The sequence below is a fragment of the Lacrimispora sp. genome (assembly GCF_036758025.1).
GTDB lineage: Bacteria > Bacillota > Clostridia > Lachnospirales > Lachnospiraceae > Lacrimispora.
In genome coordinates, this window is sequence record NZ_DAIOXM010000001.1 from 403,700 (window position 1) to 461,370 (window position 57,671).

A 57,671-nucleotide genomic window follows, 5' to 3' on the forward strand; every position below is an offset into this window, starting at 1 on the left:
TTTGGCAAAGGAGAGAATTGCTTTATGAACGTTAGAGACTTTTATTTTGATTTACCCCAGGAGTTGATTGCCCAGGACCCTTTAGAGGACCGTTCTGCTTCCAGGCTTCTGGTATTGGATAAGAATACCGGAGAGCTGGAGCATAAGCATTTCAGAGATGTTCTTTCTTATTTAAAGAAAGGGGATTGTCTGGTTATTAATGATACGAAAGTAATACCGGCCCGGCTGTTTGGTGTGAAAGAAGGAACAGAGGCAAAGATTGAAATACTTCTGTTAAAGAGAAGAGAAAACGATGTCTGGGAAACCCTTGTAAAGCCTGGGAAAAAGGCAAAAGTGGGAACTGTGATTTCCTTTGGGGACGGGCTTTTAAAAGGTACTGTAATAGAGATTGCAGAGGAAGGGAACCGTCTGATTCAGTTTTCTTACGAAGGAATATTTGAAGAGATTCTGGATCGCTTGGGACAGATGCCCCTGCCTCCCTATATCACCCACCAGCTTCAGGATAAAAACCGCTATCAGACCGTATATGCAAAGCATGAGGGCTCTGCAGCAGCTCCCACGGCAGGACTGCATTTTACAAAGGAGCTTTTGGAGCAGATTGAGGGCATGGGAGTCTCCATCGCCCGGGTGACTCTTCATGTGGGGCTCGGAACCTTCCGCCCGGTAAAGGTGGATGAAATTGAGAATCACCATATGCATTCAGAGTTTTATGTGGTGGAAGAGGAAGAGGCTAAGAAGGTCAATGATGCTAAAAAGCAGGGCGGAAGGATCATCTGCGTGGGAACCACAAGCTGCCGGACCGTGGAATCAGCCTCCACAGAAGATGGCACCTTAAAGGCGGGAACCGGATGGACGGAGATATTTATTTACCCGGGATACCGTTTTAAGGTTTTGGACAGCCTGATCACCAACTTCCATCTGCCCGAATCCACCCTGGTAATGCTGGTTTCAGCCCTGGCAGGGCGGGAGGCTGTTCTTCATGCCTATGATGAGGCAGTGAAAGAGAGATACCGTTTTTTCAGCTTCGGAGATGCCATGCTTATTACCGATCTGAATGAAACGGGAAAGGAAGAAGGAAAAAGGGGGTAGAACGCGTGAAAACGGCTGAAGATTTAAGACAATTTCTTCGCTCCATAGACAGGAAGGGGTACCCGGCTTACAAAGGGGCCAAGGGAGAATACCGTTTTCCCGATTATATCCTTTCCATTGACCATGTGCAGGGAGATCCCTTTGCCTCTCCTTCCAGAATCAGTATTCATGTAGAAGGAAAAAAGGCGGATTTTCCCTTATCCGCCTATGACCAATACCACAAGAGGATTGCATTGGAAGACCATCTGCTGAGACGGTTTGGAAAAAGGACAGAGCAGTTTAATTTTAAGGCAAAGGGCTCCGGAAAAAGCGGGCTCCTTTCTGTAAGCTGCCCCGGACAGGAGATTTTAGAACGGACGGCTTGCTCTGTCAGGGAAAAAGACGGGGGGCTGGTAATCCGGCTGGAGGTTGGATTTCCAGCTAACGGAAGGACTATTAACTCCGGGGAACTGATTAAGATTCTTTTTGATTTTCTTCCCTCCTGCGCAGCAGAAACCTGTTTTTACGGAAAATATCCGTCAGCAGAAAAGCTGAGGATTGAAGAGGTTCGAAAGCTTTCTGAGGATCAGGAAGAAATCAGAAGGCAGATTGCTGCCAGAGATTTGGCAGCCTTTGTCGCGAACGGCTCTGTTCTTCCCAGAAAATCCGGTGTTTCCAAAAGACCGTTGGAAAAGGCAGTGCCTTTCCAGTCTCCGGCTTCCATGGAGGTGGAGATGGATCTTCCCAACAGGGGAAGAATAAAGGGAATGGGCATTCCAAAGGGCGTCACCCTGATTGTGGGAGGCGGATACCATGGAAAAACCACGCTATTAGAGGCCTTGCAGTGGGGCGTTTATAATCATATCCTGGGAGATGGAAGGGAGCTTGTAATCACCGATGCTTCGGCTGTCAAGCTGAGAGCAGAGGATGGGAGAAGCATTCAAGAGGTGGATATTTCCCTTTTTATCAAGGATCTTCCTGATAAACGGGATACGGTCCGTTTCTGTACCCAGGATGCCAGCGGAAGCACCTCCCAGGCTGCCGGTACGGTGGAGGCCATGGAAAGCGGAGCCAAGGTATTTTTGCTTGATGAGGATACCAGTGCCACCAATTTCATGGTGAGGGACAGGTTGATGCAGCAGGTGGTAAGCCGGGAAAAGGAGCCGATTACTCCTTTTATTGAGAGAGTAAGAGGGCTTTATGAGCAGCAGGGGATTTCTACCATTCTGGTTGCAGGAAGTTCGGGAGCTTATTTTCATGTGGCGGATTATATTATTCAGATGGACTCCTATGTGCCTAAAGACATTACAGAACAGGCTAAAAAAGCGGCCGGGGACTATGGAGATAAGGTTTCCTCCCTGCCTCTGCCTGAGGTGAGGTTTTGCCGGATTCCTGCCGGACTTTCTACGGGAGGAAAGGACGGACGTTCTAAAATGAAGGTTCTGGGGCAGGACAGCCTTCAGATTGACCGGGAGGTGGTGGATCTGCGCTTTGTGGAACAGCTTGCAGAGTCCGAGCAGATCACGGCCCTGGGATATTTTCTCAAATATGGTGCAGAGCATTTGATAGACAGAAAGAAAACCCTGGTTCAGATCGTAGATGAACTGGAAAAGCAGGTTTTCAGCCATGGGCTCATTTCCCTGGGAAAGGGGGAAGGACTTCCTTCCAACCTGGCTCTTCCCAGAAGACAGGAGATTTTTGCGGCCTTTAACCGGTGCCGCAGCTTGAGGTTTTAAAGAAAAGACGGGGGGACGTATCTATTATGGAAGAAAAGAAACATATGGTGGGAGGCATTTCCAGAAAGACGCTGGAACGCCTCCCGGTCTATCATCACTACCTGGAGCAGAAAAACAGGGAAGGAACGGAGACCATATCATCACCGGCCATTGCCCTGGAGCTTAAGCTTAACGAAGTTCAGGTGCGAAAGGATCTGGCAATGGTGGCAAGAACGGCGGGAAAGCCTAAGATGGGATATCTGGTTAAGGATTTAATCGGGGATATCGAAGAGTTTCTGGGGTTTCACAATGCCAATCAGGCGGTTTTGGTGGGAGTGGGACACTTAGGAAAGGCTTTGCTGTCTTATAAGGGTTTTGACCAGTACGGCATTGAAATTGTCATGGCCTTTGATTCCGATGGAAGAAAGGTGGATACAAAGGTGGGAGGGAAAATGATTCTGCCTTTGGAAAAGCTGGAAAATCTGTGCCGGAGAATGAATATTCATATAGGAATTATTACGGTTCCTAAAGACAGTGCCCAGGAGGTTTGTGACCGTCTCGTAAATGGAGGTGTAAAGGCCATCTGGAATTTTGCCCCCATCCATTTGTCGGTACCTGATCATGTGCTGGTTCAGAATGAAAATATGGCGGTATCCCTGGCAGCATTATCCAAATATCTTTATGAAGCGGATAAGGTGAATTTGCCCGCAGGACAAAGAGAAGACCCTCTGGAAGGTAAAGAAGGCAGGATGTAACAAAGGAGGAGAAGAGTGAATACCGTATTGTTGCAATATGCCCTGGAAGTACAGCGAACCGGCTCCATTACCAGAGCCGCAGCCAGCCTCTCCATGGATCAGCCCAATTTAAGCAAGGCCATAAGAAGCCTGGAGGAAGGTCTGGGTGCACCGATTTTTAAAAGAACACCCAAAGGCATGGTTCCCACCTCCAGGGGCAGAGTTTTCCTGGAACAGGCCAGAAATGTTCTGATTCAGATTGAGGAGATGGAACACTTATATAAGCCGGATGAGCTGGAAGGTGTAAATTTTTCTGTTTCCATGCCCAGGTCCAGTTACTTAAGCCTTGCATTTTCCAGGGTTATTCAGAATCTGGGAAGCCAGGAGCCCATGAATGTGTGGCTGCGGGAAACCAGCACTGAAAACACATTAAAAGAAGTGGAATCAGGAGAGTATAACCTGGGAGTTATCCAGTATCCGGTATGTTCAGAAAAGTTCCATGCCAGAAAAATATGGGAAAAGGGACTTGCAGCGGAAACGGTTTTTGAATATGAGCTCAGGCTTCTTTTCTCTCAGGGCCATCCTCTTGCAGAAAAAGAAGATGTTGAGGAAGCAGACTTAATGCCCTATACGGAAATTGCCCAGGGCGAGGATGGACTGGAATACAGCGAGGAATGGAGCAGGGAAAAAGAAAGTCCCGAATCTTTAAAACGGATCTATGTCTTTGACAGGGAAAGTCAGCTCAACCTTTTAAGCCATGTCTCTGATGCTTATATGTGGACATCTCCCGTGCCTCAGGAGGCCCTTTCTAAGTTTCATCTGGTGGAGAGAAGGTGTAAAAAGAGCAGCAGGATATTCCGTGATGTTCTCATTTACCGGAAGGGGTATTCCCTTACGGCTTGGGACAGAGAGTTTCTGGGCGAACTGAAAAAGGTAACGAAAAACATGTGAAAAAGTAGAATGTTAAATATATATCAGTATTTATATACTGATATATATTTTTTTACCTTTGTTTTCCGTGCTTGTCTGAACTATAATAGGGGATAGAACAACAGGGAATTCATAAGGAGGGTTTTGAAATGGCCAGATTTACATTACCGAGAGATTTGTATCATGGAAAGGGAGCTTTAGAAGCACTGAAAGATTTAAAGGGAAAAAGAGCGATTGTGGTAGTCGGAGGCGGCTCCATGAAACGCTTTGGATTTCTGGACCGGGTGGAGGCTTACTTAAAGGAGGCCGGGATCGAGGTTCAGCTTTTTGAAGGTGTTGAGCCTGACCCCAGTGTGGAAACCGTGATGAAGGGTGCTGAAATGATGCGCCAATTTGAGCCTGACTGGATTGTTTCCATCGGCGGAGGTTCTCCTATTGATGCGGCAAAAGCCATGTGGGCATTTTACGAGTATCCGGATACCACATTTGAGGATTTGTGCATTCCCTTTAATTTTCCTACTCTGAGGACGAAAGCAAGATTTTGTGCAATCCCTTCCACTTCCGGTACAGCTACCGAGGTAACGGCATTCAGTGTGATTACGGATTATAACAAAGGAATCAAGTATCCTCTGGCAGATTTTAATATCACTCCGGATGTGGCTATTGTAGATCCTGAGCTGGCTGAGACAATGCCTCCCAAGCTGACAGCCCATACAGGCATGGATGCCATAACTCATGCAGTGGAAGCATATGTATCCACTCTTCACTGTGATTATACCGATCCTCTTGCCCTTCATGCCATCAAAATGATACATAATGATTTGCTGGATTCCTATAACGGAGATCAGGAAGCACGTGCCCGTATGCACAATGCCCAGTGTCTGGCCGGAATGGCATTTTCCAATGCTCTTTTGGGAATTGTCCACTCCATGGCCCATAAGACAGGTGCTGCTTATTCTGGAGGACATATTGTCCACGGATGTGCCAATGCCATGTATCTTCCTAAAGTAATCAAGTTTAATTCCAGAGTTCCCGAGGCCGCAAAGCGTTATGGGGAAATCGCTGCTTTTATAGGATTAAAGGGAAATAATGATGAGGAGCTGGTTGATGCACTGATTGCAGAACTCCGCTCCATGAACGAAAAGCTGGATATTCCTGCCTGCATTAAGGAATATGAAGGCGGTATCATTGACGAAGCTGAGTTCAATGATAAATTAAAGTCAGTAGCAGAGCTGGCAGTAGGTGATGCATGCACCGGCTCCAACCCAAGGCCCATTACGGCCCCTGAGATGGAGAAACTGCTGACCTGTTGTTACTATGATAAAGAGGTAGACTTCTAAATAACCTCCAAAAACTGAATGCAATGTGCGCTATGGGTGCAGAACCTTTCCGGTTTTGCACCCATAGTTCGTAAAAAGAGATTTGACAGCAATTTTCATCTATGATATGTTATTCAGGAAAACGGAAGAAAGGGATTTTAAAGATGAAACAGGCAATTTTGGCGGTTAGCTTTGGAACCACTTATCATGAGAGCAGAATGAAAACCATTGAGGCAATTGAGGCGGATATAAAGGAAGCCTTTCCGGATTTTGAGCATCGCCGTGCCTTTACCAGCGGAATCATCATCAATATTTTGAAAAAACGGGATAGCATATATATTGACAATGTGTCTGAGGCTTTGGAAAAGCTGGCTGGTGAGGGCTTTGAACGGGTCATCGTACAGCCTACCCTGGTTATGGGAGGGGAGGAAAATGACCTTATGCTGGCAGCAGTCCGGGAATATGAAGGGCGGTTTAAGCAGGTTGTATGCGGAAGGCCTCTGCTTTCTGGGGAAGAGGATTACCAGAGGCTTGCTGATATTTTAAATGAAGATACAAAGGAATATGATTCCGAGGAAACGAAGATCATATGGATGGGCCACGGTACAGAGCATGAGGCCAATGAGGTTTATGAGCGTCTGAACCGGGTTTTTGAGGATAAGGGCTATAACAGGCATCATGTGGGAACTGTAGAGGCGGAGCCGGCCTTTGATCAGGTAAAGGAAGACGTGAAGAAAACGGATTTCAGCCGGGCAGTGCTGCAGCCCCTTATGATCGTCTGCGGGGACCATGCCCATAATGATATGGCAGGAGAGGATGAGGATTCCTGGAAAAGCCAGTTGGAAGCGGAGGGCTATGAAGTAGTCTGCCGCTTAAAAGGAATGGGAGAGCTGGAGGGCGTGCGAAGGCTTCTGGTGGACCATGCCAAAGAAGCCATACAAAGGCTGGAGGACATTGCATGAAGGGAAAGAGAGCGGTTATTTTAATTGTCGGTGTGCTTCTGCTGCTTACAGGCTGTCAGCGGAAGATAGAACCTATCAGCAAGTCCGGCTATATGCTGAATACCTTTGTGACTGTGACCATTTATGATAAGGATGATCCGGAAATTTTAGAGGGCAGCCTGGAGCTGTGCCGTTCTTATGAAAATATTCTCAGTAAGACTTTGGAGGGAAGCGAGGTCTACCGGCTGAATCACAGGCCTTTGGGAGAACAGACCGTGACCGTATCCCAGGATGTGGCAAACCTGGTTTCCAGGGGGATTTCTTATTCCCGGATGTCAGATGGCGGCTTTGATGTGACCGTAGAGCCTTTATCTTCCTTATGGGACTTTACCTCCTCTGATCCTGTAATCCCCGGAGATGATGAAATCAGGCAGGCAGCGGCCAAGGTGGGATATGAGAATTTAAAGCTGGAGGGAAATACCCTCACATTTTTATCTCCGGAAACAACCCTTGATTTCGGTGCAATAGCCAAAGGCTATATTGCGGACAGAATCAAGGATTATCTCCTGGAAAAGGGAGTGAAAAGTGCAGTGATCAATTTAGGAGGCAATGTGCTATGTGTGGGAGAAAAGCCTGACGGAGAGGCCTTTAAGATCGGGCTTCAAAAGCCTTATGCAGACCGGAATGAAACCATAGAAATTCTGGATATCCGGGATTTGTCGGTGGTATCCTCAGGTGTATACGAGCGTCATTTCGAAAAGGATGGGGTCAATTACCACCATCTTTTAGACCCCAAAAGCGGATATCCTTATGACAACGGACTGGTTTCAGTGACCATTCTTTCCACTTTGTCTGTTGATGGGGACGGTTTATCCACCACCCTCTTTTCCCTGGGACTGGAAAAGGGAATCGAGCTGGCAAATTCTTTAGAGGATGTGTATGCCGTGTTTATTACAAAGGATGGAGAGGTCCATTATTCTGAGGGAGCGGAGCAGTTTCTGGCCGAAAAGAAGTAGAAGACCCCTGAATTTCTTTACATTTTTCCATCCTTATAATACAATAGAGAAAATATCTTGAAGGTGCGGCTTTACAGGAGAATGGATGATGATTAAAAAAATATGGGACAGGCTGATGAACCGTGAAGTCATTTCCTATTTAATATTCGGCGTGCTGACAACGGCGGTAAACTGGGTGGTTTACAGCCTGATGGTGAAGTCCGGCACAGATTACCGGATTGCAACGGCAGTGGCCTGGGCGGTATCGGTTCTGTTTGCTTTTCTTGTAAATAAAATCTTTGTTTTTCAAAGCTATGACCTGCATCCGGGGATTATTGCGAAGGAGGCTGTTTCTTTTACTGCATGCAGGATATTGTCCGGCATCATGGAGATGGTCTTTATGGTAATCATGGTTTCCTGGCTCAGTTGGAATGAATATGGAAGCAAGGTGCTGGTGTCCGTAGTTGTTGTGATTGCTAATTATGTATTCAGTAAGCTTTTCATATTCCGGAAACATGAGAAAGACCCCTGTAAAGAGAGGTAAGCAAAATGGAACTCAATGACGAGATTGCAAAAATTTCGAAAGAGCTAGAGGATATGCTTAAGATGACGACAGATGAAAAAGAAGACATAACAGAAGCCGGGGACTTGAAAGCAGAAAACGGGAACCCGGAGGCTGATTTTTTTGAGATTTTACAGGAAGATGAGACAGAACCGGAAGACGGGTATATAGAAGTTTCAGAAGAAAGACAGAATCAGGAAGAGACAGGGGATGAGGAGGGAAACACTGCCTCACCCGTGCTTGTCAGGCCTTGTGACGGGCTGATCGCTGCTTTTTTGGTTCCAGTGGTCATTATGATCATCATATTTGCCCAGAGAGGAATATTTCCCTTTGGAGAAGAAAGCTTTCTTAGAACCGATATGTACCACCAGTATGCTCCCTTTTTCTCAGAATTCCGCCACAAGCTGACTCAGGGTGGAAGCCTGCTCTATAGCTGGAATATGGGCATGGGAGTGAATTTTGCAGCCCTTTACGCCTATTACCTGGCAAGTCCTTTAAACTGGCTGATCATCCTCTGTCCGAAAAATTACGTCATAGAGTTTATGACTTATATGATCGTGTTTAAAATCGGGCTGAGCGGTCTTTCCTTTGCATGGTATCTGCGAAAGCATAATAAAACCAGTGATTTTGGAATTGCATATTTTGGTATTTTTTATGCATTGTCCGGATATATGGCGGCCTATAGCTGGAATATCATGTGGCTGGACTGCCTCCTTCTCTTTCCCCTCATTGTGCTGGGGCTGGAGAGGCTTGTAAAGGAAAAAAAGTGCTTTTTATATTGCATCACTCTTGGGCTGTCAATTTTGTCCAACTATTATATATCGATTATGATATGTATTTATATGGTGTTTTATTTCGGATGCCTTCTCATTCTGGAGGGGAGAAAACCGTGGAAGGAATTCTTTACCCATATTTGGCATTTCACCCTGTTTTCCCTGCTGGCAGGAGGACTTGCGGCTGTGGTGCTGCTTCCGGAAATTTATGCCCTTCAGTCCACGGCCTCGGGAGATTTTAATTTTCCTCAGACAGTCAGTTCTTATTTCTCCATCTTTGACATGATTGCCAGACATCTTCCGGCGGTGGAAACGGAAATCGGGCTGGATCATTGGCCTAATATCTACTGCGGAACCGGAATTTTGCTGTTTTTCCTCCTGTATCTGGGATGCCGCCAGATCAGGCGGAGAGAAAAAATTGTGATGTGCGGGCTTTTGCTGTTTTTCTTTGCCAGCTTTTCGGTCAATGTACTGAATTTTATCTGGCATGGATTTCACTTTCCAAACAGCCTTCCCTGCAGACAGTCCTTTATTTATATTTTTCTCATGCTGCTGGCCGGGTATCAGGCTTACATTCATTTAGATCAGATTCCCTGGAGGCATGTTGTACTGGCTCTGTTCGCTTCGGTGTCCTTTGTTCTTATGGCTGAGAAGCTGATTGATGATGAGGCTTACCATTTTTCTCTTTTCTATGGGGCGATTATCCTTCTATTTGCTTATGGCGGGCTGATCAATCTATACCAGAAGGGGCACGGCAGGAATATGCTCATACTCCTGACTCTGGGTCTGGTGGCCCTGGAGGCGGCGGTAAACACCACGGTAACCAGCGTGACCACCACAAGCAGGACCAGCTATATAAGGGACAACCAGGCCTCCAGAGAGCTTATGGAGGGATTGCCTGAACTGCCTTTTTACCGGGTGGAAAAGGTAAGCCGGAAGACAAAAAATGACGGGGCATGGCTGAACATTCCCACAGTGTCATTATTTTCTTCTACAGCCAATTCGGATTTGTCTGAATTCTTTAAAAAGCTGGGCTGCGAAAGTTCCACCAATGCCTACAGCATTACGGGAAGCACACCTCTGGTAGATTCCTTACTGGCAGTCCGGTATGGATTGTATTCGGAAAGCACAGAGGATACCGGAACTTCGGTTCTGGTTTCTGAAAAAGATGATATGTATCTTAAGGAAAATTCTTATGCCCTTCCTTTGGGCTTTATGGTTCCCTATGACCTGGAAGGCAACTGGCGTCTGGAGCTGTCCAATCCGGCAGAGGTTCAGAACGATTTGGCAGTGATTTTGGGAGCCGGCTCTGTGCTTGAGGAAGTAACCGCTGATATCACCGGAAAGAGCCTGTCCTTTACGCCCGAAGAGGCTGGGGAGTATTATGTGTACGTCAGCAACAAAAAGGTGGAAAAGGTGACTGTCCTCATAGGGGAGAAGACCAAAAACTTTGACAATGTAAACCGGGGATATTTGCTGGAGCTGGGATATTTGAACTCAGGCGAAGAAATTACCCTGCGAAATGATGACAATGACCAGGATCTGGTGGCAGAGGTCTACCGGTTCCTGCCTGAGGGCCTGGAAGCGGTTCATGGCATATTAAATACGAGTCCTTTAAACTTAACTGAGCAGACAGATACCCGGATATGGGGAACTGTGGAGGCGGAGCGGGCAGGACTGCTGTTTTTAAGCATTCCCTATGACAAGGGCTGGACCATTCTGGTGGATGGAAAAGAGGCGGAGCCTTATAAGATATTTGATACGTTTTTAAGCGTTCATGTGTCTTCCGGGTTCCATGAAATTTCTTTACAATACATGCCTGAGGGCTTAAAGACCGGAGCAATGATCACAGCCGCCAGCATTTTCACTTTGCTGGCCCTTGCCGGAATTTTTGCAATGCGGGAGAAGAAGCATAAGCCCATGCGCAGCCATTCAATACAATAACGGAAAGAGGAGATTTAATTATGAAATTATGGGGCGGACGCTTCACGAAAGAAACCAACCAACTGGTTCACAATTTTAATGCATCCATATCATTTGACCAGAAGTTTTACCATCAGGATATTGAAGGCAGCATTGCCCATGTGAAGATGCTGGCAAAGCAGGGAATTCTGACAGCAGAAGACCAGGATGTGATTGTAGAAGGACTTTTAGGCATCAGGGCTGATTTGGAAAGCGGAGCCCTGGTCATCACTTCGGAGCATGAGGATATCCACTCTTTTGTGGAAGCAGTCCTTACTGAGCGTGTGGGAGAGGCTGGAAAACGCCTTCACACCGGGCGCAGCCGCAACGATCAGGTGGCCCTTGATATGAAGTTATACACGAGAGATGAAATTTCTGAGCTTGACCAGTTGGTAAACGGACTGTTGAAGGAACTTTTAAAGCTGATGGAGGAGCATTTAGACACCTATATGCCTGGCTTCACCCACTTGCAAAAGGCACAGCCAATTACCTTGGCTCATCACCTTGGCGCTTATTTTGAAATGTTTTACCGGGATCTGACCCGCCTTCAGGATATCAGAAAGAGGATGAACTACTGTCCTCTCGGCTCCGGTGCCCTGGCAGGAACTACCTATCCCCTGGACCGGGAATATACGGCAGAGCTCCTTGGCTTTGACGGGCCGACTCTTAACAGCATGGACTCTGTGGCTGACAGGGATTATCTGATTGAGCTGTTAAGCGCCCTTTCCACTATAGCCATGCATTTGAGCAGATTCTGTGAGGAAATCATCATCTGGAATACCAATGAATACCGCTTTGTGGAAATCGACGATTCCTACAGCACGGGAAGCAGCATCATGCCTCAGAAAAAAAATCCGGATATTGCAGAGCTGATCCGCGGCAAGACAGGCCGGGTTTACGGTGCCTTGATGGCGCTGCTCACTACCATGAAGGGAACTCCTCTGGCCTATAATAAGGACATGCAGGAGGATAAGGAGCTGACCTTTGATGCCATTGATACGGTAAAAGGCTGTCTGGCTCTGTTTTCAGGCATGATTTCTTCCATGACTTTCCGAAGGGATGTGATGGAGAAAAGCGCTAAAAACGGCTTTACCAATGCGACGGATGCGGCCGATTATCTGGTGAACAAGGGAGTGGCTTTCCGGGATGCCCATGGAGTTGTGGGACAGCTTGTGCTTTTCTGCATTGAAAAAGGAATTGCTCTTGATGATATGACTCTGGAAGAATATAAGGACATCAGCCCTGTATTTGAGGAGGATATTTACGAGGCCATCAGTTTAAAAACATGTGTAGAGAAACGAATGACCATCGGAGCTCCTGGCCAGGAGGCAATGAAGAAGGTTATCAGCATTTATAAGAAAAGACTTGATCATGAATAAGCATTTTTAACAAAAGAAAACCGGAAAACAGGCAGAAACGGCTGTGTTTTCCGGTTTTGTGATTACAAGGGCTTGAATTCCGGTTTTCTCCCCTTAAACTCCGTATAGTAGGAAAAACCGCAGTCTATAAGCATGTCTCTGGTTCTTTGAAAGTCAGCACCTAAATCCTGAGGGATATGGGCGTCGGAGCCGATGGTCAGGATTTCCCCGCCCAGCTCCCGGTAGCGCTTCAGCACCTGGATGGAGGGATTGGGCTGTGTGAGGCCCTTGCGGAAACCGCCGGTATTGCATTCGATTCCCTTTCCCCGTTCAATGATGGCCTTTAAGATTTCATCCAGAATATCCTGGTATCCTTCGTAGCTGTAGAACCTGGATTTATTAGGCCCATAGCGGACAATATAGTCAATATGGCCTGCCACATCATAATGATTTAAATTTCTTACATTATCCAGCGTGGTTTGGAAATACTGGAGATAAGCTTCCCTCTCTTCCTTTCCTTCAAAAAACTCCGGGTACGCAGGGTCTTTTCTGTTGACGAAATGAGTGGAGCCGATAATAAAGTCAAAGGAAAAGGCGGAGAGCAGTTGGTCAAAGTATTCCTTTAAATGGGTCTGAAGGCCAAGCTCAATCCCAATGCGGAGATCGATTTTGTCCTTGTATTCTTCCTTCAATAAAGACATGGTTTCCATATACCGGTCAATGTCAAGGGTGAAATCAATGGGGGATTCCACGTCATAGTCATGGTGGTCGGTAACACAAAGAGATTTCATACCAAGCTCTATAGCCCGCTGCAGCTGGGCAGCCATAGGGGTGGAGGAATCTCCTGAAAAATCGGTGTGAAAATGATAATCTGACAGCATAAAGTTTCCTTTCAAAATCAGTTTTGCATGGTTAGGACAGAAATTTAAATTCATTATAATCAATGGGAGGAGGAAAAGCAATCAGATATTTAGAAAGAAGATTTCCTTGGAAATTAAAAAAAGGACTTGCTATTTATGGGTAAATTAGGTAAAATGAAGAGTAGTTGATTAATATTTAACGATCAAATTAATTTTATTCTTTAGGAGGAATGAATTATGGCAGTAAAAGTAGCGATTAACGGTTTCGGACGTATTGGCCGCCTTGCATTCAGACAGATGTTTGGTGCAGAAGGCTACGATGTAGTTGCAATTAACGATTTAACAGATCCAGCAATGCTGGCACACTTATTAAAATATGACACCGCACAGGGAGGATATGCCGGATATTACGGTGAGGCTGCTCATACCGTAGAGGCTGGAGAAGATTCCATCACTGTAGACGGAAAGACCATTAAAATCTATGCACAGGCAAAGGCTGCCGAGCTTCCTTGGGGAGAAATCGGAGTTGACGTAGTTCTTGAGTGTACAGGTTTCTACTGCGCTAAGGACAAGGCTCAGGCTCACATCGATGCAGGCGCTAAGAAGGTTGTTATTTCCGCTCCGGCTGGAAACGATCTTCCAACCGTTGTTTACGGCGTAAATGAGCAGGTTGTGACAGCAGATGACAAGATCATCTCCGCAGCTTCCTGTACAACCAACTGCCTGGCTCCTATGGCTAAGGCTCTTAACGATTATGCACCAATCCAGTCCGGCATCATGAGCACCATCCATGCTTACACAGGCGATCAGATGATCCTTGACGGACCACATAGAAAAGGCGATTTAAGAAGAGCAAGAGCAGGCGCTGCCAACATCGTTCCTAACTCTACCGGTGCTGCAAAGGCAATCGGTCTGGTTATTCCGGAATTAAGCGGCAAGCTGATCGGTTCCGCACAGCGTGTTCCTGTTGTTACAGGCTCCACAACCATCTTAACAGCAGTTGTTAAGGGCGCTGATGTGACTAAGGATGCGATTAATGCAGCTATGAAGGCAGCAGCAAACGAGTCCTTCGGCTACAATACAGATGAGATTGTTTCTTCTGATATTGTTGGTACAAGATTCGGTTCTATCTTCGATGCTACCCAGACTATGGTATCCAAGATCGGCGATGACTTATATCAGGTTCAGGTTGTTGCATGGTATGACAATGAGAACTCCTATACAAGCCAGATGGTTCGTACAATTAAGTACTTTGCTGAATTAGGCTAATGATCCACCAGGGGTCCGGTCGTTATGGACCGGGCCCTTTTATGTTGAAAAGAAATAACAGTAAACCGGAAAGGAGCAACCAGACATGCTGAATAAGAAAACAGTTGATGATTTAACAGGATTGCAGGGAAAGAGAGTTTTAGTAAGATGTGACTTCAACGTACCCTTAAAGGAGGGCGTGATTCAGAACTACAACCGTATTGACGGAGCCATTCCTACCATTAAGAAATTACTGGACCAGGGCGCAAAGGTGATTCTCTGCTCCCATTTGGGAAAACCAAAGGGCGAGCCCCTTCCTGAGATGTCCCTTGCACCTGTTGCACCTGCTTTAAGTGAGAGACTTGGCGTGGAAGTGAAGTTTGCAGATGATCCTAAGGTAACAGGTCCGGAGACCGTAAAGCTGGCTGAAGAATTAAAGGACGGCGAAGTGCTGCTGCTCCAGAACACCCGCTACAGAGTGGAGGAGACAAAGTACGGCAAGGATGAGAACGCAGAAGCCTATGCCAAAGAGCTGGCTTCCCTCTGCGACGGTATTTTCGTCAATGATGCCTTTGGTACGGCTCACAGATCCCACTGCTCCAACGTAGGTGTTGCAAAGCATGCAGATGTGAACGTGGTTGGCTATCTGATGGAAAAAGAGATCAAGTTCCTGGGACAGACAGTAGAAAATCCGGTGCGCCCTTTTGTGGCAATTCTGGGCGGAGCAAAGGTTTCCGATAAGCTCAACGTAATCAACAACCTTCTCGACAAGGTGGACACCCTGATCATCGGCGGCGGTATGGCTTATACCTTTGCAAAGGCACAGGGAAAGAAGATCGGCAATTCCCTATGCGAAGATGACAAGCTGGATTATGCTCTGGAAATGATCAAAAAGGCAGAGGCTAAGGGCGTAAAGCTGCTTCTTCCCGTAGACAATGTGGCAGGCAAGGAATTTTCCAACGATACGGAGAGAAAAATCGTGGAAAATATTGATGATGGCTGGTCAGGATTTGACATCGGACCTAAGACCATTGAAATCTTTAAGGATGCCTTAAAGGATGCCAAGACTGTTGTATGGAACGGACCTATGGGCGTATTTGAGTTCTCCAATTTCGCAGAAGGAACCCTGGAGGTATGCCGTGCGGTTGCTGCTCTTTCTGATGCGACAACAGTCATCGGCGGCGGCGATTCTGTCAATGCTGTGAAGAGACTTGGCTTTGCTGATAAGATGACTCATATCTCCACAGGCGGCGGTGCTTCCCTTGAATTCTTAGAGGGTAAGGAGCTTCCGGGAGTAGCTGCAGCAGATAATAAATAAATTGTATTGCAGGCCCGGCAGACTGTCTCTGTCCGGGCCTTACAGAGAGGGAAAGGAAGAAAAAGTATGTCCAGAAGGAAAATTATAGCAGGAAACTGGAAGATGAATATGACTCCCACCGAGGCAGTGGAGCTTGTCAATACATTAAAGCCGCTGGTGGAAAATGATGAAGTGGATGTTGTTTTCTGCGTTCCGGCCATTGATATCATACCGGCTATGGAAGCGGCTAAGGGTTCCAACATCAACATCGGTGCTGAGAATATGTATTATGAGGATAAGGGCGCTTATACCGGCGAAATTTCCCCGGCCATGTTAAAGGATGCAGGGGTTAAGTACGTGGTAATCGGCCATTCTGAAAGAAGAGAGTATTTTGCAGAGTCTGATGAAACCGTAAATAAAAAGGTTCTTAAGGCATTTGAATACGGCATTACTCCTATTGTCTGCTGCGGAGAGTCCTTAACTCAGAGAGAGCAGGGAATTACCCTTGACTGGATACGCCAGCAGATTAAGATTGCCTTCTTAAATGTAACTGCTGCACAGGCGGCAGAGGCTGTTATCGCTTACGAGCCCATCTGGGCAATCGGTACAGGCAAGGTGGCAACAACAGAGCAGGCGCAGGAAGTTTGTGCTGCGATCCGTGTGTGTATTGCAGAAATCTATGATGATGCAACTGCAGAAGCTATCCGCATTCAGTACGGCGGTTCTGTTTCCGCTGCAAGCGCACCGGAGCTTTTTGTACAGCCGGATATTGACGGCGGCCTGGTTGGCGGAGCCTCTTTAAAGCCGGAGTTCGGCACCATTGTAAATTATAATAAATAAAAAATGAACGATGCTGCCTTCTTTCTGTATTTAAAGGAGGCAGCTTTTTCCTTTCCAGGATAGCCGGGAACACATTTTCTATTCACCGGTTGCGGGAAATGGATAAATCGTGTAAAATATAGCTTATGAGAAGTTATCTCCTCAACTTCTCATAAAAGGTGCCGGTTTTAGCACCGTCCATCCGATGATGAAAACTTGTTTTCATCATATAGTGTTGTAAGGCATTGATAAATAAGATGTAAGGACTACACAATTATAGAATGAACATAAAGAAAAGGAGAATCAGCTATGAATAAAAAGCCGGTTGTATTGATGATACTTGATGGTTACGGATTAAATGACAACTGTGACCATAACGCCGTTTGTGAAGGAAAGACCCCGGTCATGGACCAGCTTATGAACCAGTGTCCTTTTGTGAAGGGCAATGCCAGCGGACTGGCAGTAGGACTTCCTGACGGTCAGATGGGAAATTCTGAGGTAGGACATTTAAACATGGGTGCAGGACGGATTGTGTACCAGGAGCTTACCCGGATCACAAAATCCATAGCAGACGGAGATTTCTTTGAAGTTCCGGAATTTTTAGAGGCAGTGGAAAACTGCAAGAAGAATGATTCTGCCCTTCATATGTGGGGGCTGGTATCTGACGGCGGCGTTCACAGCCATAATACCCATATTTACGGACTTCTGGAGCTGGCAAAGAGAAGCGGCCTGGAAAAAGTCTATGTTCACTGCTTTTTAGACGGACGTGACACCCCTCCGGCTTCCGGCAAGGGCTTTGTTGAGGAAATGGAAGCCAAGATGAAGGAAATCGGCGTAGGAAAGGTAGCTTCTGTTATGGGACGCTACTATGCCATGGACAGGGACAACCGCTGGGATCGTGTGGAACGGGCCTACAATGCCCTGACAAAGGGAGAAGGAAAGCAGGTTGAGTCAGCACCGGCTGGAATCCAGACTTCCTATGACGCAGCTGTTTATGACGAATTTGTAGAGCCTTTTGTTGTGACAGAGGCCGGAAAGCCGGTTGCATCAGTAAAGGATCGGGATTCCGTAATCTTTTTCAACTTCCGCCCGGACCGTGCCCGCGAGATCACAAGAGCTTTCTGTGATGATGAATTCAAGGGCTTTGACAGAGGAGAGCGGTTAAAGCTGACTTATGTGTGCTTTACGGATTACGATACCACCATCCATAATAAACTGGTTGCCTTTAAAAAGGAATCCATATCAAATACTCTGGGACAGTTCCTGGCTGACAACGGAAAGACCCAGGCCAGAATTGCTGAAACAGAGAAATATGCTCACGTGACCTTCTTCTTTAACGGAGGAGTGGAGGAGCCAAATCCGGGAGAAGACAGGATTCTGGTTCCGTCCCCTAAGGTTGCTACCTATGACCTTCAGCCGGAGATGAGCGCACCTGTTGTCTGCGACAAGCTGGAGGAGGCGATCCGGTCCGGAAAATACGACGTGGTTATCGTCAACTTCGCAAATCCCGACATGGTAGGCCATACGGGAATTGAAACGGCAGCCATCAAGGCCATTGAAACTGTGGATGTCTGCCTGGGAAGAACGGTACAGGCAGTCAAGGATATGGACGGCGTCCTCTTTGTCTGCGCTGACCACGGAAATGCAGAGCAGCTTCTGGACTATGAAACAGGGGAGCCATTTACAGCCCACACCACCAACCCGGTTCCATTTATTCTGGTCAATGCAGACCCGTCCCTAAAGCTGAGAGAGGGAGGTTGTCTGGCCGATATTGCCCCGACTCTCATTGAACTGATGGGATTGGAGCAGCCAAAAGAGATGACAGGAAAATCTTTACTTGTAAAATAAATTCAAGAAATTGAAATAAGGGCTTTCCGGTGATCTGCCGGGGCCCTTACTTTATCAGGAAAAATTAATATTTGTCCATGAGGGTTTTATGCTTCCATTTCCGGCAGAAATACGATAGAATAAAGAAAGGTGTATTTAGAAGGGGTCGTTGATGAGTATTCGAATAAGGTTTTCTTTAGAACCGAGAAAAACGGTTTTTTTCGGAAACAAACTTAATTACCAGATGGCGGAGACTGTGGCAAGGGAAATGGGCCATAAGTGTTTCCGGGTAGATAGTTTTTTGCTTGTACAATTATGCCCGGAGGGCTATGTATGGTTAAAATGGAATAAGCATAAGCTTCAGGGGGAGAGTCAGACCAATATTGCGGGGCCGGGCTTTCATGCGGCTGTCATTGAGTATTTGGAACGGCTGGCTAAGCGGGAGAAGCTGAAGCTGAAGGTAGATGACAAGACTGGATATTTTGTGAAAAAAGATTTTCTGGCTATGCGTCAGAAGTATTTTTACCAATGGTTTTCAGAGCTGATTGAGCTGGTGTCCGGCTGGGAGGGCAACGAGGAATTCACCTTCTGCTGGCCCGCTCTTTACTACGTTCCGGACCGGCAGGAGGGAAGGCTGATCACCCATATCCGGTCATTTTCCTTTCAGGAACTGAAAGGGATGCTGGGGTCTGGAATGAGTGTGGCCTTTGCAAAGGATTTTTTTGTCTGGAATGAAGTGGAAAAGGATGCCCTTTTTTACCGTAACAGCGCTTTGGTTTTGCTGAATCAGTCCTGTTACTTTATGCCCTCAGACAGAAGCCCTCAGGATAAGGCCGTGAACCGGCTTATTATTGAGCTGCTGGAAACAGCCCTGTCCATGAACCCGGAGCTCTCCTTTCCTAAAAAGGAGTATCTGGAGATCTGCGGACTGGATGGGCATGAGCCGGTGAATTTAAGGGAGGTAAATCCCATGCCTGAGGAGCTTTCCGTGGGCTGCCGAAGGCATCTGATTTACAGGAAGATCGGCAATATGAGCTTTGGGATTCCGGGAAATTTTCTGTATGATGAAACGGATAAGAGCTGCATGGACCACTATTATGACGGGAAGGAATACGGAGGCCACGATTATTACATCTATGCGGCTGTATTTGAAGGGCGTCCTGCAGAATTTAAAAACAAGTGGTTTGAAGAAGGGGAGACAGATGAGCTTCTGGATTTTGAAGTAGGGAAAGCCAGGGCCAGGGCGGCCTTTTATAAGCCTGAGGAAAAGGATGGGGAGATTCTTTATGGGATGACGGCCCAGGTGCTTTATGGGGAACAGCGGATGAACATTAAGATTATAAGCAGAAAGCCAGGGGAAAGGGAATGGGCTTTGGGGCTTATTAAGAATATTACCATTACAGAATAGAGGACTTCATGAAAGAGAAAGAGATGAAAACGGGCACGTTGCTGAGACGTTTTGTGCCCTATTATAAAAAATATACGAATATTATGGTCATGGACTTGTTTTGTGCGTCCCTTACCACGATTTGTGAACTGGTGCTGCCGCTGATTCTGCGCTACATCACCAATCAGGGAATGAAAGATTTGACCATGTTAACGGTACGTACCATTGTTGGAATCGGAGCCCTGTATTTCGGGCTCCGGATCATTGACGGCATGGCAAGCTTTTACATGGCTTATACCGGACATGTAATGGGAGCTGCCATTGAAACGGATATGAGAGAGGATGCCTTCGGACATCTGCAAAAATTGTCGGATAATTATTTTAACAACACAAAGGTGGGGCAGATCATGTCCCGGATCACCAGCGACTTGTTCGATGTGACGGAATTTGCCCACCACTGTCCTGAGGAGTTTTTCATAGCCCTTTTAAAGACAGTGGTATCCTTTATTATTTTGTCAGGAATCAACCTGCCTCTGACCCTGATTATTTTCCTGCTGATACCGGTTATGGCTATCTCCTGCACCTACTTTAACATTCAGGTTAAAAAGGCATTTAAGCACCAGAGAAACCACATCGGTGAGCTGAATGCCAGGATCGAGGACAGTCTTTTAGGAAATAAAGTGGTACGGGCTTTTGCCAATGAAAAAATTGAGATTGAAAAGTTTAACAAGGATAATCTGGAGTTTCTGGAAATCAAGCGCAAGACCTATAAGTATATGGCTGCCTTCCAGAACACCATCCGGATGTTTGACGGCCTCATGTATGTGGTGGTCATCGTTGCCGGCGGTATTTTCATGATCAAAGGAATCATTGAGCCGGGAGATTTGGTGGCTTATACCTTGTATGTAACCACACTTTTGGCTACCATCCGCAGGATTATTGAATTTGCGGAGCAGTTCCAGAGAGGAATGACAGGAATTGAGCGTTTTATAGAGCTGATGGATGCCAATGTGGATATTTTTGATGAGCAGGGGGCCAAGCCTCTTTCTGAGGTGAAGGGAAGCATTTCCTTCCGGAATGTATCCTTTGAGTATCCCGATGACCATAATCCAGTGCTGACCAATATAGAACTGAATATAAAGCCGGGAGAAAAGGTGGCCCTTGTAGGTCCCTCAGGCGGCGGAAAGACAACCCTCTGCAACCTGATTCCCCGTTTTTATGACCCCAGCTCAGGGGAAATCCTAATTGACGGACAGGATATTAAAAATGTGACCTTGAAAAGCCTTCGCAGTACGGTAGGAGTGGTCCAGCAGGATGTTTATCTGTTTTCAGGAAGTGTTTTTGAAAACATTGAATACGGCCGTCCGGGAGCTTCCAAAGAGGAAGTGATGGAGGCGGCAAAGATGGCGGGAGCCCATGAATTCATTACAGGGCTCAAGGATGGATATGAGACTTATGTGGGAGAGCGGGGCGTGAAGCTTTCCGGAGGACAGAAGCAGAGAATCAGCATTGCCAGAGTATTTCTTAAAAATCCTCCGGTGCTGATCCTGGATGAGGCAACCTCTGCCCTGGACAATGAAAGCGAGCACCTGGTATCCCAGTCTTTAGACAGGCTGGCAGTAGGGCGTACCACCCTCACCATTGCCCACCGTCTGACCACCATTCAGAATGCGGACAGGATTCTGGTTCTGTCTGACAGCAATATTGTGGAAGAGGGAAATCATGAGGAACTGCTTGAAAAACGAGGCATGTATTATCAGCTTTACACATCTGCCAATGAGGCAGAGGAGGATGACGGGAACTAGTGCATCGTCCTGCAAATAAAGGAGAACAGAAATGAAAGCAGCAATTGTTACGGACAGCAACAGCGGAATCACCCAGAAGCAGGGGGAAGAGGCGGGAATTTACGTGGTTCCCATGCCTTTTATGATGGATGGGGAAACATATTTTGAGGATGTCAATCTGACACAGGAAGAATTTTTTAACAGGCTGGAAGGAGGGGCGGATATTTCCACCTCTCAGCCTTCTCCTGCTGATTTAATAGACTTATGGAAAAAGCTGCTGGAGGAATACGATGAAATCGTTCATATTCCCATGTCCAGCGGCTTAAGCAGCTCATGTCAGACAGCCATGATTCTGGCGGAGGAGTTTGACGGAAAGGTTTTTGTTGTCAATAACCAGAGAATATCCGTAACCCAGAGACAGTCTGTTTTGGAGGCTGCGAAAATGGCGGCCTCCGGAATGAGTGCCGGGGAAATCAGGGAGATTCTGGAAGAAACAAAGCTGGATTCCACCATTTACATCACTGTGGATACCCTGGAATATTTGAAAAAGGGCGGAAGGATTACAGCGGCTGCGGCCCTGCTGGGCACATTTTTGCGGATCAAGCCGGTTCTTACTATTCAGGGGGAAAAGCTTGACGCTTTTGCAAAGGCCAGAACCATGAAGCAGGCCAAGTCCATTATGGTGACTGCGGCAAAAAAGGACATGGAGGAGCGCTTTGGAGATTCGTCTGGAAGAGGCACAAACATTGCAGTCGCCCACAGCAACAGCCTGGAGGCTGCCATGGAGTTTAAGAAGGAGCTGGAGGATATTTTTCCTGAGGCAGAAGAAATCTATGTGGATAATCTATCCCTGAGTGTTTCCTGTCACATCGGGCCCGGAGCCCTGGCAATCGCATGTACGAAAAAGCTGGAGGTATGACGGGAATGAATCTGGAGGTACAGGGAAAAGCCTTCCGTCCCCGGTATGCCATAAGCCTGCGGCTTACCCTGATTCTCATCTTTATGGTGGTTGGAATGCTGCCAGTGCTGATTCAGGGACAGGTTATGGCGGGCTCTTACCGGCAGAACCTTATTGGGTCCAGAATGCAGGAGGTTCAGAACCAGTGCTGGATTTTAAGCAATAAGATGACAAGGGCAGGATATTTGACCATGGAGCCAAGGGATGCCCTTCTGGACAATGAGATGGCCGTAAAGGCAGGGATGTTTAATGGGCGGATTGTGGTGGTGAACCGGAATTTCAGGATCATCAGCGACACCTTTTCCCTTTCTGTGGGAAAGATCAACGTGTCGGAAGAGGTGATCCGCTGCTTTAACGGAGAAAACAGCAGCAAATACAACTCAGAAAAGCATTATTCTGCAATGGCAATTCCCATCTATTCCAACAGCCAGGAAAAGGAGATTGCCGGAGTGATGATTGCTACAGCCTCCACAGAGGACTTGCTTGACCGGATTTCAGATGTAACGGAAAAGGGAATGTTTCTTCACCTCATGATATTTTCCACATTGGCACTCCTGGTATTTTTCCTGGCAGCCCTTATCATGAAGCCCTTCCGGGGCCTGCAGCGGATGCTTGACCGGGCGGCGGAAGGAAACCTGGATGAGGACATCAGCTCCAGAGCTTATAAGGAAACCAGGCAGATATCCGATTCCATTAATCTGACCTTAAAAAAGTTAAAGGCAGTGGATCAGTCCAGGGAGGAATTTGTTTCCAACGTTTCCCATGAGCTGAAGACTCCTATTACTTCTATCCGGGTTTTGGCGGATTCCCTTATGGGGATGGAGGATGCGCCTACAGAGCTGTACCGGGAATTTATGAGCGATATTTCCTATGAAATTGAGAGAGAGAGCAAGATCATCGATGACCTTCTGACTTTGGTTCGTATGGATAAGACTTCAGGAGGAAATTTAAACATTGCCCAGGTGAATATTAACGGTCTGATGGAGCTGATTTTAAAACGGCTTCGTCCCATTGCCGGAAAGCGGAACGTGGAGCTGACCTTTGAAAGCATCCGGGAGGTGACTGCTGACGTGGACGAGATGAAGCTGTCCTTAGCTCTCAGCAATCTTATGGAAAATGCCATCAAGTACAACGTGGAAGGCGGCTGGGTCCGGGTGACTCTTGACGCAGATCACAAGTTTTTCTACGTAAAGGTGGCTGATTCGGGAATCGGTATTCCCGAGGAATTCCAGGAGCATGTATTTGAGCGGTTCTACCGGGTGGATAAGGCCAGATCCAGGGAAACAGGCGGTACGGGCCTGGGACTTTCCATTACCAAGAAAATCGTACTGATGCACCAGGGGGCCATTAAGCTTCAGAGCAAAGAAGGGGAGGGGTCCACGTTTACAGTGCGCATTCCCCTTACCTACATATCATAGAGACAGGAGGCATTTCATGAAAGGACGAAAGAACATTCTGATCCTCCTGGCGTTTTTAATCTTCCTGACCGGATGCGGGAAAAAGCCCGGCAAGGAAGAGGCGGCTGTGGATGGAGTATACAAAATTTATTATTTAAATTCTGCCATGACAAGGCTGGAGCCTCAGGATTATGCCATGCCCCAGAAGCCGGAAAACTCTTCTCTGGAGGAAATGGACTGGAAGATCACCGGCTTACTGGAGCAGCTTCGCACAGTTCCAAAGGATTTGGACCGTCAGGCCGCTGTGCCGGACAAGGTGGGATTTGAGAAGTATAAGCTGGAGGACACGGTTCTCTACCTTTACTTTGACAACAATTATGCCATGATGAACGGGACCAGGGAGATTTTGTGCAGGGCGTCTCTGGTCAGGACCTTAACCCAGATTAAAGGGGTGGATTATGTGGCCGTCTATACGGCGGAGCAGCCTCTTATGGATGTTTTGGGAAATCCCGTAGGCCCTATGACCAATACGGATTTTATTGACAATATCAGCAATGTGAACACCTTTGAAAAAACGGAGCTGTCCCTGTATTTTTCCGATGAAGCAGGAGAAAAGCTGGTAAAGGAGACGAGGGAAGTGGTTCACAGCGTCAACACCTCCCTGGAAAAGCTGGTTATTGAACAGCTTATAGCAGGGCCGGGAAGGCCGGGGATGAATCCGACCCTTCCTAAGGACACAAAGCTTTTGAATGTATCTGTCAATGAAAATGTTTGCTATATTAATTTTGATTCCTCATTTCTCAACAACGGGCTGGAGGTCAAGGAATACATTCCTATTTATTCCATTGTAAATTCTCTGGCAGCGGTTTCCTCCATCAACAAGGTGCAGATTACGGTCAATGGCTCCCAGGAAATGATGTTCCGGGATTCCATTTCCTTAAATCAGCTCTTTGAGAGGAACCTGGATTACAATGCGGAGAATGAGGAAGAAACAGGAGGAATAGAAGAATAAAACGCCCATTATGTCTGATAGCAGGGGGATTTGTACTTGGAGAGACTGCCGCTTTGCTGACTTTGACATCTTGGCTTTTCATCCCGGCCTTTTTGGCCGCCGGGATCATTTGTTATGGTTATATGAGAGGCAGGAATACCCTTTGGGTCTTTTTGCCTCTCATTTTTTTATACCTTGGTGCAGGACGGGCCGGGTATGATTGCAGAAGATGGGAGGAACGGGATGAGGTTATAAGGGAGCTTTCCGGAAAATATGTGGAGGCCCGGGGGAGAGTTTCTTCTTTTGAGGAGAAGGATGGGACGCTTCAGATCGTTTTGAAGGAAAACAGAGTGAAGGAACAAGAAAGAGAATATTCTGTTTCCAGGTTGATGGTGTCGGTTAAGCTGATTGAGGGGCAGGAAGTGCGTGATGGAGGAGACGAGCTGAGGCTTGGGCAGGTGGTTCGGGTAAAGGGGGAGATACAGCCGTTTCCGGAAGCCAGGAACCCGGGGGAGTTTGACAGCCGGGGATATTATCATGGATTGGGGCTTGACGGAAAGCTGTTCGGGGAAGAAATGGAAATTTATGACTCCGGCTACAGTCCTCTTTTTGAAGGGCTGCGCAGAGGCCGGGAATGGGGGAAAGAGATCATTTACCGGCATACTTCTGTAGAAGACGGCGGGATTTTAACAGCGGCTGTTTTGGGTGATAAGAGCGGCCTTCCCAAAGAGATTGAATCTTTATATCAGAAAAATGGAATTGCCCATCTTCTGGCAATAAGCGGAATGCATATGTCTTTTCTGGGGCTTTCTTTTTACAAGGTTTTGAGAAAGGGTGGGTGTGGATATGGAAGTGCTGGGCTGGCAGGGACCGTTTTAGTGGTGTTGTACGGGATTCTCACTGGAAGCAGCTCCTCCGTGGTAAGGGCGGTTATTATGATGTGCGTGGGATTTCTGGCTGCTTACCTGGGAAGGACTTATGATCTTTTATCTTCTGCTTCCCTGGCTCTGCTGTTTTTGGGAATTCAGTCGCCTCTGTTTCTTACTCAGGGAGGGGTGCAGTTGTCCTTTGGGGCTGTTTTTGCCATAGGGGGATTGAGCCCTGTCCTGAGAAACTGGCTGGGAAGAGACCGCTTTTTGTCGGGGGCTGTTTCCACGGGAATTGCTGTTCAGGTGATTACTATGCCCTTTACGCTGTATCATTTTTATCAGATCCCCTTTTATGGCCTGTTCTTGAATCTGCTTCTAATCCCTCTGATGGATGCAGTGGTTTGTTCTGGCGTGGGTGTGATTTTCTTTGGAAGTTTCAGTTCTGTTCTTGGTACAGCAGCGGCAGGGACGGGACATTATATACTTGGGTTTTATGAATGGATTTGTAAGGAGATGGAAAAGCTTCCGGGATATAGCCTGACATTTGGAAGGCCGGAGCCTGGGAGGATAGTGGCTTATGGATTGGTTTTGCTTGCTGGGGCAGTTTGCTTGAAGGTATGGGAAGAGAGCCGGGCAGGGAGAGATGGGGAGAAGAAAGATAGGGAGAAGGAGGAAAATGGAGGGCTCATTTATGGTTTTAAGGTTCTCTCCTTGATTGGTGTGTACTGCCTCTGTATCCTGCTTTTAAAGCCTGGCCCGGTAAAGGGGCTGGAGGCAGTATTTCTCGATGTAGGACAGGGAGATGGAATCCTGATTCAGACGGGAAAGTCTGCGATTTTGGTGGATGGAGGAAGCACCTCTAAAAAATCACTGGGAAAGTATTCTCTGGAGCCTTGTCTGAAAAGTCTGGGTGTTTCCAGGATTGACTTTGCATTTATCAGCCATGGAGATCAGGACCATATAAGCGGAGTATCTTATCTTTTGGAAACCAGCCAGGATATAGAAATTAAAAATCTCATGCTTCCTTATCATGGAAGGGAGGATGAAGCGGTAAAAAAGCTGGAAGCCCTTGCAACAAAAAGAGGGGCCAGGGTGGGATATGTGGCTGCAGGGGATATATTTCGGGCGGAAGAGCTGCTCATTTCCTGTCTCTATCCAGAAAAAGGGGACAGCCCGGAAAATGCCAATGAGGGGTCATCGGTTTTAAAAATGGACTATGGAAATTGCAGAATACTGTTTACCGGAGACATAGGGGAAGGCAGCGAGGCCCTGCTTTTGGAGCGTCCAGGGGAAAAGCGGCTGCTTGGGGAGGTAAATGTGCTGAAGGTGGCCCACCATGGTTCTAAATTTTCTTCCGGAGAAGCATTTTTAAATGCAGTAAGGCCCCGCTGGGCAGTGATTTCTTATGGGGAAGACAATTCTTATGGTCATCCTCACAGAGAGGTTTTAGACCGTTTTAAAGAAAAGGGAACGGAGGTTTTTCATACGGCAGAAGGAGGGGCTGTTATGATGTGGACCGACGGAGAGAGAATCCGGTTTTCAAGTTTCGTTGACGGAGATGGCTTATCCCGGTATAATAATTAGAAAGTAAGTATAAAAGAATTCATGACAGAGAGGAAAAATGTGATGCAGACTCTGGCTCTTGATATAAAAAACCACAGTTACAGACCTGTCTATCTTATCTATGGGGAAGAGGCATTTTTAAAAAACAGCTATAAAAATCAAATGAAGACCGCCATTGCAGGTGATGATACCATGAATTTCAACCAGTTTTCCGGAAAGGGGATTGATGTGAGAGAGATCATCAGTCTGGCAGATACCATGCCTTTTTTCGGTGAAAAACGCCTGATTCTGGTGGAGGACAGCGGATTTTTTAAATCAGCGGCAGAAGAGCTGGTGTCATATCTGCCTTCTATTCCTGAAACCACCTGCCTGATATTTGTGGAGTCTGAGGTGGATAAGCGGAGTAAAATGTTTAAGAAGGTAAAAGAACTGGGGTATGCGGCGGAAATGGGCCGCCAGGATACGGGCCAGCTTGCCAGATGGGCGGGAAGCCTCCTTGCCAGGGAAGGAAAGAAGATTACGGGAAATACCATGGAATTATTCCTTCATATGACAGGGGATGATATGGAAAATATCCGGATGGAGCTGGAAAAGCTCATAAGCTTTACCTTGGTAAGAGAAGTGATTACAGACGAGGATGTGGAAACAATCTGTACTGTGCGCATTACAAATAAGATTTTTGACATGGTGACAGCCATAGTGAACCGTCAGCCCAAAGTGGCTATGGAGCTTTATGAGGATCTTCTTGCTTTAAAGGAGCCCCCTATGAGAATATTGTTTCTCATTGCCAGGCAGTTTAACCAGCTTTTGCAGGTGAAGGAGCTGATGGGAAAAGGAGTAGACCGGGGAGGAATTGCTTCTAAGCTTAAGATTCCGCCCTTTGCAGCCGGAAAGCTGATGCCCCAGGCCAGATCATTTTCCAGGGAACAGATACTGTCCGGTGTCAGTTTATGTGTTGAAACAGAAGAAGCTGTGAAAACAGGAAAGTTAAATGAGCGAATGGCTGTGGAATTGCTGCTGACTTATCAGTATTAAAATGGAGGGGACCCCGGTATTTCAGATTCAATCTTAAAAAAGGAACCTGATTTTTGTCAGGTGCATATGTTAGCATATGGAAACATCTGGAAATGCCCGGGAGGTTAAGAAATGTCTGATAAGGCTTGTTTGACAGATTTAAAAAGAGGTGAAAAGGCAGTCATTGCAACATTGTCTGCCTGTAATGATATGAGAAGGCGTCTGCAGGATATGGGACTGATTGAAGGAACTATAGTGGAATGTCTGGGAAAAAGTCCTTTGGGTGATCCTACCGCATTTCTGATCAGGGGAGCGGTCATCGCCCTCAGAAGTGAAGATTCGGGAAATGTTTTGGTCTTCAGGACAGGCGCTGAAAAGGGAAAATGCTGTTATGGAGAGGAAATAGCAGCGGCCTCTGTGGCGATGGAGGACCAGGTATGGGACTGAGCAGGGATTCGATGGGAATTAAATCCGTGGATTTTGGACTGGAAATCAGAAAACGGAAGGAAGATGATAAGGTCATTGCCCTGGCCGGGAATCCCAATGTGGGGAAAAGTACAGTCTTTAACCAGCTTACTGGAATGCACCAGCATACAGGAAATTGGCCAGGAAAGACGGTGGCTAATGCCCAGGGGTGGTGCAGTGACGGCTCCCAAGGGTATGTTATGGTGGATATACCGGGCTGCTATTCCCTCATGGCCCATTCCACGGAAGAAGAAGTAGCCAGGGATTTTATCTGCTTTGAAAATCCTGACGGTGTGGTGGTGGTTTGTGATGCCACCTGCCTGGAGAGAAATTTAAACCTGGTTCTGCAGATCATGGAGGCAGCTTCTAAGGTAGTAGTATGCGTAAATTTAATGGATGAGGCCAAAAAGAAGAAGATTCATATAAATCTTGATCTGCTGAAACAACGTCTTGGAGTTCCTATAGCAGGCACAGCGGCCAGAAGCAAAAAGGGCCTGGACCAGATTTACAGCAGTTTAAGACTCTGCCTGGATGAGGGAGAAAATGAGGAAATACCAGATACCCCTCTCATCCTGTATCCTGACTATGTGGAGGAAGCAATTACCAGGTTGTCACCTTTGGTGGAGGAAATGGGAAATGGGAAGGTAAATACCCGCTGGCTGTGTGCCAGACTGCTGGAGGATAATGAGAATCTGATGGAGGCTGTAAGAAAATACTTAAAGCCTGTGGCGGAATCAGAGGAAATTAAGGTTGCTTTGGAGGAGATTTACAGCCAGTGGCAGTCAGAGGGCATTACACTGGAAAAGGCCAGGGATGATATGGCTGCAGTCTTTGTAAAACAGGCGGAATATTTATGCAAAGGCGTGGCGACGTACGAGAACCAGACCTATAACCAGAAAGACAGGAGGCTGGACCGGCTTTTTACCAGCAAGCTTACCGGCTTTCCAATCATGTTTCTGATTCTGTTGGGAGTTTTCTGGCTCACTATTACAGGAGCCAATTATCCATCCGGAATTCTGAGCAGCGCCCTGTTCGGACTGGAAGGAACTTTAAGCAAAATGGCTGATTCAGTAGGGGTACCGACCCTTATATCAGACCTCTTGATCAGGGGAGTCTACCGGGTCCTGGCCTGGGTGGTATCGGTTATGCTTCCTCCAATGGCTATTTTCTTTCCTCTGTTTACTCTTTTGGAGGATTTCGGATACCTTCCAAGAGTGGCATTCAATCTGGACCGCTGTTTTAAGCGGTGCTCTGCCTGCGGGAAGCAGGCGCTTACCATGTGCATGGAGTTTCTGAACTTGCAGTTTAGGCTTGCCTGATGATGATGTTAACATGGTCATCATCAATGATGATCTTATCAATGAGTATGGTAAGACAGTACCGCTTTTCCTGAAGGTCTCCGGAAAGAAGCAGGTCTGCAAAACGGTCCTTTGCTGCTTTTAGATCTATCAGGGTGGGCTTTGTATCGTTAATAGTATCCATGGTGCCCTGTAAGATGCTTTTTTCTTTTGTCAGAGTGTTGATCTTTTCTGTAATGGTATGTATGGGGATGTTTCCCACCTGATATAAATCTATAAGCTTTTCAATTTGCTTTTCAATTTCTTTTATCCTATGGCTGTAATCAAGGCTATGGGGTTCTTCGGGGGATAAATCTTCCAGCTCACTAAAGTCAAGACCGGAAATGTACTCAATGACGGTTTTGTCTAATTCTTCTGCTTTCCATTTTTTGTTTTTACAGTCAGGGTCAATTACATAACGTTTATCGCCTTTGGTACGGCTGTAGCACGAATAATTCCCGTGCTCTCCGTGAAACTTTGCACCGCATTTTCCGCAGTAGACAAGGCTGGAAAGCAGGGTGCTTGCTTTGAAGGGGGAACGCTTAAGGGAATCCATGTCTTTTCTGGAGGTACGGAATATTTCCTGCACCTCATTGAATAGTGCTTCCGATATAATGGGTATGTGATTTCCCTGGTATACTGCATTCTTAAATTTCACCTTTCCTATGTACACCTGATTCTTAAGGACGTTACGGATCAGGGTTTCACTTTTCCATACTCCGTTCTTTGAAGCATATTTTTTATTCATGTATTGCCAGCAATCATGGACAGTATGACCGTTTGCAAAACGTTTATAGAGCTCTTTTACCTGTAAAGCTTCGTATTCATTGATAACAAGATTTCCGCTAACATAATGATAGCCGGTAGGGGCATATCCACCTCCGTGAAAATATCCGCTCTTTGCCCGGCCAATTCTTCCCATAGTGAAACGTTCTGTAATCTGGTCCTTTTCCAATTGAGCAAAAACAGAAAGAATACCGATCATGGCTCTGCCCAATGGGGTTGAGGTGTCAAAGTTTTCATTGATGGATATAAAATCCACATGGTTGGCAAGAAATTTATCTTCAATTAGCATCAGGGTATCCTTTTGGCTTCGGGACAGGCGGTCTAATTTATAAACGATTACCGCATCCAGGCTTTTGTTTTCCACATCTGAGAGAAGCTGCTGCAGGCCTGGGCGGTTTATGTTTCCGCCTGAATAACCACCGTCAGTATAGAATTTGACTATGGTAATATCCTTGGCTTTGCAATATGCCTTCAGACGGTCTGTCTGCTCCTCTATGCTGTAATTTTCCAGCTGATTATCCGTTGATACACGTACATAGCAGGCTCCGTTTATCATGATATCATCTCCCTGCTTCATTGTACGTTTCTGCCTGCAATGGTATGCTGTAATTTGAGCAAAGAAAAAAGCAGGCAGCCTCGGCTGTCTGCTAACTTTTGAATGAATATACGCAGTGAACAAATCCTGGTAAGGGAAACAAATACAAACCGTAACGCATAGGATTTACAGGGAGATGGTACATATGGCAATTACTGTTACAATTACAGGTCCGGATGGTAAGGTATATACAGATCCGGGTCAAGTTAAAATCACCAGGGAGGCCTTTCCGGAGTTCTACAAAGTGCTGGAAAGTTATGAACCTAAAAGGCGGAAAGAGAAAACCGGCTGAGGCCGGGATTGGTGGACAAGCAAGATACTAAAACATAAATATGATCCCACTGCAAGATCTTCCAGGAAAGTATAACAGGTGCTGGAAAGATGGTGCAAAAAATAACAAGGGAGATTTAAACCTCCCTTGCGTGACAGGATGATGCCTAATTTGATGTAATTCTAGGTTTAGGGCCTTCACCCGGAGGAGTATAAAATGGATTGATATAATCGCTGTCTGGTGGAGTATCGAAACGATGATCTGTATTGGTAACATTTTTATTACTGGTATTATTGTCTGCAGCACTGCCTTGTTTGTTGGAAGAGATATCTTTGTTATTCAAGATTGATGCTCCTTTCACTTTTTTAGTAGTGTCTGCAGAACATAAGATAATATACAAAATGTTAAGTATTTAGATCAATGGAGCATATTATGAAAAATTAGCATTTTAGAGAGGAGGTAATGTTTTTGGAGAACTTATCCTATGGGCATACATACAATCTTCAAATAACACAGGTTGAAAAAGCGTTTGGTGAATTAAGAGTATTGGTTGCTATGAACTATGATCCGGCAAAAGGGAACTCTGATACGTATAGCAAGATGAAAGAAATGGTTGAGTGTTTTATCGGAAAATTCAGAAGTGAATTTTGTTAAAATAAGGTGTGAGAATAATTCAAGATGATTAAAATACTACTAATTTTCCTTACAATGAATATAATACCCGCCGCGAATCATAGAAATGTCAGCAATGTAAAGTACATTATTTAAGCGAAAGGATACAGGTTTTTGGGTGCTTACAAATTCTAATTTTTCACCAGATGATATTGCATAATTTTCTATGCATGAACAAATGTCTTTTGCAGATGGATAAGTTAGCGAATCTTGCAAATCGATATAAAAGCCTTTTTTAAACATAAAAGCTCCTTTCGGTGAATTATTCCCACATATAGATTATACAAGAATATAGAAATAAGTTAAATAGTGAAATTAGGCTTTTATGGATTACTGTACATTGGAAATTTAATATTGATAGTTAGAAGGGGGTGTTGTATTATTAAACAAAGTATATGGGAATTTAGTCGGAGGGTTAATACAATGAAAATGCATTTGGAGTTAGTTGCCCAATCGTATGATAAAGGAATTGATTTAGGACGAAAAGGGATTGATTCTTATCAGAGCCTGCCTCCACATATTACAAATGATCCTAATTATCCTTTGTATCTGAAAATGCGGATGGATGAAACACTCTCAGACAGTGGTCAAAAAGAAATAGTGGAATATCTATCCCCCAAAAAAGGCATGAACTTTATTGACCTTGGGTGTTGTTTGAACTTAATGTTTCGAGGATATAATGAATGGACATCAACGTATTATGGAGTTGATATAAGTGAAAAGACCATAGAACTGCTGCAAGAATTTGTCCACAATAATAACGTTACGATTGGCTCTTTATATTGCGGCAGCATGCATGAAACACCATATGCTGAAAGTTTTTTTGATATCGGTGCATGTATTGGTTCGCTGGAATATTTTGAAAAGGACTTTGTGGCGCAGGCAATTGCAGAAGCTTATAGAATAATGAAACCAGATGGTAAATATATACTTGATATTCCAGATGTAGGAAGTCCTGAATTTCAAATTACAGCACTTATTGAAGAGCATCTGGGGCGAGCTGATCGATATAATATATCGAATAATGAATTTGAGACAATGTTGATGCCATATTTTAAAGTAGTTAAAAAAGCGAAAATGGGGCCGATGATTCAATACTTTCTTATTTGCACCAAATGAACAATAGAGAAAATTTGTTTAATTCCAATTTAATAATATTAATCACCAACTACTAACTATTGATTTTAGGTTAGTAATTTTTTATTGCTATAAATCAGATAAACTAATATTTTAGGTTGAGTCAGCAAGGAATATACAATAAACCCTGCTGACTTAGCTGTAATAATAAACATAGCTCTGACTTCTCTAATATACAGATTTTTGGTGCGTATACATTTTATCAATTTGGTGTTTTGAAGAAAATGGATAAATTAGATGTGTGTATTAGTTTATCAGAAGATTATGCAATGTGTACATTAACAGCTTGTAAACCACGGTTTCCGTTGGTTGTTTCAAAAGTAACGGACTGGCCATCTTCTAAAGACTTGTAGCCTTCCATAGCAAGACCGGAGAAATGAACGAATATATCGTTTCCTTCTTCATCGCAGATAAAACCAAAACCTTTTTGTGCATTAAACCATTTCACTGTACCTTTATTCATAAAAGATACCTCCTTAAAATTATTGCATTTTCATAAAATAAAAAATTCGCATACATGTGTAAATCATCAATAGAATAATGACTTACCAATATATGCGAAATCATAACTTTATTAAAACACCAGCTGAGTATAGCATGGAAGTACAGGTAAGTCAAGAGATATTATAAAAATGATATTTTTGCAAATTTCATAATACCATGTGCATGGGCTTTGGCTGTAACGCAGCCGGAATCATAGGCTGCCGCATCATCGACTCCCCAAGGGAAAGACTGATTGCCATGATTACCAATAACTTCGTCCCCTGCAATGGACGGTATCCCACCATGATTGCTATCATTGCCATGTTCTTTGTCAGCGGAGCGGCCGGTCCCTTTTCCACCGTATTATCAGCCGCCATTTTATCAGGCGTGATCATTCTGGGAATATTTATGACTCTTGTCATCTCCAAATTGCTGTCAATAACCATATTAAAGGGAGTTCCCTCCTCCTTTACCTTAGAACTGCCTCCTTACCGCAGACCCCAGATCGGAAAGGTTCTCCTGCGTTCCGTTCTGGACCGCACCTTATTTGTTCTCGGGCGTGCTGTGGCAGTGGCAGCCCCAGCAGGTCTGGTCATCTGGTGCATGGCGAACATTACCATAGGGGATGCCACCTTGCTGGCACATTGCTCCGGTTTTCTGGACCCCTTTGCCAGACTCATGGGGCTTGACGGAGTCATTCTCTTAGCCTTCATCCTGGGATTTCCGGCCAATGAAATCGTGGTTCCAATCATCATCATGACCTATATGGCAGAAGGAAGCCTCCGGGAAATTCACGACCTGTCTGTCTTAAAAGAGCTTCTCACCGACAATGGCTGGACCTGGATTACAGCGGTCAGCACTATGCTGTTTTCCCTGATGCACTGGCCCTGTTCCACCACCTGCCTCACCATCCGAAAAGAGACCCAGAGCATGAAATGGACGGTTGTTTCCTGGCTGGTGCCCACTGTGACCGGATTTGTGGTGTGCTTTTTGTTTACAACAGCAGCAAAGGCCTTCCTTTGATGTTTAAAGTGCCCTCCTTCTGACAACAATGGTAATATATGATACCCAGCAGGAAAGGAGGAGAAAGCTTGCACAGGAGTTATTGTGTTTACTCCCTGTCGGACCGGATAAAGGCAAGAAAGATCCAGCGAGAACTGGCCAAAGTGGATGGGGTGAAGACTGTAAAGTTTTCGGAAGATTTAAAAGAAATGAACATTGAAATGGAACCTGGAAAGATTTCAGCCGTCATGGAACGGGCGGTGAATATTTGCAGCAGAATCTCTTATGGCTGTGAGTTAAGGTATAAGTTCATTTAAGTCCGAAACAAAGTGTATTGGAAAAATCAAAACAATGAAGAGAGGGAACCAACAGAAAGTCACATTTCTGTTGGTTCCCCCTCTTTTCCTGCAGCAGACTTTTGCAGTCTGTTACTTCATATATCCGCCCTTCATAGGAGAAACAGCATGTTCGGAGAAAAGCTTTAAAACGCCGGAAGGATATTTGGCAGGCTTTGGCTGCCAGTTTTTTCTCCGCTCTGCCAAAATCGCCTCCATTTCTTCAGGTGTCTTAGGCTCCCCTGCAACTCCCACAATAGCCAGAACCCGGTTTGGAATGTCAATTTCAATGATATCATCCAGTTCAACCAGAGCAATAGGGCCCCCGTCTGCAGCTTCCGGAGAAACGTGTCCGATGGCCGGGCCTGTAGAAGCGCCGGAAAAACGCCCGTCTGTAATCAATGCCACGGATTTCCCAAGCTCCTTGTCTGAGGAAATAGCCTCCGAAGTATAGAACATCTCAGGCATACCGCTTCCCCTGGGCCCTTCGTAGCGGATAAATACCGCATCACCCGGCTGGATTTTACGGGTGAGAACAGCATCAAGTGCCTCCTCTTCACTGTCAAAAGGACGTGCCCGCAAAGTAGCCTTAAACATTTCCTTCGGGCAGGCTGTGTGCTTGATGGCAGCGCCTTCGGGAGCCAGATTGCCTTTGAGAATAGCAATTGCTCCGTCCGTACCGATGGCTTGATCAAATGGACGGATAATATCCTGCCATTTTAAACCGACTTTTGCGCAGTATTCATCACACTTATCATAGAAACCGTCTTTTTTTAGATCTTCCAGGTTCTCTCCCAAAGTCTTTCCAGTAATGGTCATCACATCCAGGTGGAGAAATGCCTTGATCTCCTCCATCACCCTTGGTACACCGCCTGCGTAGTAGAAATACTGTGCAGGCCATCTTCCTGCAGGCCGGATATCCAGAAGATAGTGGGCTCCCCTGTGAAGGCGGTCAAACATTTCTGCATCCAGCTCAATTCCAAATTCATGGGCAATGGTTGGGATGTGGAGCAGGGAGTTGGAGGAACCGGAAATGGCGGCATGAACCATGATGGCATTTTCAAAGGATTTCATGGTGACAATATCTCTGGGCTTTAACCCCATTTTTGCCAGACGAACTGCCTGCTGTCCCGCCTTGAAAGCAACTGTTTTCAAATCCTCACAGGTTGCAGGCATAAGTGCAGAACCCGGCAGCATCAGCCCCAGTGTTTCGCCCATGACCTGCATGGTGGACGCTGTACCCATAAAGGAACATGCTCCGCAGGAAGGACATGCATTGTGCTTATAATAGGTGAGCTTGTCCTCTGTGATCTCACCCCTCTGATACTGAGCGCTGTAAATGCCCACCTGCTCCAGGGTCAGCAGATCAGGTCCGGCATCCATGACACCGCCTGTAACCAGCACGCAGGGAGTATTGACCCGGCCAATTCCCATTAAATGAGCGGGAACACCTTTGTCACAGCTTGAAACAAATACAGCTCCGTCAAAGGGCGTTGCCCCTGCATGAATTTCAATCATGTTTGCGATCATATCACGGGATGCCAGAGAATAATTGATACCGTCGTGTCCCTGTGCCATTCCGTCACAGATATCGGTAGTAAAATAGCGGGCCGGGCGGCCTCCTTCTTTGCGTGTTCCTGCACAGGCTTCATCCACCAGCCCCATCAAATGTGCGCTTCCCGGATGGCTGTCTCCAAATGTGCTTTCAATCATGATCTGAGGCTGAGCAAGCTCATCCACAGTCCACCCCATGCCCATGCGCAGGGGGTCCAGCTCCGGTGCAACTTTACGGATATCCTGACTAATCATACCTTTTCTCCTTTTCTCAAATTCATCAGATGAATTTATATGATTTTATTCTAAATCATCGGTCGATTGCCTGTCAATTGATTTTGAAAAATTTTTCAAATTATCTATAGTGTATATATTGGTTGCTTTTTAAATAAGCATAATATACAATATAATCAATATATCTGAAAGGTGAGAGCTGCTCTATGTATGAACCCTTAAAAAACAACCGTCCGCTGATTGATCAGACAGCAGATAACATTACCGATTATATTATTAAAAATGATCTGAAGCCCGGTGACCGCCTGCCTCCGGAACACGAGCTGGCCGAACTGCTGGAAGTGGGGCGAAGCACTTTAAGGGAAGCCATTCGTATGCTGGCCTCCCGCAATGTTTTGGAGGTGCGCCACGGAGCAGGCAGCTTTATCTCTCAAAAAGCCGGTGTGGCAGATGACCCCTTTGGCTTTTCCTTCATCAAGGACAAGCGGAAGCTGACTGAGGATCTGATTGAATTTCGTCTGATGATTGAGCCCCGCATTGCCGCAGCGGCAGCCTCTGCCTGTACAGAAGAAGAGAAGGCCGGTTTAAGAGCTCAGTGTGAAAAGGTGGAAGAACTGATCCGGTCCGGAGTATCCCATGCCGAAGAGGACAGCCGCCTCCATACCATGATTGCCGTTTGCAGCCGCAACTGCGTTATACCCAAGCTTCTGCCTATTATTACCATATCCATTGACAACCTGATCCAGATTACCCATGCCTCTTTGAGAGAGGAGACCATACGGACCCACCGGGCTATTGTTGAAGCCATCTGCGAAGGCGACAGTGTGGCTGCCTCCGATGCTATGATGCTGCATTTAATCTATAACCGGGACCGTCTGAGGACTCAGCCTTTGGTTGCGTCTTTGCAGAAGGATATGGCTGAAACGTAAGACTGGCTCATAGCTTTATATGAAATCATCAAGAGAGAAAGTGTGGCAGAGTTTTTCCGCTCAGCACACCGTAAAATAAAGAAATGGCGCAGCCTTTACGCTGCGCCATATTTCTGCACCCATGCTGCCTTATGACAGAATGTTATGAATCACTTTTTAATCAATTAACGGGCATTTTTTGCAAATTCCCCGATTTTTTTATCCATGTTGGAAATATGCTGTGTAAGCCAGTTCAATACCATCTGGTTGGCATTTAAAATGACCAGCAGATTGCCGCCTGAGGTCTTGTACTCACTGCGCAGTTTATCAAGCTGTGTGATAAAGGCAGCATGAGCCTTTTTCTGCTCTTCAAATCCGGGGTAGCGAATACTCTGCATATATTTTTCTTCATCTGAAAAATGCTTTTTTGTATAGCTGTCCAGGAAGTCCAGGAGTTCCCCGACATATTCCTTGGCACTGTTGTTCTTTCCTGCTTCAAACAGTTTTTCCGCATGGTTGAACCATGTTTTGTGCTGATCATCAATCATTGTTATCCCTACGGATAAATTTGGGGTCCATGGCATAGCGATTCCTCCTAAGTATGTAAAGACTTTTTATATTATCCTTATATTATAATAAAAGTAGCTTTTATTCAAGTGAATTATGCTGAAACAGGAAAAAGCAGCCAAACAAATGAGCAGATAAAATTGACGTACCCTTCCGGCAATGCTATAATTTTTATTTAGTATATAGTAAGGGAGAAAAAACATGGAGTCAGAAGGAATCCGTCTGAATAAATTTTTAAGCGAAGCCGGAGTCTGTTCCCGCAGAGAGGCGGACAGGCTTGTAGAGGCAGGAAAGGTACGTGTGGACGGAGCTTCTCCGGTGCCCGGTCAGAAGGTTCTTCCCGGCCAGAAAATTACGGTCAATGGACGGGTTGTGGAAAGCGGAAAAGGGGAGAAGGACCACAAGGCCCGTCCCGTCTTTTTGGCTGTCCATAAACCCAAAGGTATTGTGTGCACTACTTCAGAAAAGGACCGTGCCCCCAACATTGTGGATATGGTGGGATATCCTGTACGAATTTATCCTGTAGGCCGTCTGGACAAGGATTCGGAAGGGCTGATTCTTATGACAAATCAGGGTGATCTGGTGAATAAGATGATGCGCAGCGGAAATGCTCATGAAAAGGAGTATTTAGTGAAAGTAAACCGCCCTGTCACCGATGATTTCATCAGGAAGATGCGAAAGGGAGTATTTCTCTCAGAACTTAATGAAACCACCAGACCCTGCTTTGCTGCAAAGGCAGGAGAAAAGACGTTCCGTATCGTTTTAACCCAGGGTCTCAACCGCCAGATCCGCCGAATGTGCGGGGAACTGGGATATGAGGTGCGGATGCTGAAACGAATGCGGGTCATGAATGTAGAACTTGGAGATTTAAAGCCCGGAGCTTACCGGGAGCTGTCAAAGAAAGAATACCACCAGATGAAGGAGGCCTTAAAGGGCTCTACGAATCTTTCTTACAAGGAAGGAAAAAAGGAGAAGTCTGATGGACGGTAAAATAAACAGAATCAAAGAACTGATTCAAGTGCTCACAGAGGCAGGAAAAGCTTATTATCAGGAAAACCGGGAGATCATGAGCAACTATGAATACGATAAGCTCTACGATGAGCTGCAAGCCCTTGAACAGGAGACAGGAATCATCCTTTCTAAAAGCCCCACCCAAAACGTGGGCTATCAGGTTTTGGGCGAGCTTCCCAAAGAGGCTCATGAAAGCCCCATGCTCTCTCTGGATAAAACCAAAAGCACAGAAAGCCTGCAGGAATGGCTGGGAGACCAGCCCGGAATCCTTTCCTGGAAGCTGGACGGCTTGACGGTAGTTCTGGTTTACAACCACGGAACCCTTCAAAAGGCCGTAACAAGGGGAAACGGAGAAATCGGCGAGGTCATCACAAACAACGCCAGGGTATTTTCCAACATTCCCATTAATATATCCCATCAGGGGGAATTGGTACTCCGGGGAGAAGCTGTGATCAAGTATTCAGACTTTAACCGGATCAATGAAGAAATCGAAGATGTGGCCGCCAAATATAAGAACCCCAGAAATTTGTGCAGCGGCTCAGTCAGGCAGCTAAACAACCAGATCACGGCCAGCCGGAATGTGAATTTCAATGCTTTCGGCCTGGTGACGGCAGAAGGCGTGGATTTTGAAAACTCCAGAATGAACCAGCTTCAGTGGCTGAAAAACCAGGGCTTTGATGTGGTGGATTATAAAGCGGTAACAAAGGACACTTTGCGGTCAGCCGTAGAGGAATTTGCCAAAGAGGCCCCGGGATATGATTTTCCCTCCGACGGTCTGGTTCTCATATTTGACAATATTGCTTACGGAGAATCCCTTGGCAGAACCGCCAAGTTCCCCAGAAATGCCATTGCCTTCAAATGGGCTGATGAAATCCGGGAAACAAAACTGAATTACATTGAGTGGAGTGCCTCCAGAACCGGCCTTATCAATCCGGTAGCCATCTTTGATCCGGTGGAGCTGGAAGGTACCACAGTGAGCCGGGCCAGCGTCCATAACCTAAGCATTATGGAAGCCCTGGAGCTGGGAGAAGGAGATCAGATCACTGTTTATAAAGCCAACATGATCATCCCCCAGATTGCCGGCAATTTAACCAGAAGCAATACCGTCCATGTACCGGACCAGTGCCCGGTATGCCAGGGAAACACGGAAATCCGTAAGGTAGGGGAAGTAAAAAGCCTCTACTGCACCAATCCTGACTGCCAGGCCAAAAGGATCAAAAGCTTTTCCCTCTTTGTCAGCCGTGATGCCTTAAACATTGAGGGGCTGTCAGAGGCTACCCTGGAAAAATTCATAGGCGCCGGATTCATCCGGGAGTTTAGAGATATTTTTCATTTAAGGGATCATGAGGAAGCCATTACCACCATGGAGGGCTTTGGAAGAAAGTCCTTTGACAACCTGATAGCCGCCATTGAAAGAGCATCCCACACCACCCTGCCCAGACTGGTCTATGGCCTGGGAATCGCCGGAATCGGTGTGGCAAATGCCAAAATGCTGTGCAGGGAATTCAAATACGATTTTGAAAAAATGCGCCGGGCAGGAGAAGAGGAGCTTACAACCGTAAACGGCATCGGAAAGGTGCTGGCAGAAGGCTGGATCAAGTATTTTAAAGAAGATAAAAACAATGAAGCAGTGGACCGTCTGCTGTCGGAAATCACTCTGGAACAGGAAGGAGCCCCGGAAGGAGGCGGAAAATTTGACGGCATGGTATTTGTCATCACCGGCTCGGTGGAGCGCTATGCCAACCGGAAGGAGCTGCAGGAGGTGATCGAGGCCAACGGAGGCAAGGTGACCGGTTCCGTGACTTCCAAAACCACTTACCTGATTAACAACGATACTATGTCAGCCTCTTCAAAAAATAAAAAAGCCAAGGAACTGGAAGTGCCTATTATTTCAGAAGAAGATTTCATGAGAATGCTGGAGGAATAAATTATGCCAATTAAAGTACAAAAGGAGCTGCCCGCAAAAGCCATACTGGAGAGGGAAAATATCTTTATGATGGACGAAGACCGGGCCATGAGCCAGGATATTCGTCCTCTGGAAATTCTGATCGTAAACTTAATGCCGGTAAAAGAAGAGGCTGAAACCCAGCTTCTCAGAGCTCTTTCCAATACGCCCCTGCAGGTGGATTGTACCTTCCTCATGCTGGAAAGTCATACCTCAAAGAACACGTCTGCCAGCCATTTAAACAAGTTTTACGTTTATTTTGACGAGGTAAAGAGAAAGAAATTTGACGGAATGATTATTACCGGAGCGCCGGTGGAGAACATGGAATTTGAAGAGGTAAACTATTGGGAAGAACTGAAAAAGATCATGGAGTGGAGCAAAACCTATGTGACCAGCACCTTTCACATCTGCTGGGGAGCCCAGGCAGGCCTTTACTACCATTATCAGATACCGAAATATAAGCGGAAGGATAAACTGTCCGGCGTCTACTGCCACAAGGTTTTAGACAGAAAAGTGCCTTTGGTGCGCAGCTTAGATGACTATGTGATGGCTCCCCATTCCCGTTATACAGAGGTCCGGAGAGAAGACATTGAAAAGCATCAGGAGCTGAAGATTCTGGCGGAATCTAAAGAAGCCGGAATCCTTCTGGTCATGAGTCTTGACGGAAAACACATCTTCATCCAGGGCCATCCGGAATATGACCGCATGACCTTGCACGGAGAATACCACAGAGATTTGGATAAAGGCCTGAATCCGGATATCCCCTGCAACTATTACGAAAATGACAACCCGGATACGCTTCCGGTGCTGAACTGGAGGAACGGAGCCAATACCTTATACGGAAACTGGCTGAACTTCTATGTATATCAGATGACTCCTTACATCCTGGATGAAAATGGGGAAAAGATCTGATTACTTTGTCCTCAGCAGTCTTCGGCTGCCCACTTCCACTGCTCTGTATTAAGCAAAATTGTTAAAAGGGACTGTTGTAAAATGCAACAGTCCCTTTTTTAGTCCTGCTTTTTTCCCGATTACAAGATTTTGTGATTATAAATAAGAAAAAACGAATTTGTCAAAGAAAAGATAAAAAAACATCTATTTGCGGATCATATCTTCCCTGCATTTCTTGAAACCCTGCATTTTTTATGGTAAAATGCATGTTATATGACAACTTTTTCCAAAAAAGGAAATGTGAAGCAGTATCAAAAATAAGTGCGAAAGAGGAAAGGGGCATGCCATGATGGAGAACGTGCTTTTGCAGGGAGATGGCAAGGAGGGTTTTACCTGGAAGTCTCTGGGAAATATTAAAAAGGGACGGGGAGCCCTGGGAGAGGAAATGCCGGTATTGGTATACCGTCTGATGCAGTACACTCTTTTGGAGGTTCTGACCAAAGCCCACGGCAAGGATCAGGCAAATGAATATTTCCGCCAGGCCGGATATCTGGCCGGACTTGAATTTGCAAAGAATGTTTTGGATTTAAAGGCTGATTTCGGAACCTTTGTGGCAAATCTTCAAAAGAAGCTTCGGGAACTGAAAATCGGAATTCTCCGCATGGAAGTATATGATGAGGCCACGGGAGAAATTGTGCTGACGGTAGGCGAGGATTTAGACTGCAGCGGACTTCCCATCACCGGGGAGACTGTATGCTATTATGATGAAGGACTTATTTCTGGAATTCTGGAGGCGTATACGGGAAAAATATATAACGTTCGTGAGATTGATTGCTGGGCAAACGGTGACAGAGTTTGCAGGTTCCGCGGAGAAATCCAATAGAGAAAGCAGTTTTATGCCGCAGGAACAAAAGGGGGAGGAAATGTGTTATGGAGACCGTTGCCAGGATTTTGCTGACTTATTTAAGCAATGTAGTATATGATCCTGAAAGTGCCGTTCTGGATTTAAAGGAGCTGCCTGAAGAATTTCGAGAGTTTGGGAGAGGATTGATGTACTTTTCCAAATGCGTGTTGGAAACAACAGAATTAGCTGATGCTCTTTCAAAGGGCTGTTTGGACATGAAGCTGCCTCCGGCAAGCAATGAACTGTCTTCTCCTGTCAAAAATCTTCACGCTGTTTTAAAGCATCTGACATGGCAGACCCAGCAGGTAGCCCGTGGAGATTACCAGCAGAGGGTGGACTTTATGGGAGACTTTTCCGATGCGTTTAATTCCATGACTGAGCAGCTGGAGCAGCAGCGCTTTGCCCTGTTAAGAGAAATTGAGAGCAGACAGAGGGAAATTCATATGCTGGCACGGAACAAAAGCTTATATGAACTGCTTGTGGGAAAGATCGCACAGTGGATCGTGGTAGCAGATGCGGATACGGCAGAATGGCTGTTTATCAGCCATGAAATGGACAGCACCTTGACGGGCATTCACTCCGAACAGAGGCTGCGCCAGTGGATGAAAAGGCAGGCAGAAGTGATGAAGGGAAAAGAAGAGCCTCGTGTTACGGAGCTGGAGTTTTCCGAAGAAGAGGGAGGACAGTACTATTCCGTGTCCATTCACCCTATGCGCTGGCATAAGCGCAATGCCCTCACCTTTGTGATTTCTGACGTCACCAGGGAAAGGGAGAGGCTGAACAACCTGCAGAATATTGCCAACTACGATACTTTAACCCAGGCATACAACAGACATTACTGCATGGAATTATTGGATGAATGGCTGGATGAGGGGGAGACATTTCTCATATGCTTCATTGATATAGACAACTTAAAGCACGTTAACGACCAGTTCGGACATATGGAAGGGGATAATTACATCATAAGGGTGTCCGATGTCTTGCGGGAGTTTTCCCCTGAGGTGATCACGTGCCGCATAGGAGGAGATGAGTTCGTACTGCTGATACAAAACTGGACTGCCAAGGCGGCCCGGGAGAGGATGGAGGCACTCAGAAACTGTTTGAATGCTGCAAACAGGAAATCAGGGCTGTCCTTTGAATACAGCATAAGCTACGGAGTGATTGAGGTGGAAGAGGACAATATCCTGTCTGCTGCTGATTTGCTCAATGCTGCTGACGAGAAAATGTATGAATATAAAAGGGCGTACAAAAAACGGCTCATTGAGAAACAATGATGCTGTTTCAATTCCCGCCCTCTGTCTGATTTGGAAGCTGGATCATAGTCATATGATTTGGCTTTTTTGTTTTTCCATATTTTACCCGCTATTCAAAGAAAATCCATCATGTTATACTTGAAAAAATAATTGAGAGAAAAAGGAAAATGAAATGAAAAAGAAAATAATGAAAACGACAATTCTGCTGGTTTCTGTTTTTCTGCTGGTCATTTGCACCAGCCTTCCAAGGCAGGAAGCCTTTGCTTCAAAGCCTTCCGATGAGATTCTCCCTGGAAAAACCGTTGGTTACTATGGAGCATGGGCAGCATATTCCGGCTATAATCCAGATCAGATTGATGCAGGTAAGCTGACGCATATTAATTATGCCTTTGCCAATATTAGCCCGGACTTAAAAATTACCTTGGGGTATCCTGACATAGACCCTGATAATATAAGACTGTTAAATTCACTGAAACAGAAAAACCCTGATTTAAAAACCCTGATTGCCGTAGGAGGCTGGACCTGGTCCGGCAGGTTTTCCGATGCTGCACTGACGGAAGAATCCAGAACCGTATTTGCGGACAGCTGCGTTGATTTCATCACAACATACGGGTTTGACGGAGTGGACCTTGACTGGGAATATCCGGTAAGCGGAGGGCTGGTGTCCAACAGCAGACGGCCGGAGGATAAGCAAAACTTTACGCTGTTGGTTAAAAAGCTGCGGGAAAAGCTGGATGAAAGAGGAACCCTGGACAACAGACACTACCTTCTGACGATTGCAGGGGGAGCTGACAGCTCTCAGATCAACAATCTGGAACTGCCGGAATTAACCCAGTACTTAGACTATGTAAACCTTATGGCTTATGACCTTCACGGAACCTGGGATTCAAGGACAGACCTTCTGGCCCCCCTTTATGATAATGACGATCCTTCTCCCCAATACAAAATCAGTGTGGACAAGGTTGTGAATTCCTGGCTGAACAAGTCTGTTCCCGCGGAAAAGCTGGTCATGGGAATCCCATTTTACGGATACTTATATTCCTCTGTCAACAATTCAAATAATGGGCTGTACCAGACCTTTGGCGGAGCCAATTCCATCAGCTACCGGGACATAAAAGCCAACTATTTAGGGAAAGCCGGTTATACGGGCCGTATCCATTCCCAGTCCATGGTACCCTGGATGTTCAATGGAACCATATTCATAAGCTACGAAGACCCCCAGTCCATCGCTCAAAAGACAGCTTACATAAAAATAAAGAAACTAGGAGGCGCTATGATTTGGGAGCTGAGCCAGGACTCAGACGGAGAGCTTCTCAATGCATTGCATGATGGAATGAAATAATATACCCATAAATAAAAGGGCTGCCTGGAGATTATCCGGCAGCCCTTTTAGGAGAGTGATATCAGTTCTGTTCAGGTTTTTCCCTTTTAAAGATATGAGCAAAGGCCAGCAGCACAAGATAAATGCCGCTGAGTACAGCAATATGTAAAGCTGTTTTTATAAATAAGGGCATCCCCTGAAACGGATCTGCTGCAGAAAATACTGCAAAGTAAATCCCAATGGACAGAATCATCAAAAATGCCGGCTTTACCACCATATCCCAGGCATTCCACACAAAATCCACCTTTTTTCGCAGCGTCAGAACGTACATCAATGCAAGAAGTACCTCGCTGACCAAAGCCCCCACCAGATAAGCCAGGATTCCAAACTTTGGAATTCCAAAGAAGACAAAGCTTAAACGGACCATCAGGGCTACGGTGTTCTGGACAAAGGTGACAGAGGTGCGCCCCAGGCCGTTTAAAATGCTCCCCAGGGTGGTGACCAGATAGAGGAAGGGACAAAGCCAGGCCAGAATGGTCATATAGGTTCCGGCAGTTTTATCCTTAAACACGCTGACACCTAAGTCATTTCCAAACAAAGTAAAAATGCCAATGCAGAGGATTCCCACATACAGGCAATACCGAAGTGACATGGAAATAGCCGTCCCGATCCTTCTTTCATTGCCTTCTGACTGAGCCTTTGCCACAGTTGGAAGCAAAAGCACTGCCAGGGAATTAAAAATGGTGGATGGGAACAGAATAAAGGGCAGAGCCATTCCGGTTAAAACGCCGTATACAGAAAATGCTCCTGAATCGGACAGTCCCGACATCTTCAGCCTGCTGGGAATTAAAATGGCTTCCGTACTTGCCAGGACATTTAACACAAGCCGGTTTCCCATAAGAGGAAGAGCCAGGTGCATAAGATCGGGAGCGGTTTCCCGGAAAGAAGCAGCCGTTTCTGTAATGCCCTGAGGTATTTTAGGCGGGAAAAACCGGTGGGCAACAACCGTATAAAGGGAAGAAGCGATCTCTCCGATTAAATGCCCCATAACCGCCAGATGAACCGTGATTTCTATGCCTGATTCGATCATAATATCAGCGATCAGAAATACAGCCCCAATCCTTATGGCCTGCTCTGCCACCTGGGCGGCTGCCGGAACTTTAGGACGCTGCATTCCGTAATAATATCCGTTTATGCAGGCGTGAATGGCTGCACAGGGAACGGATACGGCAATAAAGGTGAGAAGGCCCTCGCAGCGGGGCTCCATCAGGATATTGACGGCGATGAAGTTCTTGAACTGGATAATCACGTATGCCAAAACCGTGGAAATAGCCAGTGAAATAATAAGGCCGGTCCGGAAAATGGAACGGCCCTTTCTAACATTGGCAGCTACTGACTGGGATATGGCAGTTTGGATAGACCCGGCACATAAGGCAAAGCAGACGCCGAACACCGGATGAAGCAGATTGAAAACTCCCAGTCCTTCGGCGCCGATGGTACGGGAAAGAAAGATGCGGTAAAAAAACCCCAGCACCCGGGTGATGAGCCCGGATGAGGTTAAGAGAAGAGTGCCGGTTAAAAGGGCGTATTTTCTTTCAGAAAGTTTTTGGGGAAACTTCAGGGAACCATTCATGAAATCTCCTGAAAATGAGAATTATTATAAATATATGGAGCAAAGGGAGGCTTCATGACATTTTATCCTTTCGGGGCAGGCCAAATTCCCCGGCAAGAGCCCGCTGCATACCATAATAATATCCATCTGACAGGTATAAAATGTATTTTTTTTCGACATGTCCGTAATGAGAATCATTCCTATTGAAATTCTAGGAAATATGTGTATAATAGAAATTGTAGATGAAGCTTTTAACTTTAGGACTACAGAAAGGCGGAACTAACAAATTATGAAGCAACTGATTTATCTTGACAACGCTGCGACTACCAAGACGCGGCCTGAGGTCGTGGAGGCCATGCTGCCGTATTTCACGGAATTTTATGGAAACCCATCATCAGTATATGAGTTTTCCGGCAAGTCAAAAAAGGCTGTTACAGAAGCCAGAGAGACTATCGCCAATGCTCTGGGAGCAAAATCCAATGAGGTTTATTTTACAGCAGGAGGTTCAGAAGCCGATAACTGGGCCCTGATTGCCACTGCGGAAGCCTATTCAGGAAAAGGAAAACACATCATCACCAGTAAAATTGAGCATCATGCCGTGCTTCACACTTGTGAATATCTGGAAAAACACGGTTTTGATGTAACTTATTTAAATGTTGATGAAAATGGGGTTGTAAAGCTGGATGAGCTGAAAAAGGCCATTCGCCCTGATACCATCCTCATTTCCATTATGTTTGCCAACAACGAAATCGGAACCATTGAACCGATTAAGGAAATCGGCGAAATTGCAAAAGAACACGGAATTATCTTCCACACCGATGCGGTTCAGGCTTTCGGCCATGTGCCCATCAATGTGGATGAATACCATATTGATATGTTAAGTGCCAGCGGCCATAAAATCAACGGCCCCAAAGGCATTGGATTTCTTTATATCCGTACCGGAATCAAATCCCGTTCCTTCGTTCACGGCGGAGGACAGGAAAGAAAGCGCCGGGCAGGTACGGAAAATGTACCTGGAATCGTAGGCTTTGGAAAAGCTGTAGAGTTGGCAGTGGCCGGCATGGATGAAAGAATCCGCAAGGAAACGGAACTGAGAAATTATCTGATGGAACGGGTCATGGATGAGGTTCCTTATACAAGGATCAACGGCCACAGAAAAAACAGGCTGTCTAACAACGTCAGCTTTGCCTTCCAGTTTATTGAGGGAGAATCCCTTCTCATTATGCTGGACATGAAAGGCATCTGCGGCTCCAGCGGTTCCGCCTGCACCTCCGGTTCATTAGACCCATCCCATGTAATGCTTGCCATCGGCCTTCCTCATGAGATTGCCCATGGTTCTTTGCGTTTGACTCTTGATGAAGAAAATACAAAGGAAGAAATGGACTACGTGGTAGAATCCATTAAGGAAATCGTGGCAAAGCTGCGCAGCATGTCGCCCCTTTACGAAGATTTTATCCGTCATCAGGCAAAATAAAGAGATACAGTCAAACCAATATCCGGCTATGGGCCGGATACATTACCTGGAAAGTGAGTTGATATTTTATGTATACAGAAAAAGTAATGGATCATTTTGAACATCCCAGAAATGTGGGAGAGATAGAGAATCCCAGCGGTCTTGGAACCGTGGGAAACGCCAAATGCGGCGATATTATGAGAATTTATCTGGATATTGATGAAAACCAGATCATCCGCGACGTCAAATTCAAGACCTTTGGCTGCGGAGCAGCAGTAGCAACCAGCAGTATGGCGACAGAACTGGTAAAAGGAAAAACAGTTCAGGAGGCTATGCAGGTGACCAATCAGGCCGTTTGTGAAGCCCTTGACGGACTTCCTCCGGTTAAGGTTCATTGTTCCCTGCTGGCAGAAGAAGCCATTCACGCCGCTTTATGGGACTACGCCAATAAGAACGGACTGGAGATTCAGGGATTAAAGAAACCAAAGTCCGATATCGGCGAGGAAGAAGTGGAAGAAGAATATTAAGGTGCGAAGCTATGAGCAAAGCAAAAGTAGTTGTGGGAATGTCGGGAGGCGTGGACTCTTCCGTGGCAGCGTGGCTGTTAAAGGAACAAGGGTATGATGTCATCGGCGTTACCATGCAGATATGGCAGGATGAGGATTCCGGGACCCAGGAAGAAAACGGAGGCTGCTGCGGCCTAAGCGCCGTAGACGATGCCCGACGGGTGGCCTGGGACCTGGGAATCCCCTATTATGTCATGAATTTTAAAGAGGAATTTAAGTCCCAGGTCATTGACTATTTTGTAGATGAATACCAGAGAGGGCGGACGCCCAATCCCTGTATTGCCTGCAACCGTTACGTCAAATGGGAATCTTTGTTAAAGCGCAGTCTGGACATTGGAGCGGATTATATTGCAACCGGCCACTATGCCCAGATTGAACAGCTTCCTAACGGAAGGTACGCTTTGAAAAAGTCCGTGACAGCGGCCAAGGACCAGACTTACGCCCTCTATAACTTAACCCAGCATCAGTTGTCACATACCCTGATGCCTGTGGGCGCTTATTCCAAGGATCAGATCCGTGAAATTGCGGACAGAATCAACTTACAGGTTGCCCATAAGCCGGACAGCCAGGAGATCTGCTTCATTCCTGACAACGATTACGCCGGATTTATTGAGGAAAATGCAGGGGAAAAGGCTCCGGAGGGAAATTTCGTGGATTTAGATGGCCAGGTCATTGGCCGCCACAAGGGAATTACCCATTACACCGTAGGCCAGCGAAAAGGGCTGAACCTTTCCATGGGACGCCCTGTCTTTGTGGTGGAGATACGCCCGGAGACCAACGAGGTGGTCATTGGAAACGGAGACGACGTTTACTCCCATACCCTTCGTGCCGGTCATTTAAACTGGATGGCAATTGACGGCCTTCACGGTGAGGAAATGCGTGTATCTGCAAAGATCCGTTACAGCCACAAGGGAGCCATGTGCACCATACGGGAAATAGAAGACGGGCTTGTGGAGTGTAAATTTGATGAGCCTCAGCGGGCCATCACTCCGGGACAGGCAGTGGTATTTTATCAGGATGACTATGTTGTGGGCGGAGGTACCATACTTTGAGTGATGTAAGGAAAAGAAGAGGCTGGGTGTTACTGGCCGCAGTTCTTTTGTGTGCAGCCCTTCTTTCAGGCTGCGGAAGAAAATATGAAGCGGCAGAAGTGCCTGCCATAGAGGAAGCCTCAGGCGGCTTAAGCGTGGCAGAGGGAGAGGATGTGCCTCCTGTAACCATTGAAGCTGAAACCAGCACCCATGAAGCCGTTGTTACAACAGAGACGGCTCCTGCATTTACAACAGTGGATGAGACTGTTTACGTGACCGGTTCTTCAGTGAATGTAAGAAAGTCCCCCTCTGGAACAGGAGAGGTTCTGGCAAAGCTGGGCAAGGGAGAGGCTTTAAAGCGGACCGGATACAGTGACACCTGGAGCCGGGTCATTTATGGAGATAAGGAATCCTATATCTCTTCCCGTTACGTGTCAAAGGACAAACCGGCAGAGGAGCCAAAGGTTTCTGCTTCCGGCAAGATTATTGCCATTGACCCGGGCCATCAGGCTAAGGGAAATTCAGAAAAGGAACCCATAGGCCCGGGCGCTGCGGAGCAGAAGGCCAAGGTGTCTTCCGGAACCCAGGGTGTTGCCACAGGCCTTCCGGAGTACAAGCTTAATTTAGCTGTTTCCTTAAAACTAAAGGAGGAGCTTATTAACCGGGGCTATCAGGTATATATGATCCGTGAAACTCATGATGTGGATATCAGCAATGCGGAACGGGCGGAAATGGCCAATAAAAGCGGAGCCGATATTTTTATCCGTGTTCACGCCAACTCCTTAAATGACAGCAGCATCCACGGTGTACTGACCATGTGCCAGACCTCTAAAAACCCTTACAACGGAGAGCTTTACAGCAAAAGCAGCGCCCTTTCCAAGGCAGTGACAAACGGAATCAGCAGCCAGACCGGTTTTAAAAACAGGGGAGTCCAGGAAACGGATTCCATGAGCGGCATCAACTGGTGTAAAATTCCGGTGTCCATTGTGGAAATGGGCTTTATGAGCAATGCAGAAGAAGATAAAAAGATGGCAACCGAGGAATATCAGGATAAAATAGCCAAAGGAATAGCTGACGGTATTGATGCCTATTATCAGAACTAAATCAAAGAACCAGTCAGACAGAAGAGCAGGAGATTCCTGTTCTTCTTTTTTTACCTGGCTAATGATGCGGGGAAGGGATATAATGAACATAGCAAAAAATGCATAAGAGGATAAACGAAATATGCAAATTAAATAAAAATGAAAGGTTGGAATGTAAATGATTGATTTGAGAAGTGATACCCTTACATTACCGGATCAGGAGATGCTGAAAACGATTCTTGGAGCGAAACTGGGTGATGATGGCAGAACTCATGGGCTGCAAAGAGGCGAAGACCTGACTGTAAATGAATTGGAGGATCTGGCAGCACAGATTACCGGCAAGGATGCAGGAGTCTTATTCCCAACGGGAACCCTTGGTAATACAGCGGCTGTTCTGGCTTCCTGCCAGCCAGGTGACAAGGTACTGGTAGATGAGCAGCAGCATCTGTATATCAGTGAAAAGGTGTTGTTTGATTCTAGTCTTGGCCAATTGCAGCCAGTGACCTACCGTCATGATGAAAATGGTTTTCCTATACTGGAAGATATAGAGGCAGCGCTGAAAGGCGGCGGCATTCGTCTGGTATGTATTGAAAACACCCATAATTTTGCCGGCGGGGCCTGCATTCCTCTTGAGAATATGAAGGAAATCTATGAGCTGGCATACCAATATCAAGTGCCAGTGCATATGGACGGTGCAAGAATGTTTAATGCGGCGGTTGCTCTGAACGTATCTGCTGGTGAAATGTGCCGTTATGTTGACTCAGCCATGTTTTGCATCTCCAAAGGTCTGGGTGCTCCCGTTGGTTCTCTGGTATGCGGAAATCAGGAATTTATTTTAAAGGTGCGTGGAAAGAGAAAACTGCTGGGTGGTGTCATGAGGCAGGCAGGAATTATTGCAGCACCCGGCCTTTACGCAATGAAGAATAATATTGAGCGTCTGCAAGAGGACCACGCTCATGCAAAATGTACGGCAGAATTGATTCAGGGCTTAAAATACACGCATATGGTTGGACAGGCTGTAACCAACATTTTAGTACTGGATGTCAATGATCTGGGGCTGACACCTGAGGAATACTGCGGGAAGGCAGAAGAAAAGGGGTTGCTTATCAAGCCGGTGCTGTCTGATAAGGTAAGGCTGGTTTTCTACAAAGGAATTACAAAGGAGGATGCCATAGAAGCAGCCCGGATTATAGGGGAGTTGGATAAAAAGTAAATGCATAACAATTAGACAGGATAACTCATATAGATATGTAAATCGGTTAAATTGCATGGCTGGGTTACATCGAAATATTCTGCAAAATCATTATTTCTCCACAGGTATCCTCCATTGAGATTTCTTTCATAAATTGAATGAAATATACATATTTTTGAATAAAAATAAAACTTGAAATTCGCTAAAATGGCAATAAAAGCGGACAGATAACTTGATGGGATAAAGTGAAAATTAATTTTTATTCATAAAAAATTATAATAATCACCTATTGACATAAAAAAAATGATGTGTTAAAATGCATAACAATCTAAAAAAAAGTTTTTACTGTCAAAGTAGACAGCACAACGTTTGTGCTGTCTTTTTTTATAAAGTAATCTAAAGTTTTTTATTGTCAAAGGAGACAGCACAATATTTGTGTTGTCTTTTTTTAAAAAGAAAAGGAGGAATCTATTATGAGAAAGATGGGCAAAAACGTAGTAGCTCTGGCAATGGCAGTGGTTTTTGTATTAAGTGGCTGCGGGGGTGCAGGCAAACCGTCATCTTCGGCAGACAGCACAGCAGCTGGAACAAGTGGAGGAACTGAGGCGGCAATAGATCCTTCGGCAAGCTATAAGGAAGATCTGCAGATAGCAGTCACACAGCAGGCACCTTCCCTCGACTTACATAAAAGCAGTTCTTTAATTTCCAGGCAGATGTGTGATGGTACCGTCTGGGAGAAGCTGGTCACATTGAACAGCAACGCAGAGGCAGTACCGGAGCTCAGTGAGAGCTTTGATGTCAGTGATGATGGAACCACTATCGTTTTTACCCTGAGAGAAGGAGTTAAGTTCCATGATGGAAGCACCATGACTGCAGATGATGTAGTGGCTTCCATGAACCGTTGGATCGAAGGATTCAGTTCAGCGGCAGCCATGGTCGGCGATGCAAGATTTGAAAAGGTTGACGATAAAACCGTACAGATCGTTGGCAGCAGCCCCCTGATTTTACTGCCGGCCATGATCGCCGGAGCAGCACAGCCGGCATCCATCACTACAGTTGCAGCGTGTGAGAACGAGGATGATAACGGTTATCTGAAAGACTATATTGGAACCGGTCCTTATAAATTTGTAGAGTGGAAGCAGGATCAGTACGTAAAATTTGAGCGCTTTGATGATTACTCTGCTTATGGAACAGAAGGTCAGCCCATGGACGGCTGGAGCGGATATAAAGGAGCACCTACCAAGATTCTTCAGTTCAACATCGTCCCGGATCAGGCAACTGCAACCGCAGGGCTGGAAGCAGGACAGTATGATGTGATATTTAATATACAGGATGAGGATTATGCAAGACTGGAAAGCAATCCTGATCTGGTCACCAGCAAAGGCCAGTCCGGTTCCGTAGCCTTTATCTTTAACCACAAGTCAGGAATTGCTTCCAACCAGTATTTCCGTAATGCAGTAAACACAGCCATTGACTGTGATGCAGTACTGATGGCGGCTTACGGTTCGGCATATGAACTGGGCTCCGGCTATATGGATGCCGGGCAGGTGTTCTGGCAATCCGATGCCGGCAGTGAATTATACAACCAAAAAGATCCTGAAAAAGCAAAACAAATCCTTGCAGACGGCGGTTATAAAGGAGAATCATTTAAAATTTTAGTAGCTTCACTGAACCGTATGGATTCCATGGCAATTGTATTGAAATCAGAGCTTGAAGCAATTGGAATTCCGGTTGAACTGAGTATTGTAGATTGGGCAACACTGATTGATTACAGAAAAGATCCTGCTAACTTCGATATGTACATTACCAGCTTTGCAGAGGTGCCAGTCCCTTCCCTGAAGCTTTACTTTGGAAAAGATTATCCAGGCTGGTCAGATGATGCGAAACTGACTGAACTGTTTACCAAGATGACATCTGCAACCAATCTGGATGACGCAAAAAAAGCCTGGGATGAACTGCAGGGTTATTCCTGGGAGTATCTGCCCATCATCTGCCCCGGACATTACATGGGTATGTTTGCATGGCAGAAGGACGTAAGCGGTATCAACATGTTCAGCGGCGGCCCCAAATTCTGGAATGCAGGAATTCAGGAATAAATGTATTGCAAGTAAAGTGACGCAGAAAGGATGGGCGTATGAAAAAATTCCTTGCTAAAAGAGTTCTGTCTGTGATACCGGTATTATTTGTGGTATCGATCATTATCTTCTCTCTGGTTCATCTGGTGCCCGGTGACCCGGCATCGGCAATGCTGGGAGATATGGCTACTGAGGCTGACGTGGCGGCGCTGCGGACACGGATGGGACTTGACCGTTCTTTGCCGGAACAGTATGTTGTCTGGATTGCCAACATATTCCGGGGTGACCTTGGTTCCAGTGTGGTCAGCAATGAAACCGCAGCCACCATGATTATCAGCCATATACAGCCGACGGTCTCACTGGCATTGTATTCGCTCATCATTGCAGCCGTTATGGCAGTGCCTTTGGGCATGATTGCAGCACGTTACAAAAGTTCGGCTGTGGATCATGGGGTCACAGTTTTATCACTGGCAGGAATCTCGCTTCCGAGTTTCCTGCTGGGACTGTTCCTTATGCTGGTATTTGCAGTAAAACTTCGCTGGTTTCCGGTTTCCGGGTTTAAGGAACTGAAAGATGGATTCATTCCCCATATCCGTTCCCTGACACTTCCGGCTGTCGCACTGGGCTTCATGAATGCGGCACTGATGATGCGTATGACCAGAGCTTCGATGCTGGAGGTTCTAAACAGCGACTATATTAAGATGGCGAAAGCCAAGGGCGTCAGAGATTTTGTGATTCTTGCAAAACATGCCCTGAAGAATACATTGGTAACCCTGATCACAGTATTCGGCCAGAGTATTGTTGCAGCACTTTCCGGAGCGGCGGTGGTTGAAAGCCTGTTTGCAGTTCCGGGGCTGGGGCAGTTGATGGTTAATTCCATTGGCAGGCGGGATTATTATGTGATTCAGGCAATTGTACTGTTAATTGCCATATTTAATGTACTGATTAATATGTTGATCGACATTCTTTACGGAGTTGTAGATCCGCGGGTCCGTGTGAATTAGAGCAGAAAGGTGGAATAAATATGACAAAGTCAGAAACCCTGGAAATGTATGATTCCTTCTATATGTCATATGGCAGTGACAGCATGGAAACCCTTAAGAAAACTCTTGCAAAAGAACAGAGGGATATCCGCATCCGCAAGTTCACCAGAAACAGGGCTTCTGTCTTTGGGCTGGTGGTGGTGGTTCTGATGATTTTGCTGGCAATTCTGGCCCCCGTGATCTGTTTGCATGACCCCTTGGCTCTGGACGTTGCCAACCGTTTAAAAGGCAGCAGTGCCCAGCACTGGTTCGGAACAGACGGGATGGGGAGAGATGTGTTTGCCAGAGTCATCTATGGAGCCAGGATATCCCTCGCCGTTGGTTTCAGTGTAGGTATCATTTCCGGTGCGGCAGGGCTGGTTATCGGCCTTTATGCCAGCACCAACAAAGTTGCCGATAACATCCTGATGAGAATTTGTGATGGCTTAAAAGCCATTCCCAGCACCCTTCTCGCAATCACACTGATGGCGGTATTAGGTGCAGATATTAAAAATGTCATTATCAGCCTTACCATCGTAAACATCCCCAATATGGCCCGTCTGGCACGAAGCCAGGCACTGGTGGTAAAAGAACAGACCTATGTGGAAGCCATGCGCTGCCTGGGCGCTAAAAAGTCCAGAATTTTATGCCGGCATATTGCACCTAACATTCTGTCCCCCCTCATCGTACAGGTGACCTTTGTTTTTGCTTCATCAATTATCACCGAGGCAGCCTTAAGCTTTCTGGGGGCAGGTGTACCCGCACCGGCTCCCAGTTGGGGCAATATTTTGTACGAGGGAAAATCAGTTATTTACAATGCGTGGTGGATGATTGTGTACCCGGGTGTATTTACCGCCCTTACCGTACTGGGACTGAACTTATTAGGAGATGGGGTCCGTGATTTTATTGATCCCATGAGCAGTTAAAGGAGAAAGGAGAACACTATGGAAGAGAGGCTTCTGGAAGTCAGGGAATTGACGACCCAGTTTAAAACAGAGCGTGGGTATCTGAAGGCCATTGATGGTGTTTCCTTCGATGTATATAAAGGGGAGATGCTTGGAATTGTCGGCGAGTCGGGATGCGGGAAAAGTGTAACTTCCCAGTCAATCCTGCGTCTGTACGATGAAAAACAATTGGCCAGGTACGATGGAGAGGTGTTGTTTTGCGGGGAAAACCTTTTTGATTTTTCTGTCCGGAAGATGCAGGATATCAGGGGTGAGAAAATCTCCATGGTATTTCAAGATGCCTTAAGCTCCTTAAATCCGGTGTTTACAGTGGGAAACCAGATCATGGAATCCTTGCTAATCCACCGTAAAATATCAAAAAAAGAGGCAAAAGAGAAGGCGGTGGAAATGCTCCGGCTGGTAGGAATACCAGATCCGGAAAGGAGATTTTACCAGTATCCGTTTGAACTCTCAGGAGGCATGCGCCAGAGGGTTATGATTGCAGTTGCCCTGGCGTGCCGGCCTCAGATTCTCATTGCCGATGAGCCAACCACGGCACTGGATGTGACGATTCAGGCCCAGATCATGGATTTGATTGTGGAGATGAATCAGAAGCTTGACATGGGCGTCATGCTGATCACCCATGACCTGG

The 57,671-nt window shown here is 46.1% G+C and carries 51 protein-coding genes and 1 pseudogene (1 of these 52 cut by a window edge); 44 read left to right on the plus strand and 8 right to left on the minus strand.

Annotated elements, in window-relative coordinates:
• Positions 1–24 precede the first annotated feature (24 nt).
• From queA to argH, 10 genes are all read left to right on the plus strand, one after another.
• The gene (gene queA, locus V7M78_RS01925) at positions 25–1,089 is read left to right on the plus strand and encodes a tRNA preQ1(34) S-adenosylmethionine ribosyltransferase-isomerase QueA (RefSeq protein ID WP_333645862.1); all 1,065 of its coding nucleotides are present in this window, start codon (positions 25–27) and stop codon (positions 1,087–1,089) included.
• Between the two features lie 5 nt (positions 1,090–1,094).
• Positions 1,095–2,804 (plus strand): ABC-ATPase domain-containing protein, encoded by a 1,710-nt coding sequence (locus V7M78_RS01930; RefSeq protein WP_333645863.1) that lies wholly within the window; start codon positions 1,095–1,097, stop codon positions 2,802–2,804.
• Positions 2,805–2,830: 26 nt separating this feature from the next.
• Positions 2,831–3,538 (plus strand): redox-sensing transcriptional repressor Rex, encoded by a 708-nt coding sequence (locus V7M78_RS01935; RefSeq protein ID WP_333645864.1) that lies wholly within the window; start codon positions 2,831–2,833, stop codon positions 3,536–3,538.
• 15 nt (positions 3,539–3,553) lie between these two features.
• On the plus strand, positions 3,554–4,468 hold the full coding sequence (locus V7M78_RS01940) for a LysR family transcriptional regulator (RefSeq protein ID WP_333645866.1): 915 nt from the start codon (positions 3,554–3,556) through the stop codon (positions 4,466–4,468).
• A 128-nt stretch (positions 4,469–4,596) separates the two neighbouring features.
• Positions 4,597–5,787 (plus strand): iron-containing alcohol dehydrogenase, encoded by a 1,191-nt coding sequence (locus tag V7M78_RS01945; protein WP_333645868.1) that lies wholly within the window; start codon positions 4,597–4,599, stop codon positions 5,785–5,787.
• A 143-nt stretch (positions 5,788–5,930) separates the two neighbouring features.
• Complete coding sequence (locus tag V7M78_RS01950; protein ID WP_333645870.1) at positions 5,931–6,728, plus strand: sirohydrochlorin cobaltochelatase; 798 nt, start codon at positions 5,931–5,933, stop codon at positions 6,726–6,728.
• The gene (locus V7M78_RS01955; RefSeq protein ID WP_333645872.1) at positions 6,725–7,723 is read left to right on the plus strand and encodes an FAD:protein FMN transferase; all 999 of its coding nucleotides are present in this window, start codon (positions 6,725–6,727) and stop codon (positions 7,721–7,723) included. Before V7M78_RS01950 ends, V7M78_RS01955 begins: the two co-directional genes overlap by 4 nt.
• Positions 7,724–7,808: 85 nt before the next feature.
• Positions 7,809–8,246 carry a GtrA family protein gene (locus tag V7M78_RS01960; RefSeq protein WP_333645874.1) on the plus strand — a complete coding sequence of 146 codons (438 nt, stop codon included), beginning with the start codon at positions 7,809–7,811 and terminating at the stop codon, positions 8,244–8,246.
• 5 nt (positions 8,247–8,251) lie between these two features.
• The gene (locus V7M78_RS01965) at positions 8,252–10,981 is read left to right on the plus strand and encodes a YfhO family protein (RefSeq protein ID WP_333645876.1); all 2,730 of its coding nucleotides are present in this window, start codon (positions 8,252–8,254) and stop codon (positions 10,979–10,981) included.
• A 20-nt stretch (positions 10,982–11,001) separates the two neighbouring features.
• On the plus strand, positions 11,002–12,378 hold the full coding sequence (gene argH / locus V7M78_RS01970) for an argininosuccinate lyase (protein ID WP_333645878.1): 1,377 nt from the start codon (positions 11,002–11,004) through the stop codon (positions 12,376–12,378).
• Positions 12,379–12,440: 62 nt separating this feature from the next.
• Here argH and V7M78_RS01975 read toward each other — a convergent pair whose 3' ends face one another.
• Entirely contained in the window at positions 12,441–13,238 is a 798-nt protein-coding gene (locus tag V7M78_RS01975; RefSeq protein ID WP_333645880.1) for a histidinol-phosphatase HisJ family protein, read from the minus strand.
• Positions 13,239–13,454: 216 nt separating this feature from the next.
• Between V7M78_RS01975 and gap the strand changes: the two genes are divergently transcribed.
• The 13 genes from gap to V7M78_RS02040 all read left to right on the plus strand — a co-directional run bounded on the left by gap (position 13,455) and on the right by V7M78_RS02040 (position 30,155).
• The gene (gene gap / locus V7M78_RS01980) at positions 13,455–14,486 is read left to right on the plus strand and encodes a type I glyceraldehyde-3-phosphate dehydrogenase (protein ID WP_333645882.1); all 1,032 of its coding nucleotides are present in this window, start codon (positions 13,455–13,457) and stop codon (positions 14,484–14,486) included.
• An 85-nt stretch (positions 14,487–14,571) separates the two neighbouring features.
• Entirely contained in the window at positions 14,572–15,783 is a 1,212-nt protein-coding gene (locus V7M78_RS01985) for a phosphoglycerate kinase (RefSeq protein ID WP_333645884.1), read from the plus strand.
• Between the two features lie 66 nt (positions 15,784–15,849).
• On the plus strand, positions 15,850–16,602 hold the full coding sequence (tpiA, locus tag V7M78_RS01990) for a triose-phosphate isomerase (RefSeq protein ID WP_333645886.1): 753 nt from the start codon (positions 15,850–15,852) through the stop codon (positions 16,600–16,602).
• Between the two features lie 288 nt (positions 16,603–16,890).
• The gene (gene gpmI / locus V7M78_RS01995) at positions 16,891–18,429 is read left to right on the plus strand and encodes a 2,3-bisphosphoglycerate-independent phosphoglycerate mutase (RefSeq protein WP_333645888.1); all 1,539 of its coding nucleotides are present in this window, start codon (positions 16,891–16,893) and stop codon (positions 18,427–18,429) included.
• Positions 18,430–18,580: 151 nt separating this feature from the next.
• The gene (locus V7M78_RS02000; RefSeq protein ID WP_333645890.1) at positions 18,581–19,816 is read left to right on the plus strand and encodes a hypothetical protein; all 1,236 of its coding nucleotides are present in this window, start codon (positions 18,581–18,583) and stop codon (positions 19,814–19,816) included.
• An 8-nt stretch (positions 19,817–19,824) separates the two neighbouring features.
• The gene (locus tag V7M78_RS02005) at positions 19,825–21,600 is read left to right on the plus strand and encodes an ABC transporter ATP-binding protein (protein ID WP_333645892.1); all 1,776 of its coding nucleotides are present in this window, start codon (positions 19,825–19,827) and stop codon (positions 21,598–21,600) included.
• Positions 21,601–21,631: 31 nt separating this feature from the next.
• Complete coding sequence (locus tag V7M78_RS02010) at positions 21,632–22,498, plus strand: DegV family protein (RefSeq protein WP_333645894.1); 867 nt, start codon at positions 21,632–21,634, stop codon at positions 22,496–22,498.
• A gap of 5 nt (positions 22,499–22,503) precedes the next feature.
• Entirely contained in the window at positions 22,504–23,955 is a 1,452-nt protein-coding gene (locus V7M78_RS02015) for a sensor histidine kinase (RefSeq protein ID WP_333645896.1), read from the plus strand.
• A 16-nt stretch (positions 23,956–23,971) separates the two neighbouring features.
• On the plus strand, positions 23,972–24,946 hold the full coding sequence (locus V7M78_RS02020; protein WP_333645898.1) for a GerMN domain-containing protein: 975 nt from the start codon (positions 23,972–23,974) through the stop codon (positions 24,944–24,946).
• A gap of 53 nt (positions 24,947–24,999) precedes the next feature.
• Entirely contained in the window at positions 25,000–27,378 is a 2,379-nt protein-coding gene (locus V7M78_RS02025; protein WP_333645900.1) for a ComEC/Rec2 family competence protein, read from the plus strand.
• Positions 27,379–27,420: 42 nt separating this feature from the next.
• Positions 27,421–28,392 (plus strand): DNA polymerase III subunit delta, encoded by a 972-nt coding sequence (gene holA, locus V7M78_RS02030; protein ID WP_333646047.1) that lies wholly within the window; start codon positions 27,421–27,423, stop codon positions 28,390–28,392.
• Positions 28,393–28,503: 111 nt separating this feature from the next.
• Positions 28,504–28,818, plus strand: a complete 315-nt coding sequence (locus V7M78_RS02035; protein WP_333645902.1) for a FeoA family protein — start codon at positions 28,504–28,506, stop codon at positions 28,816–28,818.
• Positions 28,809–30,155 carry a ferrous iron transporter B gene (locus tag V7M78_RS02040; protein ID WP_333645904.1) on the plus strand — a complete coding sequence of 449 codons (1,347 nt, stop codon included), beginning with the start codon at positions 28,809–28,811 and terminating at the stop codon, positions 30,153–30,155. The genes V7M78_RS02035 and V7M78_RS02040 overlap by 10 nt, the downstream gene beginning before the upstream one ends.
• On the opposite strand, the gene V7M78_RS02045 is transcribed toward V7M78_RS02040, so the two are convergent.
• Entirely contained in the window at positions 30,142–31,536 is a 1,395-nt protein-coding gene (locus V7M78_RS02045) for a recombinase family protein (protein WP_333645906.1), read from the minus strand. The two genes, V7M78_RS02040 and V7M78_RS02045, sit on opposite strands and share 14 nt — an antisense overlap.
• 163 nt (positions 31,537–31,699) lie before the next feature.
• On the opposite strand from V7M78_RS02045, the gene V7M78_RS02050 reads away from it, so the two are divergent.
• Positions 31,700–31,846 carry a hypothetical protein gene (locus V7M78_RS02050; protein WP_333645908.1) on the plus strand — a complete coding sequence of 49 codons (147 nt, stop codon included), beginning with the start codon at positions 31,700–31,702 and terminating at the stop codon, positions 31,844–31,846.
• A 145-nt stretch (positions 31,847–31,991) separates the two neighbouring features.
• On the opposite strand, the gene V7M78_RS02055 is transcribed toward V7M78_RS02050, so the two are convergent.
• Positions 31,992–32,168 carry a hypothetical protein gene (locus V7M78_RS02055; RefSeq protein WP_333645910.1) on the minus strand — a complete coding sequence of 59 codons (177 nt, stop codon included), beginning with the start codon at positions 32,166–32,168 and terminating at the stop codon, positions 31,992–31,994.
• 125 nt (positions 32,169–32,293) lie between these two features.
• Between V7M78_RS02055 and V7M78_RS02060 the strand changes: the two genes are divergently transcribed.
• Positions 32,294–32,479: a hypothetical protein gene (locus V7M78_RS02060; protein ID WP_333645912.1), complete on the plus strand. Its 186-nt coding sequence runs from the start codon at positions 32,294–32,296 to the stop codon at positions 32,477–32,479.
• Positions 32,480–32,518: 39 nt separating this feature from the next.
• Here V7M78_RS02060 and V7M78_RS02065 read toward each other — a convergent pair whose 3' ends face one another.
• The gene (locus V7M78_RS02065; protein ID WP_333645914.1) at positions 32,519–32,740 is read right to left on the minus strand and encodes a DUF4318 domain-containing protein; all 222 of its coding nucleotides are present in this window, start codon (positions 32,738–32,740) and stop codon (positions 32,519–32,521) included.
• A gap of 180 nt (positions 32,741–32,920) precedes the next feature.
• Between V7M78_RS02065 and V7M78_RS02070 the strand changes: the two genes are divergently transcribed.
• Positions 32,921–33,616 (plus strand): class I SAM-dependent methyltransferase, encoded by a 696-nt coding sequence (locus V7M78_RS02070; RefSeq protein ID WP_333645916.1) that lies wholly within the window; start codon positions 32,921–32,923, stop codon positions 33,614–33,616.
• A gap of 280 nt (positions 33,617–33,896) precedes the next feature.
• On the opposite strand, the gene V7M78_RS02075 is transcribed toward V7M78_RS02070, so the two are convergent.
• Positions 33,897–34,097, minus strand: a complete 201-nt coding sequence (locus tag V7M78_RS02075; RefSeq protein WP_333645918.1) for a cold-shock protein — start codon at positions 34,095–34,097, stop codon at positions 33,897–33,899.
• A 194-nt stretch (positions 34,098–34,291) separates the two neighbouring features.
• On the opposite strand from V7M78_RS02075, the pseudogene V7M78_RS02080 reads away from it, so the two are divergent.
• Both V7M78_RS02080 and V7M78_RS02085 read left to right on the plus strand, forming a co-directional pair.
• Positions 34,292–35,140: pseudogene (locus V7M78_RS02080) on the plus strand (nucleoside recognition domain-containing protein); the annotation flags it as partial.
• A gap of 68 nt (positions 35,141–35,208) precedes the next feature.
• On the plus strand, positions 35,209–35,436 hold the full coding sequence (locus V7M78_RS02085) for a hypothetical protein (RefSeq protein WP_333645920.1): 228 nt from the start codon (positions 35,209–35,211) through the stop codon (positions 35,434–35,436).
• A 111-nt stretch (positions 35,437–35,547) separates the two neighbouring features.
• On the opposite strand, the gene ilvD is transcribed toward V7M78_RS02085, so the two are convergent.
• On the minus strand, positions 35,548–37,263 hold the full coding sequence (gene ilvD, locus V7M78_RS02090) for a dihydroxy-acid dehydratase (RefSeq protein ID WP_333645922.1): 1,716 nt from the start codon (positions 37,261–37,263) through the stop codon (positions 35,548–35,550).
• 185 nt (positions 37,264–37,448) lie between these two features.
• Here ilvD and V7M78_RS02095 point away from each other — a divergent pair, with 185 nt between their 5' ends.
• A complete protein-coding gene (locus tag V7M78_RS02095) occupies positions 37,449–38,171 on the plus strand; it encodes a FadR/GntR family transcriptional regulator (protein ID WP_333645924.1) in 723 nt (240 codons plus the stop codon).
• Positions 38,172–38,335: 164 nt separating this feature from the next.
• On the opposite strand, the gene V7M78_RS02100 is transcribed toward V7M78_RS02095, so the two are convergent.
• Positions 38,336–38,734, minus strand: coding sequence for a bacteriohemerythrin (locus tag V7M78_RS02100; protein WP_333645926.1), 399 nt, complete (start codon positions 38,732–38,734; stop codon positions 38,336–38,338).
• A gap of 184 nt (positions 38,735–38,918) precedes the next feature.
• On the opposite strand from V7M78_RS02100, the gene V7M78_RS02105 reads away from it, so the two are divergent.
• The 6 genes from V7M78_RS02105 to V7M78_RS02130 all read left to right on the plus strand — a co-directional run bounded on the left by V7M78_RS02105 (position 38,919) and on the right by V7M78_RS02130 (position 46,063).
• Positions 38,919–39,707 (plus strand): pseudouridine synthase, encoded by a 789-nt coding sequence (locus V7M78_RS02105; protein ID WP_333645928.1) that lies wholly within the window; start codon positions 38,919–38,921, stop codon positions 39,705–39,707.
• Positions 39,697–41,655 carry an NAD-dependent DNA ligase LigA gene (gene ligA, locus V7M78_RS02110; protein WP_333645930.1) on the plus strand — a complete coding sequence of 653 codons (1,959 nt, stop codon included), beginning with the start codon at positions 39,697–39,699 and terminating at the stop codon, positions 41,653–41,655. Before V7M78_RS02105 ends, ligA begins: the two co-directional genes overlap by 11 nt.
• A 3-nt stretch (positions 41,656–41,658) precedes the next feature.
• Positions 41,659–42,585, plus strand: coding sequence for a homoserine O-acetyltransferase MetA (gene metA, locus V7M78_RS02115; RefSeq protein ID WP_333645932.1), 927 nt, complete (start codon positions 41,659–41,661; stop codon positions 42,583–42,585).
• Between the two features lie 325 nt (positions 42,586–42,910).
• Positions 42,911–43,447 (plus strand): 4-vinyl reductase, encoded by a 537-nt coding sequence (locus V7M78_RS02120; protein WP_333645934.1) that lies wholly within the window; start codon positions 42,911–42,913, stop codon positions 43,445–43,447.
• 47 nt (positions 43,448–43,494) lie between these two features.
• Positions 43,495–44,742, plus strand: a complete 1,248-nt coding sequence (locus V7M78_RS02125; protein WP_333645936.1) for a sensor domain-containing diguanylate cyclase — start codon at positions 43,495–43,497, stop codon at positions 44,740–44,742.
• Positions 44,743–44,893: 151 nt separating this feature from the next.
• Entirely contained in the window at positions 44,894–46,063 is a 1,170-nt protein-coding gene (locus tag V7M78_RS02130) for a glycoside hydrolase family 18 protein (RefSeq protein ID WP_333645938.1), read from the plus strand.
• Between the two features lie 61 nt (positions 46,064–46,124).
• Here V7M78_RS02130 and V7M78_RS02135 read toward each other — a convergent pair whose 3' ends face one another.
• Positions 46,125–47,675, minus strand: a complete 1,551-nt coding sequence (locus V7M78_RS02135) for an oligosaccharide flippase family protein (protein ID WP_333645940.1) — start codon at positions 47,673–47,675, stop codon at positions 46,125–46,127.
• A gap of 268 nt (positions 47,676–47,943) precedes the next feature.
• Between V7M78_RS02135 and nifS the strand changes: the two genes are divergently transcribed.
• The 9 genes from nifS to V7M78_RS02180 form a co-directional block, all read left to right on the plus strand.
• The gene (nifS, locus tag V7M78_RS02140; RefSeq protein ID WP_333645942.1) at positions 47,944–49,128 is read left to right on the plus strand and encodes a cysteine desulfurase NifS; all 1,185 of its coding nucleotides are present in this window, start codon (positions 47,944–47,946) and stop codon (positions 49,126–49,128) included.
• Positions 49,129–49,196: 68 nt separating this feature from the next.
• A complete protein-coding gene (gene nifU, locus V7M78_RS02145; protein WP_333645944.1) occupies positions 49,197–49,634 on the plus strand; it encodes a Fe-S cluster assembly scaffold protein NifU in 438 nt (145 codons plus the stop codon).
• Between the two features lie 11 nt (positions 49,635–49,645).
• Positions 49,646–50,725, plus strand: coding sequence for a tRNA 2-thiouridine(34) synthase MnmA (gene mnmA, locus V7M78_RS02150; protein WP_333645946.1), 1,080 nt, complete (start codon positions 49,646–49,648; stop codon positions 50,723–50,725).
• Positions 50,722–51,807 carry an N-acetylmuramoyl-L-alanine amidase gene (locus V7M78_RS02155; RefSeq protein WP_333645948.1) on the plus strand — a complete coding sequence of 362 codons (1,086 nt, stop codon included), beginning with the start codon at positions 50,722–50,724 and terminating at the stop codon, positions 51,805–51,807. Before mnmA ends, V7M78_RS02155 begins: the two co-directional genes overlap by 4 nt.
• 157 nt (positions 51,808–51,964) lie before the next feature.
• Complete coding sequence (locus V7M78_RS02160; protein WP_333645950.1) at positions 51,965–52,999, plus strand: threonine aldolase family protein; 1,035 nt, start codon at positions 51,965–51,967, stop codon at positions 52,997–52,999.
• A 452-nt stretch (positions 53,000–53,451) separates the two neighbouring features.
• Complete coding sequence (locus V7M78_RS02165) at positions 53,452–55,074, plus strand: ABC transporter substrate-binding protein (RefSeq protein WP_333645952.1); 1,623 nt, start codon at positions 53,452–53,454, stop codon at positions 55,072–55,074.
• Between the two features lie 38 nt (positions 55,075–55,112).
• On the plus strand, positions 55,113–56,057 hold the full coding sequence (locus V7M78_RS02170; RefSeq protein ID WP_333645954.1) for an ABC transporter permease: 945 nt from the start codon (positions 55,113–55,115) through the stop codon (positions 56,055–56,057).
• 20 nt (positions 56,058–56,077) lie between these two features.
• Positions 56,078–57,001, plus strand: coding sequence for an ABC transporter permease (locus tag V7M78_RS02175; protein WP_333645956.1), 924 nt, complete (start codon positions 56,078–56,080; stop codon positions 56,999–57,001).
• A gap of 18 nt (positions 57,002–57,019) precedes the next feature.
• On the plus strand, positions 57,020–57,671 hold the 5' portion of the coding sequence (locus V7M78_RS02180) for an ABC transporter ATP-binding protein (protein WP_333645959.1). 341 nt of this gene lie beyond the right edge of the window; 652 of the gene's 993 nt are visible here — the first part of the coding sequence; its start codon is at positions 57,020–57,022; the stop codon falls past the right edge of the window.

What these genes read in the sequence shown, in the direction of transcription:
- queA (WP_333645862.1), top strand. Translation starts at nt 25, where the DNA reads ATGAACGTTAGAGACTTTTATTTTGATTTACCCCAGGAGTTGATTGCC.
- V7M78_RS01935 (WP_333645864.1), top strand. Translation starts at nt 2,831, where the DNA reads ATGGAAGAAAAGAAACATATGGTGGGAGGCATTTCCAGAAAGACGCTG.
- V7M78_RS01945 (WP_333645868.1), top strand. Translation starts at nt 4,597, where the DNA reads ATGGCCAGATTTACATTACCGAGAGATTTGTATCATGGAAAGGGAGCT.
- V7M78_RS01950 (WP_333645870.1), top strand. Translation starts at nt 5,931, where the DNA reads ATGAAACAGGCAATTTTGGCGGTTAGCTTTGGAACCACTTATCATGAG.
- V7M78_RS01955 (WP_333645872.1), top strand. Translation starts at nt 6,725, where the DNA reads ATGAAGGGAAAGAGAGCGGTTATTTTAATTGTCGGTGTGCTTCTGCTG.
- V7M78_RS01960 (WP_333645874.1), top strand. Translation starts at nt 7,809, where the DNA reads ATGATGATTAAAAAAATATGGGACAGGCTGATGAACCGTGAAGTCATT.
- V7M78_RS01965 (WP_333645876.1), top strand. Translation starts at nt 8,252, where the DNA reads ATGGAACTCAATGACGAGATTGCAAAAATTTCGAAAGAGCTAGAGGAT.
- argH (WP_333645878.1), top strand. Translation starts at nt 11,002, where the DNA reads ATGAAATTATGGGGCGGACGCTTCACGAAAGAAACCAACCAACTGGTT.
- V7M78_RS01975 (WP_333645880.1), bottom strand. Translation starts at nt 13,238, where the DNA reads ATGCTGTCAGATTATCATTTTCACACCGATTTTTCAGGAGATTCCTCC.
- gap (WP_333645882.1), top strand. Translation starts at nt 13,455, where the DNA reads ATGGCAGTAAAAGTAGCGATTAACGGTTTCGGACGTATTGGCCGCCTT.
- V7M78_RS01985 (WP_333645884.1), top strand. Translation starts at nt 14,572, where the DNA reads ATGCTGAATAAGAAAACAGTTGATGATTTAACAGGATTGCAGGGAAAG.
- tpiA (WP_333645886.1), top strand. Translation starts at nt 15,850, where the DNA reads ATGTCCAGAAGGAAAATTATAGCAGGAAACTGGAAGATGAATATGACT.
- gpmI (WP_333645888.1), top strand. Translation starts at nt 16,891, where the DNA reads ATGAATAAAAAGCCGGTTGTATTGATGATACTTGATGGTTACGGATTA.
- V7M78_RS02000 (WP_333645890.1), top strand. Translation starts at nt 18,581, where the DNA reads ATGAGTATTCGAATAAGGTTTTCTTTAGAACCGAGAAAAACGGTTTTT.
- V7M78_RS02005 (WP_333645892.1), top strand. Translation starts at nt 19,825, where the DNA reads ATGAAAGAGAAAGAGATGAAAACGGGCACGTTGCTGAGACGTTTTGTG.
- V7M78_RS02010 (WP_333645894.1), top strand. Translation starts at nt 21,632, where the DNA reads ATGAAAGCAGCAATTGTTACGGACAGCAACAGCGGAATCACCCAGAAG.
- V7M78_RS02015 (WP_333645896.1), top strand. Translation starts at nt 22,504, where the DNA reads ATGAATCTGGAGGTACAGGGAAAAGCCTTCCGTCCCCGGTATGCCATA.
- V7M78_RS02020 (WP_333645898.1), top strand. Translation starts at nt 23,972, where the DNA reads ATGAAAGGACGAAAGAACATTCTGATCCTCCTGGCGTTTTTAATCTTC.
- holA (WP_333646047.1), top strand. Translation starts at nt 27,421, where the DNA reads ATGCAGACTCTGGCTCTTGATATAAAAAACCACAGTTACAGACCTGTC.
- V7M78_RS02035 (WP_333645902.1), top strand. Translation starts at nt 28,504, where the DNA reads ATGTCTGATAAGGCTTGTTTGACAGATTTAAAAAGAGGTGAAAAGGCA.
- V7M78_RS02040 (WP_333645904.1), top strand. Translation starts at nt 28,809, where the DNA reads ATGGGACTGAGCAGGGATTCGATGGGAATTAAATCCGTGGATTTTGGA.
- V7M78_RS02045 (WP_333645906.1), bottom strand. Translation starts at nt 31,536, where the DNA reads ATGAAGCAGGGAGATGATATCATGATAAACGGAGCCTGCTATGTACGT.
- V7M78_RS02050 (WP_333645908.1), top strand. Translation starts at nt 31,700, where the DNA reads ATGGCAATTACTGTTACAATTACAGGTCCGGATGGTAAGGTATATACA.
- V7M78_RS02065 (WP_333645914.1), bottom strand. Translation starts at nt 32,740, where the DNA reads ATGTTTAAAAAAGGCTTTTATATCGATTTGCAAGATTCGCTAACTTAT.
- V7M78_RS02070 (WP_333645916.1), top strand. Translation starts at nt 32,921, where the DNA reads ATGAAAATGCATTTGGAGTTAGTTGCCCAATCGTATGATAAAGGAATT.
- V7M78_RS02075 (WP_333645918.1), bottom strand. Translation starts at nt 34,097, where the DNA reads ATGAATAAAGGTACAGTGAAATGGTTTAATGCACAAAAAGGTTTTGGT.
- ilvD (WP_333645922.1), bottom strand. Translation starts at nt 37,263, where the DNA reads ATGATTAGTCAGGATATCCGTAAAGTTGCACCGGAGCTGGACCCCCTG.
- V7M78_RS02095 (WP_333645924.1), top strand. Translation starts at nt 37,449, where the DNA reads ATGTATGAACCCTTAAAAAACAACCGTCCGCTGATTGATCAGACAGCA.
- V7M78_RS02100 (WP_333645926.1), bottom strand. Translation starts at nt 38,734, where the DNA reads ATGCCATGGACCCCAAATTTATCCGTAGGGATAACAATGATTGATGAT.
- V7M78_RS02105 (WP_333645928.1), top strand. Translation starts at nt 38,919, where the DNA reads ATGGAGTCAGAAGGAATCCGTCTGAATAAATTTTTAAGCGAAGCCGGA.
- ligA (WP_333645930.1), top strand. Translation starts at nt 39,697, where the DNA reads ATGGACGGTAAAATAAACAGAATCAAAGAACTGATTCAAGTGCTCACA.
- metA (WP_333645932.1), top strand. Translation starts at nt 41,659, where the DNA reads ATGCCAATTAAAGTACAAAAGGAGCTGCCCGCAAAAGCCATACTGGAG.
- V7M78_RS02120 (WP_333645934.1), top strand. Translation starts at nt 42,911, where the DNA reads ATGATGGAGAACGTGCTTTTGCAGGGAGATGGCAAGGAGGGTTTTACC.
- V7M78_RS02125 (WP_333645936.1), top strand. Translation starts at nt 43,495, where the DNA reads ATGGAGACCGTTGCCAGGATTTTGCTGACTTATTTAAGCAATGTAGTA.
- V7M78_RS02130 (WP_333645938.1), top strand. Translation starts at nt 44,894, where the DNA reads ATGAAAAAGAAAATAATGAAAACGACAATTCTGCTGGTTTCTGTTTTT.
- V7M78_RS02135 (WP_333645940.1), bottom strand. Translation starts at nt 47,675, where the DNA reads ATGAATGGTTCCCTGAAGTTTCCCCAAAAACTTTCTGAAAGAAAATAC.
- nifS (WP_333645942.1), top strand. Translation starts at nt 47,944, where the DNA reads ATGAAGCAACTGATTTATCTTGACAACGCTGCGACTACCAAGACGCGG.
- nifU (WP_333645944.1), top strand. Translation starts at nt 49,197, where the DNA reads ATGTATACAGAAAAAGTAATGGATCATTTTGAACATCCCAGAAATGTG.
- mnmA (WP_333645946.1), top strand. Translation starts at nt 49,646, where the DNA reads ATGAGCAAAGCAAAAGTAGTTGTGGGAATGTCGGGAGGCGTGGACTCT.
- V7M78_RS02160 (WP_333645950.1), top strand. Translation starts at nt 51,965, where the DNA reads ATGATTGATTTGAGAAGTGATACCCTTACATTACCGGATCAGGAGATG.
- V7M78_RS02165 (WP_333645952.1), top strand. Translation starts at nt 53,452, where the DNA reads ATGAGAAAGATGGGCAAAAACGTAGTAGCTCTGGCAATGGCAGTGGTT.
- V7M78_RS02170 (WP_333645954.1), top strand. Translation starts at nt 55,113, where the DNA reads ATGAAAAAATTCCTTGCTAAAAGAGTTCTGTCTGTGATACCGGTATTA.
- V7M78_RS02175 (WP_333645956.1), top strand. Translation starts at nt 56,078, where the DNA reads ATGACAAAGTCAGAAACCCTGGAAATGTATGATTCCTTCTATATGTCA.